The organism is Paenibacillus sp. GP183 (assembly GCF_900104695.1).
Lineage (GTDB): Bacteria > Bacillota > Bacilli > Paenibacillales > NBRC-103111 > Paenibacillus_AI.
Window position 1 is genome coordinate 346,030 of sequence record NZ_FNSW01000002.1, and the last position, 52,715, is coordinate 398,744.

The following is a 52,715-nucleotide window of genomic DNA, read 5'->3' on the forward strand; positions in this document are numbered from 1 at the left end:
ACACCGTAGGCTGGAGACGCTCATTCACGGGTTCATTACGCGGTTGACGAGGGCATTGCTTAACACCGGCTCAGCCGATCGGCCGGTTGTGCTTTCTTATCTGCAGGAAGCCTATGACGATATGCGGCTGACTAAAGACAACAGTCCTGAGTTTGAGGATGTCTGCCAGGAAATCATCGACAATATCGTAAGCACCCACATTCAAGTGCTCATTTCCGAACGTGACAACAAAATCCCATCCTATGATTCGCCTTTCAACATTCTGATCGGCGGCAACCGGCTCGGCCGCGGCGTGACGATCAAGGGACTGCTTGTAACATATTACGGACGGAACAGCAAAAACCCGCAGGTGGATACCTTGCTGCAACACTGCCGCATGTACGGTTATAGGAAAAAAGACATGGACGTGGTGCGGTTTTACATCTCCAAATCTTTGCTTGATGTGTTTAAAAGCGTGCATCAATCGGACCAGCAACTATGGAAGATGGCGCAGCAGACCGGACCTTCCAACCTGCAGGCAATTGTTTTGTCACGTTCGAATAACACCCTGCTTAAGCCGACGAGGCGCAATGTTGTGTATCTGGATTCGCTCGCTTTCTATACACCCGGCGAACGAACCTTTCCGCTGCTTCCGATTTCCAAAAATATGGCTTTGCTGGATCAGCTACTGATGCCTCTGGACGGAAGGGCTGAGCCGGCTGAAGTGCCGCTCAGTATGCTGGTGCAGTTAATCAATTTAACAGAGTCTGAAAAACAGCTGGTCGGCTGGGATGATGAAGCTATTCGGACCTGTCTCCGAAATATGAAGCAGATGGATGAGTACAAAAACAAAGGGTTCCTCATTGTTAGGAGCAACCGGGACATTTCCAAAGGGACCAGGGCGATGCTATCGCCAAATGACTACCGCTTGTTTTACCCGGATTACCCGACGCTCACGTTGTATCGCTACAACGGCAAAGTTGAAAGCGGCTGGGAAGACGGGCTTCCGAGGTGGGTTCCGAATCTGAGATTTCCGGACAACCGATTTTTTATGGTGTCTGCCTTTTAGCGGAGTCTTTAACATCAAAATACGATACCCTGTGGCCGGCGGTTTTTTTTGTTTAACCGTCCTCGCAATGACTGGAGTTGGAGAGCGGTTTGGTTTAGTAGAGAATGGTGCAGGTTAATGATGAAATAATCAAAAAATCGTGGTGATAAAGGTTGGCAGATAACTTATCCAAAGAGCACCGCAGCAAAAACATGAGGGCCATTCGATCAGTGCATACACAGCTGGAAGACCGAGTCACCCAAGCATTATGGAAGCGGGGATTCCGGATTCGGAAAAATGTGAAAGATCTAAAGGGAAAACCGGATATTGCGGTGAAGCGCTACAAAGTTGCGGTTTTTATTGACTCCTGTTTTTGGCACGGCTGTGAAATTCATGGTAATCAGCCGAAGACGAACGAGACCTATTGGGGTCCCAAACTTGCGCGGAACCGGGAGCGTGATGCCGAAGTTACGGCCTACTACCGCAGTAAAAGCTGGAATGTTCTTCGCATTTGGGAACATGATATCAAAGACAGTATCGAGGAAGCGGCCGACCGTATTGCGGCCTTTCTTGAGAAAGCAAAACAAAACCATCAGGCCAATAGGTCCTGATGGTTCTTGTTTTACTTTTCGGAAGCAGCCGCAATCTCTTGCATTGCCAGTTCAAGTTCACTATTGGATTTTTCCTGTGAATTCACAGACCACTTGGACGGTACAGAATCGTATTCTATACCGGCAAATGTTTTTAGGATCGCTTCAATAATCACTTTGGCGCCGTCCGGCGGTACAGCCATGCCGATTTGTTTGCGGACGGCTTCTTTGCCGCCTTTAAAATCGTATTTGTCGGGAAAAGTCTGCAGGCGGGCGCGTTCGCGGTTGGTCAGTGCCCGCAGATCCCTGTAGTGATAAATATGCGTTCCACCGCCGCCGCTTCCGGTCACTGTATAAGAAGGAGCATCCTCTTTGAGCCGGCGGTATATTTGACTCATCCTGGCGCCTTTCACATTCAGCCGGAGTGCCGGCGGGATTTTTTCCGACCATGCGTTTTCTCCGGGCGGAATAAAGGAAAGCATGTCGATCACACGTTGATGGTGTCGCGTCGGCTCCTGATTGGGAGCGTCTTCCGGAATAGGTTCTCCTTCCAGAGCCTGCTTCGCGGTAACAAAATTACCGGGTCCGTGGGTCGGCGCCGGCACCTTGAACTGCAGATTCAGGTTTTTGCGGATGCCGACAATAATAATCCGGCGCCGCGTCTGCGGAACGCCGTATTCTTCGAATTTATACAAGTGAGGCGTCAGCATATATCCGGGTCCGGCATTTTCCAAATCGTTGAGAATCTGCTGAAATGCTTGTCCTTCGTTGGCGCTTTCCAGTCCGCTGACATTCTCTGCAATAAACCATTGGGGCTCCTTTGATGCCAATACCTTAACCCCATACGAGTACAACGGGCCGAATTCCCCGTTTATGCCCTTTTTTTCTCCGACCAAACTGTAGTCGTTGCAAGGAAACCCGAAAGCAAAAGCGTTGATCGGTTCCAGCTCATCGATCTTGAGCTCGCGGACATCTTTCTGAAAGACGGTCTTCGGATCATAGTTGTTAGGTTTGCAAATGTTCTCTCGGTAGGTTTCAACCGCCGCTGGATCATAATCGCTTGCCCATTTATGTTTCACTGCAAAAAGCTCTCCGTTTTTCCCTGTCACTTTCGCCTTCAGGGCGCCGAGCGACAAACCGCCGGGACCACAGAAAAGCTCGCCTTTTTCGAATATCATAAATCACAACTCCCAGTATTTCAATATATATAAGGCAAACTCTCGTTCCTATTATAGCGCATTCTGTTTCTTTTTGCAGCACCCCCGACCCAAATGCGGTAGATCTGGATGTAATTCTTTTTTACAGCGGTCAATTATTTGTAGGATTTGGAAGCTATTTGTCGAATAAGGATTTTTGTCCATAATACCACTTCGCTTGTCAAGGCTTCAACGAAGAGCAATACCGGGTGGAGCATGCCTCGAGCGATACGCATCTCTGAATTGAGGCCGGAGCAGGAACCGGAAAAACAACGGACATGATCGAGCGCATCTTTTTTCAGATTCAGACCGCTGGGATTCCACTCGGCGAAATGGCGATGATCACTTTTACGCCGCGAAGCGGCCCAAATATGTTTCACAAGCTGCGTAATGTCTTTTATGAGCGGTACAAAGTGATAGGGGCAGACGATCGATGCCTTTGCAATGGAACGAAAGGAACTAACGTCAGACGAAATTGCCGGGCTGGCATGGTGGGAAACATTTGGCCGCAGTGCTGATCTTCACGAACTTTTCAAAGATATGCTCCCGCAGTGTGAAGCAGACATTGATGTATTAAAGTGCGAAACAAAAACCAAGACGCGTTTGAAAGTATCTCCCGGCCGATTTCCTTTTTATTCATTGACGAGTTTCATAATACAGACGATTCACAAATTAAGCTTGCCGCCAGACCTTAACGCCTAATAACCAATAATTAATATACCTTTTAGAGGAAAATCAGTCTTGCACTTACGTAAAGTAACATATCTTCTCTAACCATCTCTGCAAGGAGGTCCCGAGCTTTTGCTCGGATTTCTTTTATAGGCGACTATTCAACTCGTGTAAACTTCTATGGCTGTTGTATCACTTATATTATATTACTGCAACCTCATACTTTTAATTAATTCAAACCCTTTGTCATTTTTGTACCTAATTGACAGTTTACTCACTTCATCGCTATCTGTAGGTACGTTAAAGGTGACTCTGCCAAGGTGTTTTACCTTCGAAATTTTTAGTAATTCTTCGGTTGGTATGATCCAAAAACTGTTATCTCGTTCTGTATAAAATATCATTATTTTATTTGCTCTTGGAGATATCGACATTGCGGCAAAAGTGCTCCAATTCTCTTCTAAAGACGATTTAGTTTTTATTTGTACCTCGATATAAGTATCTTCATTTATTCTGACGCTGAATTCATCTATATGTTTCCTTTACATCCTCATGGTTTTTATCTATGTTACCACACGATTTCATTCTTGCACCAGAACCCTTTTTAGGTAGTAAGAGGGATCAATTTGGTTGAAATTTTAATTGATTAAATCTCTTGCAGATTTCCAAGAGTCTTGGTAATCCGTCTACTGTATCTTTCTTAAGTGCTAGAAAATAACATGAGTTTGAAACGAAAATAATTTCCGCGTGTGTGAACAGAATTTGATGGATATTGTCCCAATTAATTTCCATTGAGAACTCAATTGATGTTGCACTAACACCTTGATTATTGATCAAAACGTGGTGGTCCTGATAAGAACCTTGTATTCTCATCTTTGCGAAAATGGAGCCACGATAATACCACGAAACAAGGAGAAAAGTAAGAAATGAAATGGCAAGGGCGACAAATTTATCATGGCTGTTATCCATGAACAATAAAGGCACGAGAACAACAAGCAGAGTATAGCAAACGGAAAATTGCGTTTTTAACCTTTTAGATTTCTTAACAAATTCGTTATTCACTACACTCTTATAAATAAGTTTGTTTATACGGACGTGATCCTTTTTCCGTATTGATTGAATTCCGGTGAACGTGAAATCTTCCCTGCTGTGAATTGAGTTCATCAGTAATCCCCTGTCGTTTATTAATGTTGTTAATAAACATTTCTACGCAAGAGTAATGATATCCTTTTTCATATAACGTTCGTCGATTTGAAAACGGGCAAGGTTCCGACCGAAGGCCGAGCGCATTGGTACGAGAAACAGTTGTATCTCTACGCTTACCTGCTGCGCGAGAAACAGAAGATGGACATCGACGAGATGACGTTGTTTATCAGTTCAGAAGAAGAGTGGTCGGAGATCTAGTTTGCCTACCGGGGGGAACGCGAAGCGGAGATCGTTGTCCGTGGGAGTGCTCATGTCGAAGGTGTCGAGGTGTTCCAAAGTGCCGTATCCGGGTTTCCGATCTACGGTGGTATCTCGCAAACATTTTTTTAGTACCACCACGATTTACTGTTCTTCTTCCAACTTGGAATGCATTATCGTGGCTGTAGTGGTGAAAGCATGTTTTAATTAATCCCATAAGAAATATTCTCAGATTGAGGTCGACGTTTGATGAAAAAATCTTAGCGATGCTGATCGAGGACAAAGTGGAAAATGGACGATGAGATTACCCACGAAGAGTTCCCGGGTCATTAAACAACTTTATTTTTCCTCACCAATCGATACCATTAGTTGGGGACGAATTGGGGACGAAAGCCATCATTTCCGGGCAAACAGCAACCAAACAGAACCATACTTGAATTGAGAAAACCCTTTTAATCAAGGCTTTAGCCTTCCTCGGCTGATGGGAACCAAATAGGCCATGTTCCCGCATACGACACATGTGGAGTGCGTAGTGTCTACACATTACGTTGGAAAAAAAACGGGTATACAGACACAACACGGCCCCTTTCCTGAAAAATGGAAAGGGGCTTGTTATATCGATTGCTTGAATACTGTTTTATCAATCAGATTTTCAGTTCGCCAATATATCAATCATGAGTCGCAACACTCTTTGTTTTAGGCTATGTTTATTCCTGTCGGGAATGTAAGAAATAACGGACTAGAGTTAATTAAAGAAATGGGTACGTTAGAATTAAATTCCTTGTAGTCCGAAGAAATGGTAACACAGTACACAACAGTGAATCGTAACATACGTAGAGGTGCAGGTCCCGGAGAACTATAGCACCAAGACAACAGACTGCCAGCATTATCGGCAGCCTGTTCAGCTTAACGGGCAGTTTTCTTCAACAACCAACAGTCTTATTGAGGGCACACTGAGAGACGATAGTAAGTGATTGCAAAGATAAAAAAAGAGCGAATCATAGCAATCGCTCCTTTTTATACTCTATAGCGTGGGGTGATACAGATTTCACCTAGTCCGGATGACGTGGCTCCTGCTGCTGTGACTTGAATGGAGTTGAAGTCGGATAGCTGAGCTCCCTTGTAAGCATGGCATCGACAGGCTTGCTGAGCTGATTTAAAATAAAATGAGGAGCAAAGCGGCTCAATAGTTTTAATATCTTACTAGGGCCGGGGCAGATTTCGAACTGATCTTTATTAAGAGCCTCGATGGTCTGATTGACGAGCTTGGTTAGGTTCATCAAACCTCCATTAAGGTCCGCAGCATCGAAAACATGATTCAACGGCGTATCCGTAGCTGGTGGCGCCAATTCAAACACCTTTATGTTTGTGTTCTTCAACTGAATGCGGAGCGATTGCGAAAACGAGTGAAGCCCGGCCTTTGCAGCGCTATAAATCGGTGAGATTGGATAAGGTACGAATGCAAGTCCGGATGAGACGTTCACGATGGTGGCGTTGTTTTGCTTCTTGAGATGAGGCAGGAATTGCATCACCATATGGATGGAGCCGATCAGGTTAATTTCGATTTCACGAGTGATATCTTCTAAATGTGAATGGATAGTATGAAGATTAAGCTTTCTCATGATTCCTGCGTTGTTGATGAGGACATTTAGGTCGGGGCATTCTGCGGCTAGTCGTTGATGAAGAAGAGCAATTGCTTTCGGATCGCTCACGTCGCTTTGGATCACGTGAATCCCAGGAAACTGTTTAATTACTGCATCCAGCTTGTGAAGATCTCGTCCGGTAACAATCACCTTATTGCCAAGCTGCTGGAGCTTTGATGCAAGACCCAGACCGATACCGCTGGTTCCGCCGGTTATAAGAATGGTATTTCCGTTCATTTTCATTGTATTCGACCCTTTCTTCGTTTGGTTACAAGCATAACGTACAACATAATTTGCTTCGTAAGAAGAAGGATAGTTATTCTAGTATAAATACTCCCACCTCTGTGGTTATCGAATGGGCAAGTAAGAAAAAAGGAGGGCCGCAATGTCAAAACTGAATCAGGATCGTTATCGTGAACTGGCCCATTTCTTGCGAAATCGTAGAAGCCGAGTTACGCCTAAACAAGTCGGGTTGCCTGAGACGGCTCGAAGGCGTACCCTGGGGCTTCGACGAGGGGAGGTCGCTATGTTGGCCGGCGTGAGCCTGGAATGGTACACATATCTGGAGCAAGGCCGTCATATTAAGGTGTCTGCGGAACTTCTGGAAAACCTGTCGAAGGTCCTCCAGCTGGATGAGGTAGAACGCAGGCATCTATTTTTACTGGCACGCAATCAGGAGCCTCCTATAGGCTTTGACATACAAACTAAAGTTCCGGCTGAATTACTGTCATTGCTAAATGCTCTCGGCACTTCTCCCGGCTGCATAACAGACGCCCGCATGAATATATTGGCATGGAATGCTTCGTTTAGTGCTGTATTTGGCGAGTTTGAACATAAATCAGAGCGGGAACGGAATCTAGTGTGGGTCACATTTGTATCAGAAGATTTCAGAAGTTTGTTGGGAGAGGAGTGGAAAGACCATGCGCATCGGGTGATTGCGCAGTTTCGAACAAATTATGCTCAATTTGTTAACGATCCGTGGTGGATGGAGCAGATTGAAGCCTTGTCAGAGAGCAGCCAGTTCCGAGCACTTTGGGATCTCCATGACGTGATAAATGCGCCAAACATACGCAAAACCTTTCATCATCCTGAGGCAGGTGTTCTTGTATTTGATTATATCTCGCTTCTGCAGCCGAGTACGATGAATTTGCTGGTATCGATCTACGTCCCTCAAAACGATCAACAGACTGTTCAGAAAATCCAGCAGCTCCTTGGTAAAAGATAAGTATTAAGGGAGCAGTCGATTTTAGTAGTCAGGGAAGATATTAAGCAGGTAAAACCACACAAAGCAAGACGTACAAATAAGAGGCTGTCCAATAGCGGAGGGCTTTTTCGCCGTCGTTACGGCGAACCGTATGATGTATCAAGTCTAGGTCATTGCGCTAAAAGGATAACGATAGTGAAGTGATTATGACTGGAGCAGGCGCCGTCGCGACCTGCTCCTGTTCGTTCAAGTAACGGGCAGATTAGTTCCAAAATGTTGCAACGTGTCTGCATTCAAACGGAGTATAAGATACTGGTATAGTTATAATTCCCAATTTATCCCTATTATAGTAATTAATTTAATTTGATACTGAATTGTCCCGCATTAAGCCTTATCCTTCTTCGCATCATTCTTTTGGTTTTTCTTTTTTTTCAACCAATTTCCTTTTGAAATCATCAGTGTTACACAACTTACCTACTGTATCAGTCCAAAGGAAATCTTGCTTTTTTGAAAAAATGAATTTTTCAGCGTACATCCCAGTAAAACTGTTAATCGCCGCAACAGTTTTTCTATTTGGTACAAGGCCGGACATAGGATGATAATCTTCAAACCGACCGAGTAAAACGACCCTCGGGCTAAGTGGTAAACTTACCTCGGTATTAAACATACCGTGACCTGGCGAACTGAAAAAACCTGTAACTTTAGTTACATTACGCAAACATACAGGATTGTCAGAGCAAATAAAATCTCCCATCATTGGCGGGCTAGTAACAACAGACCATTTACGTCTACTGAGCGGTTCAATTATAACATCGAGACGATCCATAAAACTTTTCATATGATGATTGTTACCAAATACAACCTCATATTCATCCCTCTCAATAAATTCTAATAACTTCTCATGAGTTAAATTGTTCTTCTCACCTGTCTTTTCTTCGATAATCCTTTTCTGCGATTCAAAATATTCTTTATGTTGAAAACCTACACGGGTTATCATTTTATACATTTCAGCCGTCATTTCACTGAAATGTTTTCTTCTGGCAGGAGTTCTTTCGCACAGAATAGCAATAAAGTTAATTAACCAGTTGTAGTCATCAGTGCCTGGTTCTGGAGCCATAAATGTCGCATTAATGTTTTTGATTATTCGGGAAGCATTTTCTTCTACCAATGAAAATGCTTCTTCAAACGTTCTTGAGTCTTTGCCTTCTAACGTCTCAACAGTGTGAAAGTTACGTATGGCACAGTTCTCGATAGGCATATTATTTTTGATTTCAACTTTGAAACATCCTCCGGGATGTCCAACACATGCATAAGCGTCAACCCTCTCAGCTAACGGGCAGGATAATGAAGAAGCCTGTCGAAATAAACACTGGAATATATTACAAATAGACCTGGAGGATATTATGAAAACTGTAGTGGCGGTAATTTTCATCTTTAAAATGGAGCCAAGCGTTGACCTAACTGTATAAAAATTGTTCTCAGTTATGAACCCTGTTTCTCAATAACACTAGAGGAAGTTCCTGTTCCTGTGATTGACAGGATCCCACTTCGTTTCTCTAATTCGTAACCGTGAAGTGGGACCATAAGAAACAGAAGCTGGAATCCTATTTCAAAACTAGGCTGCTGCTCTACCGCAAACCAGCTAATGGAAGGAGCCGGGGTATTTTTCCGGTGAAGATATTGTAATTTATCTGCGTAAGTTGTAGCAATAATTTGGGGAGGAAATCATATGACTCAAGCTGGCTCGAGGCAACATGTAATTCCTGCAAGTCATATTGGAAGCTTTTCGAGTGGAACGGAGAGTCCTAAACGTAATCGAAGTATCTGGTTTCGAAGAGAAGGGATGCCAAAGGCTATTAGTGTAAAGGCAGAAAGCGTTGGTATCGATAAACATGTTTACACAATAAAAGATACTTCGCATATAGATGAGAGATATGTAGATAAAACTTGGGATTATATTGAGAATAACCTTTATCGTGGAGTGCAAGATTTAGAGAACCATATAGGGTCTCCTTCGCTTGATGGTCTTCTATGGTCAACGATACTTGTCCCGTTTGTTGCACAGTTGTTTATTAGAGGGAAGGACTACAATCAAAACTTATTAGCAAGGGCCCCATATTTGGAGAAGTTAAAAGAGGTAATTAATGAGGAATTCTACTATGACAATATGAATATGAATAGGTTAATAGACTTTCAAATTAATTGTGGACTTTTATGCTTCTCCTCATGGAGATTAGTACATAATCAAACCGATATTCCCTTTATCCTTAATGATCTGGGGTATGCCACATTCAACGGAAAGCGTTTTGGCGTTGACACCGGTTATTTGGTCCCCATGTCTAAAGAATTAATGCTGATTATTTACAAGAGGGGAATATTATCTAAGCCATTTAGACCTGTTGGTATTGTTAAATCAACAAGAATTCATTTACCTCAGAACGTTGTAAGAGATAAGTACAGAATTATGTATTTCAACGAACGGATTGCACAGTGTGCTATTAAAGAAATATACGGTGCTAAAGAAGATATTGTTAATCAACATTATTCAATATTTGAAGAAGGAAAAAATGACGCAGGAGTGGGCCCGATTCATATCCAACAACGTCATTTTAAGGATAAGGATTTGATCGGATTATTTAATTTATATTTGAATGTCTTCAACGTAGATGAGGCAACCAGAAAAGGAGCTTATGGCGGGAGGGAAATATATCTGATCGAAGATTCTAACTCGGGTGGCTCGTACGGATTTGGGTGGAAAGAGTTATAGGGACACAATAGCTTGAACAACCAACCTCAAGCAGCTCGCCGAGGGCAGCAGTGCAACATTGCACCAAACCTATTCGAAGGATGTTTTATTTACTCTCCGCATCCTCCAACACCAAACACGGGGGTCTTATAGCGTGCTAACTAAAGAGGACATGCAACAACTAGTTGACTATGCACTTGAACATCGGCAAGACGTGGGGGCTATTTCGTTTCCCTTTGAATTGGCGAAACACCTCCAAGCCACAGTGCCGGACTGGAAAGATTCAGCGATTGAGGAGATTCGGCAGAGAATACAAGACATCATGCAAGACATCATTCTTCGGCACCAACCTTTCCATTCCCAAAACCCCGACATCACCAAAGTCATTTTAGAAGAGGTCAACTTCCAACTAAACACGAGGTGTATTCACTTACATACGCTAATTCCTATTCGGGGATTATCCGTGCGTCTTAATTTTCGAGAAACGATCGAAATTGACGAGGAAATCACCTTAAGACGCATACAAAGGTGGGAATGGCCAAAGTTCGACATGCTGATACAGGAAGTAGGATTCGATCTACCAGAGTTTGCTCTGGAAATGGTGAAGGAAATTAGTCCTAACATGATAGACAATGATTTTCAAGATGGAATCAATGAACTGGAGGCACGAACAAGGTTAATTCTCGGGATCTTACAATTCCGGTTCGGTCAGGGTATGAGTTTTCCTTGGATTATTCGGTTTGTTCCACAGTGCCAATTTGTAAAGGGACATGGCAAAATGATGGCACGGCTCTTTCCGATGGCTCCAGGTGATTATATCGCCGGAACACACGATATCTCTGAAGTGGGAAACATTCGTGAATTGCTCCGCAATCGCAATACGTTGGACGCCGTAACCCGTTATAAAATTGATATCGCCATCAACCGGTTTCATGAAGGAGCAAACCGCCAAAATATAGTGGACTGCCAAGTAGACTACTGGATTGCATTGGAGTCCCTGTTTGGAACAGGTGAGTCCGGACAATCTCGCCAAATGGCCTGTCGGATTTCATGCTTGTTATTTGGTGACCAAGAGAACGATGATGTTGTGAAAGCCTTTTTGTGGTTGGAAAAGTCCTACCAATTGCGATGTAATATCGTTCACGGAGACCATCACAGTAAAGATGGGGCAAATTTCAACTTTCTATACAAAATTGTGGTGCAAACAAAAGAAGTGGTGAAATGGACCGTTGAACGCTTGCTTCTGCTTCAAGTGTCCTATCAGGAAGTCCTTGAACAAATCAATAAACGCTCTCACCGAGTTAACTTGCCATCTAAGGTTAAACGTATTCTGTCTGACGAAACTACACTTGGGTCTATTCTCACCGAAATGGACCAGGTGATGGATCGGTATCGAGGGCGAATAGAACATACAGGTGAGACAGTGTTTAATGATGATTACGATTACTCTCTAGGCGAACAGACGTAAAAGAAAAAGCCACTTATCGAACTCTGAATTCGCAAGTGGCTTTTAAATATCTTGACTCATTCATAAATGAGACAGAGTCATTTGTATGAGATTCAATAACACCGGCGTAATCAATGATCGCCTCGTCTTGCCATACTTCAATCTTAAGCCCAAACATTATGGCATTATCGAAGTCGGCAGAGGTGCGAAGTGTGCTACCACTTGAGTACATGGATCCTCCTATTTATACTCTTTCTTTTTCTTCGATGGTTTTTGATTAAGCATATTTATTGTACTTCCTTGAGATGTAACGCTGGAAGGGACAGTTTTCTTCTTTGCTTCTTTCTTTGCATCTTTGCCTTTTGTCATCATATCACCTCCTGGATAATCAGAATAATTCGACAATTTTTCGGACATATTTTCACGACATTGATATGTAAGAAAGAAGGCCGCACGTTAGCGACCCCCCATCGAACTATTCGATTTTGCCCTCCAAAATTTTAACTCCACGTTTAGCCGGGCGAATCGGTTGATCTAGCTCGACTCGTTCGTGCGTACTGGTTTTTTTACTAATCGCTGTTCTAATATTTTCGGAGATACAGTCTTCTTCCTTCCAAACATCCTTCCAAAAATCTTACCAAACATCCCAATCACCGCCTTCGTTAATTGGTGTTACGACAGTCGTCATGTGGAAAAGCTGCGGGCTCTTGCAGGTATTGGACCAGTGCTGGGCTTGTATGCAGTATATCTGCCAATATGGCATTCCAAAGCTCCCCGTAGCTGTGCTCAAAATCGTCGAGATCTCCACTTACTAGGCAATCCAGCATATCTTTAAGCTGATCGAGCGGGATAATCATTTCTTCCAGTTTGCCACATATTGCAATATAAAGAAAGCGGATTTGGATGGGATTAATGGAGTGGGAAAGGGAGAGAAAATATTACCAGTTTATATGAGAGTATACTATAATCATTATTAACAATATTTTGGGTAGAAAAGGATATAAATAAGATGTATGAAATGATCAGTAATCGAAGTAATTAAGTTGAAATGATTAAAACGAAAAACTAAGGAGGATCATAATAATTGATTACATTTAAAAAGTGCCCAATTTGTGAAAATGAAAAAGAACAGATAGAAATAGAGTTATACCTTACTTCTTCAGATATTTATGAGATATCATGTAAAATATGTGGGGATTATTTGATAACCTTTATAGAAAAAGAAGCCTTAAAACATAAAAATATTAACGATAGGGTCAAGTTATCGTCTTTCTTTAGAGAAAGAACGATTCATAATAATAATGTAAAACTTGTGTTTGGTCAAAAGACCGATCTATTTCCAGGAAGCTACTCCCATCTTTTAAATTTACCGTTTATTTCTTACGAAGATGTGATAAAAAGCTTTCCAGATCATATTTCTGAACGCTTGGATCGTACTCTTTTAAACCTTTATAAATTATCAAAATATACCGGGGATGAGGTATTCATTAATGATACGGATTACCCAATTTTCTATCCGGATTCGATTGATTTAAAAGCAACTAAATTTATTATGAAGTATCTATTTTATGATAATTTAGTTGAAGGAAATAATGATCTGCCTGGAACGCTTACGGTGACAGCGAAGGGACTTGCAAGAATATATGAAATTGAAAAAGGAATAAATATAAATCCTCCTCAAGCATTCACGGCAATGTGGTTTGATCCAAGTATGGGTTATTATTGGGAGAATGGCTTTGAAAAGGCCATAAAAGCTTGTGACTATTTCCCCAGGAGAATTGATAGTAAAGAGCACAATGGGAAAATTTGTGACGAGATAATTGTTGAAATTAGGAAAAGTAAGTTTGTGATATGCGATTTTACTGGACACCGAGGCGGTGTATATTTTGAGGCAGGTTATGCATTAGGTATGGGTTTACCCGTTATTTGGACATGCCAAGAGGAATGGTTTAATAAGGTAGTAGACAAACAGATTGAAGCGAAAACCATAGATGGTCAACTAATAAGTGTAATAATTCAAGATGAACGAAAAGTTCATTTTGACATTGACCATTATAACTTTATTGTATGGAAAGATGAGGTAGACCTGTTTGAAAAACTTCAAAATAGAATAAAAGCAACTATCGTTTAAAGGAAACGTTCGGAAAAATCCCCACCAGTGAGCCAGTGGGGTGTTAAACAGATTTTTTTCATTTTAGTATTTCATCTTTGCAATATACCTATAAATTATTGGTATTACACATAGGAGGTAAATGAGTGTCAGATTCCAACCAAGTAGTAATTGAACGTCCTGAAATCGGCCAATGGTTAGATATTACAGTTACATTTACAAAAGAGGATTCTGAACCAGACCCAAAAGGTATAAAAGGCTCTTATGGTGTAACCTATGTTCTTGGACCAACATCTTATTCTGTAGATAACGCTAATTTCGAGTTCGATATCATTCAAAAAGGCGATTCTTTTTTACAATTTTACAATCCAGATTTACCGATTGAAAATCAGTATACCGGAGTAAAAATAGATGTAATGGGACCGGATGGGGGATCAGCAAAATGCGAAATTCGTACAAATAGTAAGGGGAGGATGTCTCAAATTTGCTTCCCGGCTATTATGGCGGAAAGTTTTAACAACGCTGAAAGTAAAGCTTATAATCTGATTCAACCCATATTAGGATGGATTTCTTTACAGTACGACATCCCAGTTGAAATCACTCAAATTCATACTGTGGAGCATTCAACTTCTAGTGTTAGAAACAGTGCTTTTGTAAGTCCAAAGATAAAAGGTCTTGGTCCAATTCCGGAATTTAACCTTGGCTTTCAACGAAGGCTCGATATAAACAAAGTTCTTATCTTCCCCAGTAACAAGCTGCTTAGCTATGCCGTAAAATGCCTTTTTGTGTTTAGGAGGTACCCCAAGCTCAATGATACCAGCGGCCCTCTTCTTACCATTCTCCTCTACCTGGACAAGTAAGCCGAATTCATCCTTACGGTACCCTGAAATAAAAACTTCAGCGGCTTCATACCGAACTATCTTTAGCCAATCGGAGCTACGTTTGCTTACGTACAAGCTGTTCTTTCTCTTGGCAACAATGCCCTCCATTTTCTTATCACAAATAACACTGTACAGATCTGTTCCGTTGTTCTCAGTATATGGAATAACGCTTAAGAAGGGATTTGGTTTGATTATTGATTCGAGGATAGATTTACGCTTTATCAATGGTAACCGGCGCAGATCCCGACCATTATGTCTTAATACATCAAAAACAATATAATGCACGGGCATAGTTCTTGCCACTGCATTTATTTTTGTTTGCTTGGATAGTTGGAATCTCTCCATGACACTCTCAAAATCTATTACTCCAGTTGTTGGATCTATGCTGCAGACTTCCCCATCCAGAATAACATCATCCCCTGACATAGCAGGATTCCAGAGTTCCGGATATTTCCGGGTACATTCATTATTGTGCCTGGTGAATAATCTAGTTTCACCTTTTTTATAAGTCATTATCAATCTATGGCCATCTATTTTGGGTTCGAATAAATAGGCGGGATCGTTAAAAGGTGCGTCGCTCTTCTCGAGTAACATTGGGGAAATAAACATAGTTGCATCACCAATGTTCATTTTATCAATTGTTATTTCATTCGTGGAGTGGTAATTAGAGGGATCACGTGGGTAATAGTAAGGAAAATGGTATAATCCCAATGGGAGGGGATCTATATGTGCGGCAGATTTACGATTGTGATGACCATGGACGAATTGATTACTCGTTACGATATTGATGAAATTATCCAACCTTTTACCAAGCCCAATTATAATGTCGCTCCGACTCAAATGATACCGGCCATCATGAATGACGGTGAAAAAACAAAATTGGATCAGCTGAAATGGGGCCTGATTCCACCTTGGGCAAAGAATGAAAAAATAGCTTATACAACAATTAACGCCCGAGCTGAGACAGTTGCTGAAAAACCAGCTTTCAGAAATGCGATAAAACGTAAACGCTGCTTGATACCGGCCAGCTCATTTTTTGAATGGCAGAAGATTGGCCGAGATAAGCAACCTATGAGGATATTACTCAAGAATGAGGATATTTTCAGCATGGCGGGATTATATGAATTCTGGAGAGATCCTGAAGGAAATATAGTTAATTCATGCTCAATCATTACGACTACTCCAAACGAACTGATGGCTGATATCCATAATAGAATGCCTGTGATTCTAAAGAAGGATGATGAGGCGTTGTGGCTTGATCCGGGCACTACGGATCCGGAATTTGTCCGTCATCTGCTTGCACCCTACCCGCCAGAAGAAATGAAAGCATATCCCGTTTCAAAGGCAGTTGGGAATGTAAGAAATAATGGCTTTGAGTTGATTAAACAATTGGGTGCGTCAGAAATAAATTCTTTGTAGCTAATAAGGAGCGGCTGCTGTAGGCCATTCTTTTTTATGTGGTCAAATAACAAAAATCAGGCAGGCTGCCGGTGATAAACTCGGGCCTGCTGTGCTATCGGCCAGTAATATTTGGGGTCTAACTGGTAAACTTAAAAGAAGAAAAGCAATAATCAACTAAATTAGTATAAAAAAATCGTTCCAACCTGTTAGAAGGCTAGATACAATCTTTTTTTGGTTAAATTTTTAGTTTATTAATTATTTCGCTTTTCTAGCCAAAGCAATAATCACCGATACTACCCCAAGGATTAGCGCAGCAATAGAAAGAAAAAGAGGCAATTTAGAGCTTCCGCCATTCCCGTCATGTGTTGCCGCCGTAGTACCAGCACCATGGTCATGGCCATCTGCACCGGTTTTGGCAGTAGCTGGTTTCGGATTCACAATTGTAACGGAGGCTGGCTTGTCTGAGTCCGGAGCCCCTACCCATTCCACGACACTACCATCTTTGTAGGTTTGATAAGCTTTCCACGAGATGGAGGTAGCCTGATCCCCGACTTTCCCCTGATGTTGAACTCGCCGAACTCTGTACTGGAGAATCCTTCAGCTGTTGCTGTCCAAACTACACTTGTTATTTTACCCGAAGTGTCCTTAGTTAAATCATATTTCCAACCAGCCATCGGCTGAAAGCGGGAAATGGCAACCTCAGCGGGGATTTTAATTTCGACTTTAACCGTGGGAACATCTTTTTCCGAAGGAACTCGAACGGTGAACTTCTCATAAGTTCCTTGAGTGGATTGTTGTGGGTACACAACGACGTGTGCGCTGGCAATGCCTGCAAAAAGCAGCATGGCTACAAAGCACAAGGATAATGCGCTAAAAAACTTTTTCATTTAACTTCTCCCTTTTAAAAGTATTTATAAAGTTGTTATCGCATCCAGAAATGGTTAACATGAAAAGCATAATAAGTAGCCGGCCATTTTTAATTAAATCGTTTCACTCCTTTGTGAAATACTTAACAACCGCCCCTACTATTATAACCAACGTCTACATGTTTGCCATGACTAGAAAGAGCTATTCCAATCAAGAATTTTTGAATATTTCATGACGGTAATTCATTTAAAAGAGCTTAATAGCTCTTTCGAGTTATTTTGAAATAGGAGTTATTGAGTATAGTAGTTATAGAGACGAGAAAAAAGGTGATAAGCATGTCTTACAAACAAATCAAATGGATCATATTGATCGTTCCAGCACTAACGCTTACTGTATGGGAATATACTCGTCATCACATTTTCCTAGATCACATCTCCATGGAGCTAGGTAACTGGCTTTCTCCTCTTATTGAACTAGCAGTCAGCATAACGTTTTTACTTAAGCTGTTTTCGATGTTGGAGGCGACACAAGAAGAGCTTAATCGGGAACGCTCCCGTCAAGTTGCATTAAAAGAGAGAGAAAAAATTGCCCGAGAGCTACATGACGGTATCGCCCAATCCCTTTTTCTTATGTCGGTGAAAATGGATCAACTGGAGCAAGGACAACAGGATGGAGAGCAAGCAGAAAGGATGAAAGGGCTGCGGAAGACCGTTCATCAAGTTAACGAATATGTCAGACAAGCGATTTCGAACTTGCGTTATCCGATGTATCCGGATGCCTTGCCATGGATGCAGTTTTTGGAGAGAATGGTGAATGATTTTAGCTTAGAGACTGGCATCGAGGCATCCTGGGATTGGCAGCTCTCGGAGGAAAGACTGTCGGCTAAGGAAAAAGTGGAGCTTTATGCATCGATCCGAGAGGCACTGCTCAATGTGCGCAAACATGCACAAGCTCAGAAGGTCTGGATTCAAAGTAAGGAGCATAATGACAATTCCTGGAGCTGCATAGTGGAAGACGATGGTGTCGGAACTGAAGGTAATCCTTTTCGTCATCAGGACCGATATGGATTGAAAATCATGAATGAAAGAGCGGTTGAGATGGGCTGGCTACTTCAGATTAAGCGTGAACACGGCAAAACAAAAGTGGAAATACGAAAGGAGGTATCCTGATGATGCGGCCGTTTCGAGTTTTGATTGTAGACGATCACCAACATGCCAGAGAAGGGATACGTAGTATCTTAAGCATGGACCCTTCTTTTGAAGTCGTTGCCGAGGGCAAGAATGGAGCTGAGGCGGTCAAGCTCACTGAAGAATGGATGCCTGACCTGATATTGATGGATATTAACATGCCGCAAATGGATGGATTAGAGGCTACAAAACAGATCAAGGAAAAGTTCCCTTACGTCAAAATTGTCATGGTAACCGTATCGGATGATATCACACATTTGTTTGAAGCACTGAAAAAAGGGGCCCAAGGTTATTTACTTAAAAACTTGAACCCAGAGTCTTGGCATGAATACTTAAAGGCCATTGCGGTAGATGAAGCTCCAATGTCGAGGGAACTTGCACTACGGTTGCTTCAAGAATTTACTCCAAGGGAAAAGCTCGAAGCTCCAAATGCATTAATAACGGGGAGGGAAAGAGAGATATTAGAATGGGTGGCTAGCGGTAAGTCCAACCGGGATATCTCGGAGGGGCTGGGCATTTCCTAACATACGGTCAAGAATCATTTGAAAAATATTATGCAAAAGCTGCAAATGGACAATAGGGTGCAGCTTACTCGTTATGTATTTGAACAGGGGTGGCTAAACAACAAGAGATGATAAGGAGAGAGGCATAACATGATGGCACAGAAACTATTAACGACCATCCGACTCCGGAGTCTAGTATGGCAATAGCCTGCTGCACGAACATACGCTTCCTTTTTCGCTTGATGGATGAATGCAACTCATGGCATAGGATATGAATGTACAAGTCAAAAAGTACCTGGATAAATGTCCTAGTTTGGCGATAATTCGTTCACAGTCCCAAACTCGTAACCGGCTTTTTTGACGGCTTTGATGATGCGGTCGAGAGCCTGCATATTCTCTTTGGAGCCTTGGTGCATCAATATGATATTCCCGTCATGCAGATTATTCATGATATCATTATACGGATCGTCGGCCCCATTTTTGCGAGGTTCCCAATCCTTCATCGCAGTTGACCAGAAAACCGACGTATAGCCCATTCCGGAAACCAAGCTCAGATCATGCATCGTATATCTGCCATAAGGAAAGCGGAAGTATTTCTCCACCTCTTTACCTGTAATATCTTTATACATTTTTTCGAAATCCGTAATTTCGCCCTTGATTTGGTCATCCGTCAGCAGCGTCATATCCTTGTGTGTCATCGTGTGATTCGCAATAAAATGCCCGTCATTGACTAAACGCTTCAAATAATCCGGATTCTTCTTGATGTTATAGCCCGCAATAAAAAAGTTGGCTTTCACATCGTTGTCCTTCAATGCTTTCAACATCATATCAACTTCAATAAGCGGTCCGCCTGCATCGATGGTGAGATATACTTTCTTGCCTTTACCTATCCAAACTGCTTTTTGGCCGCTGGTGAAGCTCTTGGTCTCTTTCGGAAAATCGGGGACTTGTCCCGTTTTCTTCTTCATGTAGTACCAGGACAAAGCTGCTTTCTCGCTTGCTCCAGATTTAGCAACTGCCATGGGTTTGACAGCTGTTGTCGGAACCGGAACCGGAACCGCTAAAGGAGAAGCCGATGGGATATCCTTTGGAGTTTGTGATGGAGAGATTGATGGTGATGGCGTAGCAACCGGTTTTATCGTGCTTGTTGGTGACGGAGCGTCGGTTTCCTTCGCATTAACTGAGGCTTTTGGAGTAGAAGCAGGTGCAGTATCCTGTGTGGAATTGGAGCATCCTGCCAAGGCAGTGCTCAGTAAAGTGACTAGCAGCAGATTCCAAGTTGACTTTTTCAATCGTGCACCTCTTTATTAGTATCGATCTGGATTCCCAGATTTTATTTCGACATCTCGTGACAAATGTATTCATTTAATTAGACTCATGATGCTACAGAAAAGTTGCAAAAAAAAGCATCCGAATCATGATCCGAATGCTTAATTTTTATCTCGTATAGGCAGGCAGCCAATCTCCGTGTGCTTCAATTAAATCATCGCAAAGTGATACGATATCATCCAGCGAAAGTTCAGCCGTTGTATGCGGATCCAACATCGCTGCGAGGAGCTCGCAGCATAAAAAAGAGCGGTCACAATATTTGGTGGCCGCTCTTTTTCATCCTTTCACAATAATATGCTGCAGATTTGATTAGATCGCCGTCATTTACTACATTCCTACTTCGTTAACGTTCCTGCAGATTGAAGTGCTAATGTTCTCTCGATGATAGTCACGGATTGTGCCCGTGTGGAGGTGCGATTTGGCTCGAAGCCCTTATCGGTCCCTTGCAGGATGCCTTTATTCATGGCAGTTTGCATAGCATCCATGCCCTCGTTCAGCTTTAACGCCTGCACACAAATCTCGGCCATTTCCTTACGCTTGATCGGATCATTCCATTTCGGATTTTTTATATTCTGATCTCTTAGAATGAACTCTTTTGCACCAAGCTCCAAATAAGGTGCATACCAAAACTCATTGTTCATCGGTTGTCTCGGCTTAAAGCCAAGGGCTACGGTCACCATTTTCAAAAATTCGGCTCGGGTAATCTCCTTGTCCGGTTTAAAAGAACCGTCCTCATATCCACTCAAATAGCCCTCATTAACCGCTTTATAAATAGTATCGTATGCCCAGTAGGTATCGATCAGATCCGTAAAGTGTACCGGTGGTGATGGCGGGAGCCCGTAAAGTCTGGCAAAGAATGCATAGGTCAGCGGCGCAACCCGCTTTATTTTATTCCTCGTCTCCAAGCTGTAGACGAACATACAGGAGGATTCGGCAAAATATTCTTCGGAATAAGAATCCATGTAAGCATTAGCCGGGAATAGTAGTTTAGCCTCCTTTTTGAAAAGCTGGGTAAACCCTGTGCCTTGGCTAATATTATTAAAAACGTTGATATCAATGGCGTGTGACGTCTCATGCAGTTCAAGGTTTAAAGAACCGTGTTCATGCCCGCTGTCGCTATAACCGATTCTGAGAATGACAGGTTTGCCCCCGACTCCGGGAATATCGTCCCAGGTTTTACCTGTGCCTTCCCATCCTCGAGGTGTGACACCTTTAAGCTGCCTGTATTCCGGCTCATCCGTCAGCTTTCCCGTGATGAGCCTGATTTTAACGCCGTTTTGCACCAATCGGGCGAGAATATTCGGCTGGAATTGTTTGATTCTGCTAATCATACTGTCCGCTTCCTGTTTATTATAGCTGGAAGCAGGCAATTCTATTAATTGACTTATGGGATCGGCTGGAGTGGAATTAGCAGCGAGAACGGAAGAGGTATTCCAAATGAGCAAACTGAGAATCGTTAGCCCAATCATGATCTTTTTCATCTGAATCCTCCGATGTTCAAATTAAAGTCCTATCCACTACTACCTCGATTATACTATTTAGAAACAACAAAATGCACATTCAATTTAGAAAATGGGCACGATGTGGTAGTTTCAGGTTAGCTGGTGATTTTATAAACCCAGGCTCTTTTTGGTAAGATCGTATTCAACACTGACATCAAACAGCATTTTAAATGCGGGCTTGTAATTGAAATGTTAAAGGAAATTGAAGGCTATTGTAATGATATTTTGGTCGGTACATCGAACAATTGGAAGTTCAGGCTCTCACAAAGCGCCTTCCAGCCGTCATGGCGGGAGACGCTTCCTTCTTACATCAAATGAACTAACCGGCTATTATACCAACATTGGATGCGAATAAGCTGGATCAATGTCAAGCCAAAGTAGTTTCCTTCAATTTCGTAAAAAGGCGACGATTCCTTCGTAAATACCTGCAGCCAGTTTTTCCTGATATGCTGGTAGCAGACTAGCGGCAAGCTCGGACGGGTTGGAAAGGAAGCAGCCCTCGATCAGCACCGAGGGACGACGGTTATGTTTGAGCACGTACAGCTGCTCTTTCTCAACATGCTTGTCTTCATGTCGGCTGTTTAATTGTCTGCTGGTAGCAATTTCAATTTCATTTGCCAAACGTTTTGAGTTGGCCGAATCGTAATACGTGATCGTACCCGATATGGTGGGATCTTTCTGGTACATGTTTTGATGGATGCTGACAAAGACGTCCGCTTTGTTGTCGTTCGATATTTGGACCCGTTGCGCTTTGGAAACAAATTGATCGTTGCCGGTTCTGGTCATGATCACATGTGCTCCTCCAGCCTTCAGTTTGTTTACAAGCACTTGAGCCGACACCAGGTTGACGTCACGTTCATAGACAGGCTTGATCTTTGCGATCGCCCCCGTGTCTATGCCTCCATGGCCGGGATCGACGACGATGGTTTTGCCGGTAAGCGGCATAGACCGCACCGTGGCACCGGAGAATGGATCATTCAGATCACGGCTAAACGCTTCCCTTGAGGGTTGTTCGCCGAAAGTCCATTCCACCTGATTCGTTTTTACCCATAGTGGTTTCCCGTGCTCTTGCTCCAATAACAAAATCCATTGACCGCTGATCTCATTCGGAGTTAGAGAGGTGTTTGCGGTAAGAAGCTTGGCTTTGCCGAAGCTTTCATCGGGGCCCCAATACAGCGGGGTATCGGCTTTGATAAGCAGGAGTTGAGTATCCATTTTTGATGTTTGGAAATCTATCGTCTGACTTACAGGCAACCAACCTTGCTGCTTGGCATTTAACCGCACTTCCGTCCATTCCCCCGATTGCTTAACTACCGGAAAAGCTTCGCCCGTAGCAGCCTCCAGCAACACTGGCTTGTTGCCATCGGGCTCGGTTCGAATTTCCGCCGCAGCCTTTATTTTGACCCAGCCAACTACGCTTTCTTCCAGCACGGAAGGTGAGGTGGCCTGGACCGGGGTGATAGAGGGAACTTCGAATGTTGAAGCTGCAGGCTGCGAGTTAGGATTTGCAGCATTCGTTGGATATGGATGCGATTGTTCCGGCGAGGAATCAATTACAGGCACGGTGCCGTTTTTCAAATGCAACTGGTGAAGAAGCATCGCCAACACCAGAACGATTACGATTTTATTCAGCAGCGAGAGGAGAAATAATGTCTTTCCTCGATGATCCTTTAACCGTTTTTCAGGTACATGTCGAGACATTGGGTCACCTTCTTAACTTGATTCCCGAACCGTAATGGAACTATAGAAAGCAGCGACTGCAGGTTTGGGGGAATGTAGACTGTACAGATTCTGTTATTGTAGAACGAATTATCAAAAGAATGGCAGTAAATGTTGGCGTGAACGAGCGGCGTAAAACGATGGCGGCTTTGTTCGCTGAGCGGAAGGATAGAGTAATGTATCACAGTTTTGAGGTGTACGGATATTGTCCCGAGCAAGTCGGATGCGAATGTTTGACGCAGAGGCTGAGAGTGAGTAAGATAAAAGTTATATACGTAATATTTACTATAATAGAGTGGACTTCGTTTTATATCGTATTATATAGTTAATTATTACAATTATAACTGGAGAGCTATTAATCTGTCTAATCAAAAGTAACCATCCGTGATAATATTACTTAGTCATGAAACAGCATGTAGTTGACTTTTTTTGAAGAGAGCTGAATGCTTCTTCTTTTTTTATAATATGCCTCTGTTAAATCACGTTTTTGATTTAACTGATTAGTAATAATCTTTAGTGATGCTGCTTAATTGCTACATGAGGATGGTACATATTGATGAAAAAATGGTTTATATTGATAACATTTCTTATTTTTGTTTTAGAGACAAGCTCAACGGTGTATGCCCATTCTTACAGTGTTGCCTTTACAAAAATCGATTTATTCCCGTCCCAGACCTTTGTTCAGTATGCCATTAACGATATATCCGTGAACGAGTCCATTAAGGGAATCGATGTAAATGGCGACTACACCATAGATGCGAACGAACTGCAACAGGGTCAAGCCAAAGTGACAGAATGGTTGGATCAAAATCTGATCATTCAAATTAACGGGCAAAGAGCAAGCTTGCTGGGAGCCCAAATTTCATTAAATAACGAACTCCCGTTCAAGGATGAATTCAAATATAGAGATAACACAGTATACGAAGATTACGTCGTTCCCGATGCCAAAATTGTCAATGCCAAGATTAAACTTGATGCGGTCCGCCCTGGAGATTCGATTACAATAGAGGATCGCATCCATAATTCCATATCGGCTGAATACGGAAACTTTATCAACATTCTGAATAACGGGAACTTGCAAGAAACTACCGTTTTATTGCAAAATCAATGGAGCTATACTTTCAAAACGTCTCTTACGTCTCCAGACAATCCGAACAAAGCTGCACATGCCAGCGTCGATTGGATGCGATTTCTGAAGCTGGGCTCTGAGCACATCTTAACCGGTTTTGACCATTTATTATTTTTGTTTACTCTCATTTTATTAAGGATGAGAATAAAAGAATATGCAAAAATTATTACATCCTTTACAATTGCTCACTGTTTGACTCTGGCTCTTTCCGTTCTTGGCATTGTTACGCTGCCTTCCAAATTTGTTGAATCGATGATCGCCGTGAGTATCATGTACGTTGCCCTTGAAAATTTATTTTCCCCAAAAAATGCGAGGTATCGTTGGTTACTTACGTTCTTGTTCGGTCTCATTCACGGTCTGGGCTTTGCGGATCTTCTCATAAAAATGAAACTTCCTCGTCCACAGCTTGTACAATCGTTACTGAGCTTTAATCTGGGAATTGAATTAACTCAACTCGCATTGGTTGCGATTGTCTTTCCTTTTCTATGGTACTGGCACAAAACCCGCTGGTACCCAAGTACCTTTAAGGTCCTGAATATATCCGCCGTCGGGATTGCTTTTATTTGGCTAATCGAGCGTATATTGGCATAGATTCAGTTCCTCTCGTGTTCAGGTTGGATAGAGAAGACGGCATCTTCAAGGAAAGGTAGGCAATAATATAATGAACAGATTATCATTAAGTACAGTTGCGGCTTTCAGTATTATAACTACTATCCTGAGTGGATGCCAAGCAACAAAACCTCCAACCAGTAGTCTTTCGGAAACCTCGTTATCTTCTCAAAGTATTCAAATGACGAATAGGGTGACTGCCGGACAGACACAATTGCCTGCTCAAGTTACTTCGCCAATCGAGCCGGTTGTATCGGCGAATGACGCAAAAGCAGAAAAAGACAATAAGTTCATAGGTTGGAATCAACCGGCTGGTGGCGAATATCCCAAACTGGCTGAAGGAGAACAAATATGGATCGATGTGTCCATCAGTAAACAACGGGTTTATATTAAAGAATCTGATAAAACCCTTTACACGATGGTCACTTCCTCAGGATTGGATACATCCCCTGATAATTCAACACCGCTCGGTACTTATTATATTCAGCCTGAAAGAGGAATTTGATTTTATAACAATTCTGAGCAGGAAGGCGCAAAATATTACGTTTCCTGGAAAAATCATGGGGAGTTTTTATTTCATAGTGTAGCCATGGATAAGAACGGCAAAGTAATTGAAAAAGAAGCGGAAAAGTTGGGGCATAAGGCTTCACACGGCTGTTTTCGTTTAACGACCTCAGATGCGAAGTGGATTTATGACCATATTCCGATAAAAACAAAAGTGGTCATTCATGTATAAGGATGTCTTCAAAAATCAAAAAAAGCATACAACTCGATGAGAGGCTGAGTTGCATGCTTTTCTTTGTTCGAAAGATGTTTATTGGAGGAACTTATTTCGGATTGTAGGGTTCAAATTGAATTGTAGCGGGATCCACAAAACTGTAACCTTTATCTTCGATTTGCGATAACAGTTTATCTAGGGCTTGCACCGTTGTCGGGAGTTCGTGCATGAGAATGTTGCTACCCGGATGAAGCTGCTTCATTACATTATCAATGATTGCGTCAGGATTGCCGATGTTTTTTGGATCCCAGTCCAAGGACCCGTCTGACCAGTTCATAAAAGTCATGCCAGCTTGGCTTACCACAGTATGTACGTATTCATTCGCATCTCCATTCGGGGGACGGAAGAAAGCTGGTTTTGACCCTATGGTCTGGATTATGATGTCTTGTCCCTTATTGATCTCATCATCGACTTGGGTGGTATTTATTTTTTTCAAATCGTTATGATCCCAAGTATGATTTCCAATCGTTTCTCCATGATCAACGGTATACTTTAAGAGATCAGGATGCGCTTTAACACTGATACCGAGTTCAAAAAAGATTGCTTTGGCATGGTGTTTATCAAGCGTATCAATCAAGTTTTTGATCCATTCCATCTTTTTCGGACCATCGTCAAACGTCAGTAAAACGACCTTTTTGTTACCGCTTGTTTCTATGGGAACGACATCGTAATTTTTATTTATCCGATATAATTTAGAACTGTTTTCTTTAGATGTCGCAGGAGTTGATTCGCTTGCAGCGTTTGTTGAAGCAGTGCTAGTGACCTTAGAGGGCGTTGAGGAATCGGTTGCCGGCATGGTAGGTGAAGCAGTCGGTGCGCCAGAACTCGGACTAGTATTTCCTGAACAGGCAGTACCGAGAATCATCAACATGGCGAGAGTGATTATTGCGGGTTTCATCAATTTCTCTCCTTATGAAGTAGTATATTGTTCATTATACAAGTAGAATGTGAAACTTATCAATTTTGTTTGTTTTTTTGTCACAGGTAATGTAACGGGGGACTACCAACTCTTTTGTTATTGAACAGATAAAAACTCTTTGATGGCATCAACAATTGCAGAGGCAATTTTATTTTGAGTATTTTCGGAGAATAAGGCCGCTTCTTCTTCGGAATTAGATAGAAATCCTGTTTCCACAAGGGCTGCAGGCATTTTCGTATCCTTGATCACCTTATAGTTAGCTTTCTTAACGTGACGATCAGGATAACCAGTAGCTGCTTACTGTTCTGGCCGGGTAATTCCGTAAAATGAGAATTGTGATGAAAGTTGACTGATATAGCTCGAAAGAGTCATTTCGTAGGATAACAAGTTATGATACAATACGTATCATGAATGAAAATACTTTTTGTGGAGGGTTCATTGTTATGTTCAAGAAAAGCTTTATATTATCGTTTGTGCTTCTGCTGACTTTTGCATTCGGGAGTAGATAGTTTTTGCAAGAATAGGTATCTGTTTTGAGGAAAAAGGTGAAACATAATTCAAATTTGGGAGGACTTACAAATGCGTAAAAAGTTAATTTCTTTGGCAACGGCTTCACTTCTCACAATTGCTCTGGCCGTTCCGGCATGGGCACACGACGGTTGGTCTCAAACGAACACTCCCATTGTTGGATCGGGTGAGGTATCCTACGTAGAGTTGTTATTCGGAAACCACTCTAATGAACATTCCAGCTATCGGATTGACGGTAACTGGAACATGGATAATTCCAAAGTGTACGTAATGACACCCGCAGGCAAGAAAATGGATATTTCGAACACAGCTTTTTTTACTGGTGAAGTGAAAGAAGTAACGAATCCTAAAACGAACAATTACTATGTTGCTTCATTTTCATCCTCCACCCCTGGAGCTTATGTCATTACCGTTGAAGGTGACAGTATTTTCAAGCATGGTGATGTAGCCAGCCGGACCTTCCGAAGTGCGAAATCATTTGTAGCTGTAGGAGATATCCCAACTTTGCAAAGAATGCAGTATCTCAAAGGATTCAATAAGCAAGTAAGTCCTGATCGTGCCGAGTTTATTCCAAAATTTAATCCGGCAGCAGTTACCCCGAATCAAACAGTACCGGTTCAGCTTTTGCTAAAAGGGAAACCGATGGCGAACACGGAGGTATCGCTCATTCGCCGCAGCACTTCGGATGCACAACATTTTAAGACGGATACGAATGGCGTGGTCTCATTCCTAACAGGCCCCGCTGATTACTACTTGCTTAGAGCGAAACCGGCAACAGACGAAAAAGTAGCAGGACAATACGATTCGACTAACTACGAAGCCACCATGACCTTTACGGTTCAAAAAGGGGACAACGTACTGCCCGTTGAAACATCCAATGCACTGCCGAGGATATTTGTAAACGGAAAGTCGATCCATGCGCCAGGCTTAGGTTGGGTGGATGGAAGCGTAGCTGTGGATTCCTCGTTTATCCAAGATAATATCAAATCGAATTATATCGGAACCGGTACTGTCGGACTTCGTTCGGCAGCGGAAGCACTAGGAGCTACCGTTGAATACTTGGCACCTGTCGCCGGCACTCGTCCTTCAGTATACATATATACTTCGAACTAAAATAATTACATTGCGGCAGAGCCATTGAGTGCTAATCATAGGCCCAGCGGCTCTGTTTACTTTTGATTAGCTCTGTTGAGGATGTGAATTTTTTGCGTAAGCTTGCAGCGCTTTTAAGTGTTCTTTTGATCCTCTGCTTATCTTATTGTCCTAAATTTGTATCGGCTCATGCCTACATTGCAACGTCTATTCCGCTTCAAGAATCAGAATTAAAGGATCCTCCTACTGAACTTCGTGTGAAATTTACTGAAAAAATCGATACTAATCTCAGCATATTAACCCTTCTGGACGGCACCGGAAAGTTGATCACAGCCAAACAGAAAGGTCAAGACAACCTGTGGCTCATTCTGGAGCTTCCCCACTTAGAAAAGGGAGTTTATAAAGTGCAGTGGCAGGCGCTATCCCTGGATACCCATACCACAGATGGAAGCTTTCGTTTTTCAGTTGGAGTTCCACTTCCTGTTAATCGGCCGAAAGATACGGTTTCGTTGGACAGTACCCCTCCGGTTCATCAAGAAAATAAGGGAGATCACTTTGCTTCTCCTGGGGTATCACCTGGTATGGATATGTCGAAAATGCATAGTGACCCTGCAACTCTTCCGTCTCAGACTCCTATGAAACAAGAAAACCATAACGCCGCAAACACTTCTATTCCTGAAAAGGGAGGACCCTTTGCAAGCGAAAACAAAGGTAACAGAGAAACAGGAAATGAACCCAAAATTGACAGCAACAACTCAGGAAAAGATTCGCAAGTTTCAAATCAAATTACTGCACCTGCACAGTCCGAAAAAGACCAGAATATTACGAAACAAGCAGGTGTTTTAACGGACCAAAAGACCTTACCTGCCGCAGACCCACTTCATAATGCTGATCCCCAAAATGATCAGATACAGCAACAAGAGTCTAATATGAACCTTATTCATGATCGATTCAGCTATGGATGGAAAACGTTATTGCGAACTTCAGAAATTGTCATGGCAATATTGATAAGCGGATTTTTATTTTTCCGTTACTGGGTTTCGGGAGAGACAAAGCAACCGGTTGATTATGCCTCATCTTCTATGAAAGCTGAACAATGGTTGATATTAAGCGGCATTCTGGTGTGGGTTTTGACAGGAGCGTGCGACATTTTGCTTATTGCATCCAGTTTAACTCATAGTGGGTTGGGTGATCTGCAACTCTGGCAAAAAGCGGGTGCGATATTCTCGACCACGATGCTCGGGGCAGTAAGTTGGTTACGGCTCGTTCTTTTAATTCTATTACTTATGCTGACCTTTACAAGCATGACTAATTTAAAAGTGTCCAGATGGATCAAATTTCTTATTTTAACTGCGTTGATGGTATCGTTCGCATTTACCGGACACGCTTATAGCAGCGAATCCGCTCGGGTACTTCAATTGATTTCCCACACAGTACATATGCTGGCTGCAGCAGTTTGGTTTGGGGGACTATGCGGGTTGATGCTTCAATCGTACCGCCTCCATCGTGATATTTCTTCCCTGCAACTCATGAACAGGTTATTGAAACGGTTTTCGTACATCGCATTACCTATGATTATCTTAGTCTCGGTGTCGGGCCTGTTATTGAGCCTTTATCGTTTTGGAGGATGGAAGGAGCTATTTACTTCATTGTATGGGGAAATATTACTCTGCAAAATCGCCGTGTTTTCACTGACGCTTGTTATTGCGGCATATCATCGTTACTTGATTATTCCGAGAATAGAAAATTTGAAGATAGACACAGAAGAGACAAAGGCAAAACTCTTTATTCACAAATTGTTCCAGAGTATTCGAACAGAGTTACTTCTTGCTTTTGTTGTTATTCTTCTTGCAGGTATCTTGTCTACAAGTCCCCTTCCCTCTGCCTGAAAAAACCAAAATGACGATAGTTGGTCAGTAATGGGTGATACGGCCCTTGATTCGAGCGTTAAAAAGTATAGAAGTTGTTGCTCAGCCTGTTCAATTTGATACTTTTGTTGATTCGCTTTTACTCCCATGAATCGCTGGAGGTCAAATTCTATTAGTCTTTTTCCAATTAAAATACGCTGAATTAGGTCAAGTTCTTGTCGTTTTTGCAACTCGTTGAACTCCCTCGGTACGATTCAGTTTTCTCACGCTTGCTCGCTTATTCGCAGGATTTCACGTCTTTGGTTAAGAGTTTAGGATGAGTGGGGGGTGACCGTACTATACTCGGGCAACATGAAAGCATGCGGGAATAAAGGAAAGTGTGTTTATCTCCATTTTTTCCATATACTGCACGCATTCTCCACGCCACCCTCGGAGGTTTTCACTCCCATGTCTCAACGGGTCATAGCCCCTCCGTGATTTCTTTGAAATCCTGCGAATAAGCCAATCTACGTCTTACAAAACGGTATTGAGGTTTAAGCTGCTTGCTCAAGTGGCCATGTTTTCATAGGCGTGTAGGCTTGACCACTGCGAGCCATCCCCACCAAGATGCGAGCCAATTTACCGCAGAGCTTCATAATGGACTTCATTTTCTTCATCTTCTTCATGTTCACATTGGAAGTTGCACTAATTCCTTTGATCGCAAGCATGGATTTTGCAAAGGGGATGCGCTCTAGTACAGCGACGATCTCCTGCTCTACGACCTGCAGCTGCTCGCAGGCCAGGTCATACTCGGCAAGCAGTTGCTTCAAATGCAGTTGGTATGCATGCGTAGCTTGGCGAGATCCGGTTCTTTTAAATACAATAGAAGCGCTGAATCCATTTTTCTTTCCGTTGTTTTATTTGGATTCTTATAAAAAGCTGATCTTGCGAGATTCCATTCGCGATGAAGTTCTTCCAATCGACTATTTTTAGTAGCCATATTTATCTCCTCCTCTATCAATAGCTTGTGTTCTCTACTTTTTATTTTATTCATATTAATTTTATATTTGTTATTTTAAATGCGGATTTTGTAGCCTGTTTATTGTGAGTTAGGGTAAAGCAAGTCAGTATAGAGGTAAAACCAATCATGATATCCATATAATCTGCCATCATTAACAGGCCAAGCAATTCCCGTAATTGCTCGTGATCAACAATCTACCATTTGAAATATTCCTAGTCTACGGAAATGTTCCTTCCCCCACTAGCTTGGGCCGGTGGGGATTTTATGTATGAATGAAAATTAGGTAACCCAAATATAATTGATTATTATAGGCAACTACCGTGTTCTCACTTTAACCGTCTTCATAGACTAATGTTGGATAGACAATAGCACAAAAAAATAGGAGGTAAGTGAATGTACGGACAGATGCCAATGTATGACAGAAATCATGAAGCTTATTTTAAACAAATGTATGAATGGCACAATCAAATGTCTCAGTATCAAGAGCAATTAAGGAAATTTCATCAAGATAGAGCCAATCAGTTTCGAGGAATGGTTAATGAGAAAGAGACAGTTTTTTTGGGCAACGGCACCACATAACTCCGGTGAAATAACTTGGAGTGAGGTGATAACCTGGAAAAAATCAGACTAACGGTTTTTGAATGGTATATTGCTCGGGACAGACTAAAACCAGAGATTTCCTTTTGCCAATTTTGGGATGATTTTCTTTTAAATTATATGATATGGCAAGAAGTACCGATCGAAGAAACTTTTCAAAAAACTTGTAACAAATTGGAACTTAAACATGAACACAAGTAATTATCAATGGATTGACTGATCCACCACTAGACCACTGGTGAAAATCCCAGTAACATACGCAAACAAATTAAGGGATTTGATAAAAAGTTAAACTTGCAGGTATAAGCTAACGGGCAGAAGAGTTTGACAAAGAATATGCAAGTATTGCTCAGAGAGATTCTATATACCCAATTTTAATTCCCAGTAGTAACAGCCGTTTCCGAGAGTATCACCTTCACATAAGGTATTTTAAAAAAAAGGCGAAGGTGAAAAAATGGATATAAGTAAGTTTTCTAGATCAAGTAAAAAGATGCCGAAGATCCTGAGCACGAGGGTGGTGCTGACGGAGCGGGCGACGATAACGATGTTCGATCCAGCCACGGGCACAGGAACACAGACGGGAACGTTCGTCGCGGCAGGCGCAGTGAACGACTCGGGGACGGTCACTGCCAACTTCCAGATCGGAACCGGCGGCATCCTGACCAGCCCGTTCACGCTCACGAGCTCGGTCGGGACGATCACCGGCTTCACGAGGGCCAAGGTAATCCCATTCCCTTCGACCACCCGCTCGTTCGCCAAGGGCACATGGACATTCGTCAATGGCACCGGCAGGTACGCAGGCATACGCGGTCGCGGCAAGATCCTCGCGACGATCGACTTCACGACCCGCGAGGTCACGATCGCCCGGGACGGCTTCTTGAACCGCGTCTTCCGCCCCCAGTCTAGACAGAAAATAATGAAAAAGAAATTTACTCGATAGTTCTTTACTCAACTCCCTCAGAGAATAAGGTTTTTCTCACGAATGCTCGCTCATTCGCAGGATTTCACGTGCCTTGTTAAGTAGGAGTTTAAAGAGTGGATAATGTGACTGGGCAGATCCGTTTTGAGCGCATGCGGGAACAGAAGGTGCTGATTGATTTACAGCATCTTCCATTAAAAATGTTTGCTGCACGTCTCTCTCCACAAGGTCCTTGGGATTCACTCTCCCAAATCTCGACGGGTCTACGCCCTCACATTCCTTAGTCCTATCTATCCAAGGTGTGGAGTCCGATCAACGTTAACGGAACGGGTCTACGCCCTAAAGCGGAACAATCTCGGTACTCCGTGCTTTCTTTGTGAAATCCTGAGAATGAGCCAATCTACGTGTCTGGGTTGCGGTTTTAGTTTTTAAGCTGCTAACGGTAGCTGAGCCTTATCTGCGGAGAATTTTTGTCCTACTTTCGTCTTGCTATGGCTCATACAACCATCATGCGATGGGTTCATGAATTTGGGTCGGAACTAGACAATCGAATTCGTCCTTATTGAAGCAGACTAATGATTCCTTTAGGACAGATGAAACCTACATTAAAGTCAAAAGACAATGGAAATATCTTTATAGAGCAGTAGATTCAACGGGAAATACAATTGATTTCATGTTTGTCTGAAAATCGAGATGCTCCCGCGGCCAAACGATTTTTCAAGAAAGCGTCACCTCACAATCAATCGCCACGCGTAATTACCGTCGATAAAAACCAACTTACCCTACCGCAGTCCAGCAATTGAGGGACGAGAAAGCTATGAATCAAGAAACACTACGACAACAAAAATATCTAAGCAATATTATTGAACAAGATCATCGATTCATAAAGAAAGTCATTAAACCAATGCTGGGATTCAAGTCTTTCAGTACTGCAGAGAAAACAATTGCCGGGATAGAAGTCATGCATATGATAAAGAAAGGGCAGGTCGAATACAATCATTCGTCTGTCCTTTCTGCAGTAGAATTAATCAATAAAATGCTTGGTTTGACAATATAATCAAGCAACAATATGGAGGCTATCTTTGATCTGTTTTAATAGTTGCACCAAAACCCTTAGCTTCAAACAATAAACAGATTCATCGTGGAACCCCTTATGAACCTCACCAATCAGTTTGAATCCAATCCTCTCATATGTACGAAGCCAAAGAGGAATAGGGGATATCTGCAAAGTAAACCTTGATATCGTGAAGTTTTTCTAAAGTAACAAAACAAGCGAACTTTTTTCCACAAACGCTCGATTATACTGAGTATGTCAACTTTTATTGAATTGGGGCTTCCGTCAGCAGATGGAAATCCTGATTTCTGTGATCTCATCTGATCTCAACGGATTTTCACCGAGGCGCGCCGGTCGAATTGCGCTGAAGCAGCTTCGTGGGCAAGAGCACCTTCTGCTTTTCGTGGTTGGTGTTGTTCATGACCGCAAGTAAAAGCTTGGCCGACTCTCTTCCGATATTCTGATCTTGCTGTACTACCACGGTCGGAGGTATGACGGCCAGATTCGGGTAATCGAAGTCGTCGAAGAAGGTGATGGACAACTGCTCGGGTATCGAGATGCCTTTCATCGATGCTGCTTCGAAGACCTCTTGCCCAACGCCTGCATTTTCAGCGAACACGGCCGTAATTTCGGGATTTTGTTCAAGGAATATCACGATGTCCTCTAGTTTGGTGATCTGCAGCCGATAATGATGCAAGATCGGCATGGATGCGTCTGCCAATGCCTTCTCGTATCCAGCCAACCGCTCCTCAGTACTGCCAGTGAACGGAACGCTTGCCGATAAGAAGGCGATGGATTTGTGCCCCATTTGGATTAAATGTCGGGTTGCCGCATAGGCTCCGCCGGCATGATCGGAACACACACAATAAGTGTACAACCCAGGTAGATCCCGATCGATCAGAACGATTGGGAATCCGGACATTGTGAGCTGAATGATTTCTTCGTTGTACTTCTCCCCGTCCACGGGAAAAACCAATATCCCCCGTACCCCTAACGCCAACGATTCCTGAATAAGTTGTTTCTCCTTCTCCAGAGAACCTTCCGACATCGAGATAATGACCTTGTGCCCCTTCTGCGAGAGTTCCTCTTCTATTCCGCTTAACAGACGTGCCGTGAAAGAATTATTCAGAAACGGCGTAATATATGCGACAAGAGGCTGAGAAGCAGCAAGAGCTTTTTTGTAAAGAGCAGGTTCCCCTCCGCTAACTGATACGAAAGTTCCTTTGCCTTGAATGCGGTATATAAGGCCTTCTTTGACCAGGCTATCCAACGCGTTCTTAACCGTAATTCGGCTCACGCCGAATTGTGAGGCTAGATCGTTCTCAGAGGGAACCCGATCACCCTCCTTCCATAGCTGCTGATGAATTCGATCCGTCACGAAGGTTCTAATTTGCATATAATGGGGGATACGTTTGGTCAGTTGTTCCAAGCTAAGTGCCACCTCCTAGTTAATAATACAAATATACAACTTACTTGAATAAATGTAAATATATTATTGACAAATACTCAATTCGCTGATATTATCAATAATGCAACAAACATTATTACATGTAAATACGTACTATAACAAATAGTCAACAGGGGAGGGGAATTGCGTGAAAAACGTGCACGCCTTGTCTGTGTGCATTATTTCTCAAGAGATCGTGAGTGGTACCTGGCGTTTGAGGGGCACACATTTCGCTTAAACGAATGGATGATCAATTGATTATACTTTGCGATCAAGATCTGGATATTAACAGCTTTCATCTCAACGGCTAAACGTTTATTTTGGAGGATTGCCCGCAAGTTAGATTGGAAAGTACGGAAGACTTTCGTGGGTTGGAGCAGGAAGGTAAGCTACATATAGTTTCTTAGTATATCCCGCAAGACGAATTTCTCACAAGCTATTTTCCGGACCCCTTCGGTAACATAGGGCAAGCGCATCGAGGGTACTGTGTTCGGTAGAGCGTGGAGCCTGTCGGTTTCATCAGTATCGCTTTAGGCAATTATGAATCCGCTTACTTGTAGATAAAGCAGCAATCGACCGATAGCGGACGGACTATCTTTAAGAGGAGATCGACCCTTTGGCAGAGCCTCACAAAAATAATTTTCCGAATTATTAGATAACTGAACAGTCGCTGCCAACGGACTTATCTACGATATACGGCAAACTGCGGAGCCAGCTTACGGTTGGTATACGTTAGTCGGCTCTCTGGTTTTGAAAACGCTTCACACCAAATCACTTCTCATTACTTATCACAAACGGATTCCTTGCATCAAAGATCCTATCGTCTCTCTGAAGCCTTACGAGATCATTACGCTAGGCGCGAGAACAACTGGCTTAGCCGCAACCGTCACAATCGAAGAGCGCGCCGCTCGGTGTTACCGCAGTGGACCACTGTTTTTCCCGCTAAGAATCAATCAAGAACGAATGGAGGTGCCTGCATGATGGATATGGTAATCGAACACCGTGCCCACAAGCGAATGTCGGAGCTCAAGAAGAATGTGTGGAGGTATCGGTTCATGTACCTCTTCTTCATCCCTTCGATCATTTATTTCGTTATTTTCGCTTACTTCCCATTCTATGGATTGACAATCGCCTTCAAAAAGTACATGGCGTTCAAAGGAATTGGTGCGAGCCCATGGGTGGGATTGGATAACTTCCGCTACATCTTTTCCTCCGCTAAATTCTTTTCCGTTCTGAAGAATACGATCATCATCCATATGTACGGGTTAATCTTCGGGTTCCCTATCCCGATCCTGTTCGCGATAATGCTGAACGAAGTCAAGAACATGTTGTTCAAGAAGACGGTCCAAACCGTTACTTATTTCCCCCATTTCCTGTCGTGGATCGTTTTTGCGGGCATCGCCATGAACTTCGTCGGACCGACTGGGATTATCAATACGATACTTACGAATATCGGAATGCAACCCGTTCAATTCCTTACGGACACGCATCTCTTTCGCCCCATGATGATCACGACCGGCATTGTCAAGGAATTCGGCTGGGGAGCGATCATTTACCTGGCGGCCATCGCGGGTATCGATCCGGAGCTCTACGAAGCTTCGAGGGTCGACGGCGCCAAGCGATTACGACAGATCTGGCATATTACGCTGCCCGGATTGAGGCCGATTATCGTTCTGATGTTTATTTTGAACTTGGCGAGCATATTAGATGCGGGCTTTGACCAAGTCTTCAATATGTATAACCCGTCGGTCTACGATGTTGCAGACATAATTGACACTTATGTGTTCCGTACCGGGATATTGTCGAGCGATTACTCCATGGCTACGGCTGTTGGTATTTTCAAAGGGGTGGTCAGCTGCATCTTAATTATCTCAGCGAATTCCATGGTCAAGAAATGGGAAGGGAGGTCTTTGTGGTGACGGACATCAACTTAGCCGCAAGAATGGAGAAGCGTAAAATCCGATCAAGGAGCGCCTCGATATTTAACAAGAACCCGTGGTGGGCGCAAACCCTTATTTATTTGATTTTGTGTCTGCTCGGATTGGTCACGTTCATTCCCATCTTGAACGTACTCGCCATCTCTTTCAGCGAAGCGTCGCAAATCCGGCTGCATCCTATGATGCTATTTCCCCATAAATTCTCCTTTAGCGCTTACAATTATATATTCGGGACGTCTATATTGGTCCATTCCTTCCTAATCACAGTATTCATAACCGTGGCTGGAACGTTCGCCAATTTGCTGTTTACTGCATCCGCTGCCTACGGGTTATCGAAGCCCAAGGTGCCCGGGTATTCCTTCTTCACTTGGGTAATTATTATTCCCATGCTGATTGGCGCAGGGCTGATTCCTTACTACATTCTGATGAAGGATCTGGGTCTACTGAATTCGTTATGGGTGTTTATCATCGGTGGGCTAGTGACTCCGTTCAATTTCGTGCTGATGAGGAATTTCTTCTGGTCCATTCCGGAGGCCTTGGAGGAATCGGCGTCGATTGACGGCGCCAACGAGTTCACGATTCTTTGGAAAATTATCCTGCCGCTCTCCAAACCGGTTATCGCAACGATAGGTCTTTTCTATGCGGTCGGGCATTGGAACGATTATATGACTGGCCTGATTTTCATGAACGACAATACCAAATGGCCGCTCCAAGTTGTGCTTCGTTCGATTATTATCGATCAAAACATGATGAACATGGGGGCAATCCCGCAAATTATGGATCCGAGCAAAATCGTTGTTACCCAAGACAATATTAAAGCGGCCGCTATCATCTTCGCGATCGCGCCAATCATGCTCGTGTACCCTTTCCTGCAGAAGTACTTCGTTAAAGGCATCATGATTGGATCGGTAAAGGGCTAATCGAATGACAATCTATTCTGTAGATTCTCATAAATCATAATCAGAGGGAGTTGAAGTCAATGAAAAAGTTTACCGCTTTGCTGATTTCTACACTGTTCCTTGTTTCCATCTTAGGGTGCACCGGATCGAATGGAAACTCCGACACGACGTCAGTGGGCAAGGGGTCGGGCGGCACGCCCAAGAGTTCTGCTTCTGGCAATCCGACGAAATTCTCCTATTTGAAGCCGGTGTGGGGGCCAGCGACCTATCAGAAGGGTGGTGCGTACGAGAAGGAATTGTTTCAGAAGGCGAACGTTGACATCGATGTTCAGATCGTCCCGGTCTCAGATTACAATACCAAGGCCAAGACTATTATCGCTTCCGGTAAAATTCCTGACGTGATGTGGGGTTCAGCTCCGAATGATCCATTTTGGAGGGACACTCAGAAGCAAGGCGCTTTTCTGCCAATCAACGGTTATCTAGACAAATTTCCTGAGATAAAGAAAGCGATTCCGCAATCGGTTTGGGACCTGTTAAAAGATAAAGACGGTAATATTTACTTCCTGCCGAACATTACCAATCCTGACGTGGAGTTCATGGTCTATTATCGCCAAGATTGGTTCGAACAGTTGAAGATTCCTGAGCCAAAAACAATAGCAGACTACGAGGCTGCGCTTCAGAAATTTAAGGACACACAGATCAACGGAGTGAAAAAGATCCCGCTGACACTCAGTGACATGTGGACGATGAAGGACCTGGCCACGTCGTTCGGGGCAAGCCTGAAAGGTTGGCAACCATCTAAGGACAATCCCAACAAGCTTGTTCAGTTCTACCTCACTCCTGAGCAGACAGACTTCTACTTCTGGGTTCAAGGGCTGAGCAAGAAGGGACTTATAGATCCCGACTTCCTCGTCAGCCCGAATGCCGGTAAGGCCGAGGATAAATTCAAAGCCGGGAATGCCGCCATAATGATGTCCCATTACAGCGCTTACCCAACAATAATAAGCGATCTGAGAAAAGTAGAACCGAATGCCAAGGTAGGCATCATGTCGCCGCTCGTTGGCCCTACCGGCATCAAAGGCGGGGTCCGCTCATTGCTGCCGATCGACCGCGGGTTCTACGTGTCTGCGAAAGCCAAAGATCCAGATGGCATCTTCCGTTACTTGAACTGGCAGTTGACCGATGGGCATGACATGATAAAATATGGCGTCGAAGGGAAGAACTATGAAGTTAAAGACGGCAAGAAAGTCCCATTCCCGGAAGAGAAAATACCGAATGACTTTAAGCGACCACAGATGGAGCCGTTCTGGTCACTCACTCCGTTCAGCGACGCGGGTATGGTGGACTGGAATTATAACCGAGTTTGGATGGACAGTTTGGGATTGTCGGATCTCTATGATTACTATAAGGGCAAATTTGAAGAAATCGCCAAAAATGAATTCCCTGATTATCGCAATCCTTTCATTATCAGTGAGACCGAGGCTAAGATAGGAGCCCAAATCTTCGAAGATAATTTGAACGCAATCGTTAACGGTGCGGTTATCAACCACAACATAACTCCAGACGTATGGAAAAAACATACGGACGATTGGCTGAAAGCTGGGGGTAGCAAGATCCTTGATGAAGTCAACGCTAATCAGACGGATAAATCCAAACCTACGTACAAATAGGATTGATGGGTCAAGCCCCTATTTTGGGTTTTGGTGCAACTATTAAATCAGGTCAAAGATAGCCTCCATATTGTTGCTTGATTATATTGTCAAACCAAGTATTTTATTGATTAATTTTACTGCAGAAAGGACAGACGAATGATTGTATTCGACCTGCCCTTTCTTTATCATATGCATGACTTCTATCCCGGCAATTGTTTTCTCTGCAGTACTGAAAGACTTGAATCCCAGCATTGGTTTAATGACTTTCTTTATGAATCGATGATCTTGTTCAATAATATTGCTTAGATATTTTTGTTGTCGTAGTGTTTCTTGATTCATAGCTTTCTCGTCCCTCAATTGCTGGACTGCGGTAGGGTAAGTTGGTTTTTATCGACGGTAATTACGCGTGGCGATTGATTGTGAGGTGACGCTTTCTTGAAAAATCGTTTGGCCGCGGGAGCATCTCGATTTTCAGACAAACATGAAATCAATTGTATTTCCCGTTGAATCTACTGCTCTATAAAGATATTTCCATTGTCCTTTGACTTTAATGTAGGTTTCATCTGTCCTAAAGGAATCATTAGTCTGCTTCAAATAAGGACGAATTCGCTTGTCTAGTTCCGGCCCAAATTCATGAACCCATCGCATGATGGTTGTATGAGCCATAGCAAGACCCCATTTCCACTAAATCACGATACCATCTTACTGTTAGTAAGATAACCTCTGATTTTTAAATAAATCTAATACCTTAATCTGAACGCGCAGTGTTGTAAGCGAGACTCTTATTATCGTCAACGACCAAAGCATGTTTACGCTCCCTATAGGGCTGATGTACCTCGATTCCGCATCGTTTAAAAAATGGAACGAGCTGATGGCGGGCTCATTGATTACGATTATTCCGATTTTGATCGCTTTCCCTTTTAAGCAAAAGACTTATATCAAATGGATGACGGTCGGGTCCGTCAAAATGTAGTTTTTTTAACCGGATGAATAACAAATATGGAAACATGGATGGGGATGGAAAAGATGTCTGCTAAAACAGCTCATATTATCGCGCATTCGCACTGGGATAGAGAATGGTATATCCCTTTTGAGAAACACCGACTGAAGCTGGTTCAGCTGATGGAGGATTTAATAGAAGCATTTGATAGAGACCCCGAATTTAAGAGCTTTCACTTGGATGGGCAATATATTGTATTGGAAGATTACTTGGAAGTCATGCCGCACCGCGCCGAACGGATCTACGAACTGGTAAAGCAGGGCAGGTTGATCGTCGGCCCTTGGTACATCCTGCAGGACGAATTTCTGATCAGCAGCGAAGCGAATGTTCGCAATCTGCTGATAGGCATTCATGCTTCCAATAAATTAGGCGGCTACGCCAAGGTCGGCTACTTCCCCGATTCCTTCGGCAATATCGGCCAAGCGCCACAAATCATCAGCCAGGCCGGTATCGAAGTGGCCGTATACGGCCGCGGTGTGAAGCCGGTCGGCTTCAACAATCAGATTCAAGAGGGCAACGCGCATACGTCGAAGTATTCGGAGATGTTCTGGACTTCGCCGGATGGTAGCCGTGTTCTGGCCATCCTGTTTGCCAATTGGTATAACAACGGTATGGAGGTACCGGTGGATCCAGAGCTGGCGAAGTACTACTGGGAGGAGAAGCTTGCCAAGTCGGAGCAGTTTGCTTCGACGTCGGAGCTTCTATTTATGAACGGCTGCGACCATCAGCCTCTGCAGAAGGATTTATCGCAAGCGATGAAAGTGGCGAGAGAGCTGATGCCGAACATTGAATTCCGCCATTCCAGCTTCCCGGAATATATTGAAGCGTTGAAGGCGAAAGGGCTTGGACAGATTGACGAGGTGAGGGGCGAGCTGAGAAGCCAATGGACGGACGGCTGGATGACGCTGGTCAACACGGCTTCAGCCCGCGTGTATATCAAGCAGGCGAACGTTGCGAGCCAGACACTCCTGGAGAAGGTGGCCGAGCCACTTGCGTCTATGGCTTACCTCGCGGGAGCCGCCTATCCTCGGCATGAGCTGCTGTACGCCTGGAAGACGCTGCTTCAAAACCATCCACATGACAGCATTTGCGGGTGCAGCGTCGATGAGGTGCATCGCGAGATGATGTCCCGCTTCGCCAAATCGCAGCAGGTGGCGGAATCACTGGCTGAGCAAAGCGCCGCGTTTCTTGCGGACCGCGTCGATACCTCCGGCTTTAGCGAAGCTTCGGCCCGTCCTTTCATCCTGACGAATACAAGCGGGCATGTTAGAAGCGGCGTCGTGAAGACGATCGTCGACGTGGAGCGCTTATACTTCGAACCGGGCAAGAAGCCCTATGAATGGCGTAGGGAGTTTGAGTCCTACCAGCCTGAAGAATTGATGGTCGTGGATTCAGTGGGACATCCCGTGGAAGCTGTTATCCGACCGATCGGCATTTCTTTCGGCTATGACCTGCCAGACGACCGATTCCGCAGGCCGTATTGGGCCTACCAAGTGAAAGTCGAGCTTTATGCGCAGGACGTACCGGGGATCGGATACCGCTCCTATGCGCAAGTGCGCAAACGAGAGAACGCAACCGTCGGTTCCGGCGTTTTGCTCTCTCCGGAGGAGCGGGTACTTGAGAACGAGCATGTAAAGGTTTGGATCGCCACCGATGGCTCATTCGCTCTGCTCGACAAGAGCAATGGCCACCGCTTCGAGGGTTTCGGCATCTACGAGGATACCGGGGATATCGGCAACGAGTATATGTACAAGCAGCCGGACGGAGAAGAAGTGCTTACGACTAAAGGCCTGAAAGCCAAGATTACATTGGTTGAAAACACGCAGCTGCGCGCCGTATACCGAATCGAGCACAGCTGGATGCTTCCGCTCGGTGCCGACCGGATGCTGGACGAAGAGATTCATTCCATGGCACCTTTTCGCTACCGCAAGGCGAAGCGAGTGAAAGAGACAGTTGAAGTGAAACTGCTGACGGAGCTTACGCTGGAGAAATTCTCGCACTCGATCGGAATTGCGAGCACGATCGACAATACAGTGGAAGACCACCGTGTGCGGATGCTGTTCCCGACCGGCCTGCAAGCGGACGAGGTGACGGTGGATTCTATTTACGAGCTGGCCAAACGGCCAATCAAGCCAGAGCCGGAATGGCAAAATCCGAGCAACGCGCAGCATCAGAACGCCTTCGTCAGCATTAGCGACGGCAGCGCGGGCGTGACAGTTGCCAATATTGGCTTGAACGAATACGAGGTACTTGAGTCTGACGGCACGATTGCGGTTACACTGCTTCGCGGCGTTCGCGAGCTTGGGGATTGGGGCGTATTCCCGACGCCGGAAGCCCAGTGCAAAGGGCGGCACACGCTGCAGCTGAAGCTGATCATGCACGACGGGGATGTGGTTCAATCCGGTGCTTACGTCGAAGCCTATCAATTCCCGGTGCCTTGGACAGTCCGGCAAACGGGCGTACATGCCGGTAGTCTGCCTGCCGACCATGCGTTTCTCCGCTGGGAAGGCGAGAGGCTGGCGTTCAGTGCGCTAAAAGTTGGAGAGGAAAGTGGAGATTTATTTTTGCGCCTATTCAACGTAACGACGGGGGCTGCCAATCTGGAAGTACTACCTTCCTTCGCGGTGGCTGAGGTATACAAGAGCACGATTATCGAGAAGCCAGGCGAAGCCGTGGTAAGCGGAGTTAGCGGAGCATACCGGTTGGAGGTAGGCCCAGCGAAAATCGAAACGGTCGGCATCAGACAAGCCTGACCCTGACGGAATTCTTGCATTTCAATGCAAAGGGAGATTTGAAAAGGCCAAAATCAAGCAAATCAAGTGCATTCGAACGAGACATGACGGCACCTTTAAGAAATTACACTCAAATGCCTCCGGTCGCATTGCTTGTCCAGAATGGGAACGACGATCAAATCGTGCCTGTTGAGGGTAAGAAACCTGAATGCCGAATTGAGTGGTACCATTATTTGGAATACGACGGAGTCGGGCATACGGAATCTGTAACCGGACATGAGAATCCACTAGTTATGAGACAAATGGCAATGGATTGGTTTAAAATATTTTTGTGACATGTAAAATGTAAATGTCTACGAACAGAACCCATATAAGCTTCAATTATTCCATATCCGCAGGAGGACCTTTATAATGAGAAGAGAAAGCATTCCGGCAGACTGCAGTAAAACAACGTCGATGAACCCCGTGATTACCAGCATTTTTACAGCGGATCCGTCCGCCCATGTCTGGGAAGACGGCAGAGTTTATATTTACGCCTCGCATGACGTCGATCCGGCCAGAGGCTGCGACCTGATGGACAGGTATCATGTGTTTTCGTCCAGCGACATGGTGAACTGGCGGGACGAGGGGGAGATTCTGAGCTCAGACGAGGTGAACTGGGGCAGACCGGAAGGCGGGTTCATGTGGGCGCCAGACTGCGCGTACAAGAATGGCACCTATTATTTCTATTATCCGCATCCCAGCGGCTCCGACTGGAACGACACCTGGAAAATCGGCGTTGCGACCAGCGGCAAACCGGCGAGCGGCTTTACGGATCAGGGCTATATCCCTGGGCTTGGTGGTTTTGCCATGATCGATCCGGCGGTATTTGTGGATGAGGACAACCGTGCCTATATGTATTACGGGGGCGGCGGCAGATGTGAAGGCGGCGAGCTGAACAAGGACATGATGTCGATCAAGGGCAGCATGAAGGAAATGAAAGGGCTGGAGGACTTTCATGAAGCGGCGTGGGTGTTCAAAAGAAACGGCGTGTACTATTTGACCTACGCGGATAATCTGGAGGGCAACAACCGCATGCGCTACGCCACCAGTGAGCATCCGCTCGGTCCTTGGACCCACCGGGGAATTTTTCTGGAGCCTTGCGGCTGTTCGACGACCCATGGCTCTGTCGCTGAATTCAAGGGACGGTGGTATTTGTTCTATCACAACCAGGAGATCTCGGGTGAAGGCACGCTGCGAAGCGTATGCATCGATGAGCTTCATTTCGATGAGGACGGCTCGATCCGGACCGTGGTGCAGACCCGGGAGGGTGTGAATCCGATTGGGGAAGCGCCCGCTCCGAATCCGCGGATGAAGGTTTACGGAGCGGCGGACTGCGTCGTCGGCGGCGGCGCGGCTGTTGAAGCCCGACAAGAAGGAAGAAGCGTCATCACCTCCCTGCATGGAGCAGGCGCCTGCTGCCGGTTCGAGCGGGTGGACGGAGCGGCCGGCGGACGCGCGGAAATCCGGATTACTTATGCGACGACGGCGCGTCTGGCCAAACTGCGGTTGAACGTCAACGGCAGCGATTATTCCCTGGTCAATGCGCCATCGACCGGAGGGGACGACGAATTCGACGGCTGTACCGGCCTCACGGTCAGGCTATTACAGGGCGCCGTCAACAGTATCGTCTGGAGCGGCGGTTATGGCGATATTTCGATCGCGTGCATGACGGTGATCCCGTTGGAGGACTGAAGCCGGAGACATTCCGGCCCGGCTATCGATCGTCCCGGCGCTCCGAGACAATAAGTGCTATCTCGCAAGGCCCGATAAGCACTGTAGGGTAGCCCTTCGATCCGAGGCTTTCGCCTCTAACTCACTTTTTTGTTTGAACCTCCCGATTCGGCGACAGATCCGTTCAAGAATGCGCCGGTTTTTGCTTATCAGAACACGAATCAATTGAAAAAATTACACCTTTATTCTGAACGATGCCAAATTTGCGAACCGGACGAACGATCAGCGGGATCTCTACAGCAATATAAAGCGAAGATTTTCATAGGTCCAAAACAACATTCCAATTGATGTGATGGACAGGGTAAGTAGTCTAAATATATTGTATGACTTCCTAGTATATGATATGATTTATGCAGTTACTTACTTTTGCTCTATTTTGAGCTTGACTACGAAGATAAAAACCCTATGGGCGGTATGAATTTTTTGGATAGGTCTGCCTATTCAAAAAGAGGATACTGCGTCATAGGTTTTTTTGCGTTTGGCGCTTTCAAGTCGAAGTATCAAGGAGATTACTCTCTTTGCTTACTTCGACTTTTTATTTTATAGAGGCATTTAAAATCGATGTGCAGGAGGAGAAGCGATGACCCAAGTAAGCTTATTTGATCAGCTAAATGCACCATTCCCTTTTGATGCATACGCCGCTAATTATCAAGGTTATGCCTCAGTGAATCCGCAATCTACATCCGATAGGTTGAACGAAGTCTTCACCCCAATGGGATGGAGGTTGGAAACAATTGAGAATCAAGTGGACATGAAATTATTCTCCGTCTCTATTCTTGCTATGATATCCATTAGGGATGAAAAAGGAGAATGGATCGGAAAAACTCAATTTGGTGACGCTACTATGGTTATTGAAAAAAACGAGGAGACACCCACATCACAAGCAGTAATGGATGCCAAAAAGAAAGCAATGTCTGATGCGTTAAAAAAGTGTGCTTCCCTTCTAGGAGTAGCCTCTGATGTCTATCAGGGTAGAATCCGAGTGGTTAAAGCAAAAGGTGACAATAGGTACTTTCCACTCCTTCAAAAGTTCAATCTTCATTCGGCAAGATTTCCAAATGGAGTTTGCATCCTTCCTGATGATTACAAAGTTTATTATGAGGAGAAAGGGTGGAGCGGAGTTTTTGAATCTGATCTTGCATCTTTGAAGAATACCGAAGGAAAGGGTAGAGGCAACATAACCACCTCAAATCCAGAATCACCTTCCAAGACAGCTGAGAAGGAAAAAGTAATTGATCCAAATGCAGCCTTAAAAGAGAAATATCAGAAGGGACAAGGCAGCTTAGATGGCTTCGATGAATGGTTTAAGAAGATGCAAGAAAAACGCATGCCATTCTCACAAATGGACTATGTTCTTCAGGATGCTATTAATAAGAAGACCGAGAAAGCGAAACAGGATGCTGATTCTCAAAAGTCAACTGATGAGAAGAAAACAGTCACAGCGTCTCCCTCAGGTGAAACTGAAGGTAACAATAGCCCGGATACAGCTAATGCTGTATTTGAATTATCGGACTTAGAAGCCCTGGGTGACGTAGAATCTCCTTATCTCAAAATGGTGTTTAAGCATAAGGGAATTCCTACTGAAGTTTTCGCATGCGGATCTGAAATGATTGAAGAAGTTGAAAAATTGAACTTGACCGAGGGTAGTAGATGCCACATTTTAACCCGTGAAGCAAAAGGGAAGAATGTTCTGCGTCAAATCCGAAAGGCAAGCTAAAAATGACATAAACAATGCCCCATAAGCCGTTATCTCAAAGGTATCGCAGGGGCTTAACTATGAGGAGGATTTTATATGTTGAATCGTGTCATACTTATCGGGCGGTTGACCAAAGATCCAGAGCTTCGGTACACTCCGGCAGGAGTAGCGGTTACTCAATTTACACTTGCTGTAGATCGTCCTTTCACCAGTTCGCAATCAAAAGAGCGGGAAGCCGACTTTATCAATATTGTTACGTGGAGGCAGTTAGCCGAGACGTGTGCGAACTATTTGCGTAAAGGCAGACTAACAGCAGTTGAAGGCCGCCTTCAGATTCGTAATTATGACAACAACGAGGGCCGCAAGGTCTATGTTACTGAAGTTGTTGCCGATAATGTGCGCTTCCTTGAATCAAGCGGATCTACCAACCGTGAATCGGAAGCAGGTACAAGTTCCGGAAATGGGAGATCGAGTGAACAACAAGATCCTTTTATTGATGACGGAAAACCGATAGATATTTCTGACGATGATTTGCCTTTTTAGAATAATTAATTATTCCCTAAAAGTACGTAATGAAATTAGATTAACTGTCCCTTAATCAAAAGGGACTGATAGGAGTCTGATATCGATGCGAGCGAAGGAAGCCACAGCAATATCCAGTGTATTTAAGGTTACGGTCAAACTCAAGAATGGGAAAAATTTTTCAGCTAAGTGCTGCAGCGAGTGCATGAATACCGATGTAGCCAACACCATCATTTCGATGGAGGGGCCAATAAGTGGTAAATGCCAACTATGTCCGCCCACTATACCGAAAAGTGTGTATGAAACTGTTTTTGATCGGTTAGACCGGCTTACAGGAGGGATCATTGAATTCATCAGAACGGAACAATCTCGTAAGATGCACTCATCGGGTTTTATGGACTTGACCATTGAATCATTAGGTAACGGTAGAATTTCTCTAACCCATTACTATAAACAAAATGGTGATCTCGTTCCTGATCCTGATATGGAGATTCTGATTCATTCGGATATAAGGATGGCAGAAGCATTATCTTATCAAGATTCCTTTGGGTACCAAACGGTGTATCTTGACGGTACTCGCCAGCAGTTTTATCCAAAGAGGAAGAATGAACTGAATCGGTTTTTGAATACGTGGTTGATTACCCTTAAGAAGAATGGATTTTACTCTTAGAACTTGATCCTGAGTGACTGAGTAGAAATCAAATAACGAAACTCTCCAAATTGAAATTTCCCTTCCTAGTGGGGATTGTTGAATTATTCACATTCAACTCCCCCAAATACTAGGCGGGGAGTTTACATTTTGAGGAGGAAATACGATGAGCATAAAAAAGAAGATCCTTGTCCGAGGTGCAGCTAAAATTATGGAAGGCCTTTTTAAAAAAGGTCATTATCAAGAGATGAAACGGATCGACTCAAAAATTGATTATATCAAGGATAGGGTAAGACAATTCCAAGACGAATACGGCCACAAAAGAAGAAATTATTCAGGGGTGATTGGCAAATTTGTTTCTTGTAACGTCTACGAAAAAGACCATGAGGGCATGAACGAGTATCTTAATGATATTGGCTTATTACCTCTCGTCGCTTCAATAGACTCAACACGTTTAAAAGACTCTCCAGAGGATCTAGACCAGGCTAACCCGTTTATCATTCCAGGAAAACCGTATGTAAGATTCTCCCCGAATTTAGCTGGAAGGGTTGCTGAACAAGATTATTCCTTTTTGAGTGAGGAAGATCCGGACCGTCTTGTTAAGTTATGGAGAGAGGACAGGAAATTCCTAGACACATTAGTTAAAGGGTACGATGCAGCTAAAGAGGAGATGATGAGAAGCCGTCTCTTAAAGAAAGAACGCAAACTCTCCTGTAATTTTGGTTCTGTATCGTTGCTCGAGGGAAAGCCGTCCTATGATGCGGAATCCATCTACCGAGAGCTGGGTGATCAATTTCTCCTGAAATATGGGAAGGTTGATATGCTGCAACTAGACGAGTATATGGCCATGGGCTTTTTAAAGAAGAAAGAGTTAGATCAATTCCGTAAAATTGTAGACGTCAGGTTAAAGTTTGTACTAATTGAGCAAGAAGCGGAAGCAAAGTTATACGATTTTTTCCAAAGAAATTTACAGCGGCTATCTAGAATCTATCGCGTAGGTTAGGGTGTTGTGATACAATAAAACTGCCCATGACAACCTGCACGATAAAGGGTGAAGGTTGTGATTCCAAGTGTTATTTATTTTATTTAATGAATCTCCTGTCATGTTGGGACTGCGCCATTATAAGCAAGAGGGCCCGTTCTTTATCATTAAGATGAGACGAAGCACTGGTGATATGATTAGTTACCACCGTGTCGATAAACTCCCTGCTAATTGGTCAGAAACATTCATCGCGGAAATGAAGGAACTTGCTGATAGGTTTTATGTTAACAGCGACAGAAGAATTAATTAGAACAAGGCCACTGCATCCAAAAGGATGATTGTGGCCTTTCTTTTTATTACACTTATAAGGAAGATGGGAGTTCAATCATATCGTCGACGATAGTTTCTCAAACCTCCTTATTCTTGTAAGTTCGCTTCAAATTATCCCATCCTAATAAAGTTCCTAGAACGTGACATGCTCCCATGCCTAAAGGCAGGGGCTTCTCAGATCATCGGGGATCGTAACCTTTCCCCTCCTTGGAGGCTCTATCCAAGCCTAGTCTTTTTTAGGTTACGATACGTTTTTCAAAGCTAGGTTTAGTATGTTAATCGCCGCATTTACGTCCCGATCTGCAACGTATCCGCAAGAACATTGATGCGTTCGTTCGGATAGTGTTTTTTTGACGATTTCACCACAGTTGGAGCATTGTTGAGATGTGTTGTATGGATTCACTTGCACCACTTGACGACCGGCACTTTCAGCCTTGTACATCACGAATTGTACGAGTTGCTGCCATCCTGCATCAACAATGCTTTTTGCAAGATGATGGTTCTTAACCAACCCTAATACGTTTAAATCTTCAAAAGCAATCAATTGGTACTGGTTTACGAGTTTACGAGAAACTTTGTGCGCATGATCTTTTCGCTGATTGGCTACATGCTCATGCAATTTCGCCAATTGATGTACAGCTTTGCTTCTACGTTTCGAACCTTTTTTCTTTTTGGATACGGCACGTTGTAGATGTTTCAATCGTTGTTCACTTAGACGAAGATATTTGGGTGATTCTATCGGTTCTCCTTCAGATGGTATTGCAAGGTGTTTGAGTCCTAAGTCTATACCAACCTTCATGTTTGTTATAGGCAAAGGTTTGGCTTCAACTTCACACGAAAAACAAGCATAGTATTTTCCGTTTTTGATAATGATGGAACAGGTTTTCATCTTGCCTTGCAGTTCTCGATGTAGTTTTATTTTCACTTCACCGATCTTGGATAGCTTTATTTTATTGCCATGGATTGTGTACCCGCCTTGCGGATAGGTAAACGAATCGTACCTCGATTGTGGTTTGAAACGTGGGAACCCTGGAGTCTCGGCTTGCTTCACTCGTCTAAAAAATGCTTGATACGCCTTATCCAATCGTTTCGCAACATCCTGTAACACTTGCGAATGCACTTGCTTTAATGCCGGAATGTGTTGTTTACGCTCGTTGAACGTGTTTGCTTGATCGTAGTAGTTCGGTGTTTTCCCTTCTTGTTTGTAGGCAAGAATACGTTCCTCTAGTAACCGGTTATACAACAAACGGCAGCGTTCAAGAGTAAATTGTATCTTCTGTTTTTGCTCTTTTGTTGGGTATATTCGGTATTTGTAGGCAACAAGCAATACTATTCACCTCGTTCTTTTTGGCTTTCAATATATTTTTTGATTACATCCAGTTGAACTGTACCTACGGTTGCAACAAAATACGAGTTTGTCCATAGGGAAGGGAGTCTACTTTTTAGATGGTTAAACTCTAGTCTTAGCACTCTTGACGTGTACCCTTTCAAATGTTTCACTACTTTGTGGATTCCAAACTGTGGATCGCATTTGATGAGCAAATGAACATGATCGGGCATGATTTCCATTTCAACGATTTCTGTGTTTAACGCTTTAGACTTCTCTAAAAACAAACTTTTTAGCCTTGTATCAATTGGTTCTTTGAGTACCTTTTTTTCGATACTTAGGACAAAAAACAACATGATATTTACAATCAAAAACGATATTATGATTACTTTCTGCTTTTCTACTCAATGTCATCACCTACAGTAAATTGTACCACAAATGGTTAGTTTAATGTAGTTTATCTAACATGTTTTAAAGAGAGAATTTAAGAATTTTGCTCTTAACATCCCTAAAGGGATGCAGAGCAAATTGCCTTATATCCCCATGGCTAAAGCAAGGGGTTTTATGGCGAATTTGATAAATAAAATCGGAACTTAGCCCACACACACTCTTTTTTAATGTTAGAATTGGATATAATGAATTAATGTTGGATTATATAATTGTAAGTAATGATAAAATTTTCTTAGTGAGATAAAAAGAAAGGAATGAAAGAGATGGATCATATTATAAAAACAGAAAGCGAAATTCGTTCAAAGTATCAGATAACTATTCCGGAAGAAATTCGAAGTAAAGCAAAATTGAATATTGGTGACAAGTTGATTTGGCAGTATGACGATGTAAGATCAGAAATCATTGTTATGCCAAAACCAAAATCCTTCTCCGACAAGTTATGGGGGCTTGGTAAAAATCAGTGGGAAAATGAACCCGCGGATGACTATGTCAAGAAGGAGAGAGAAAGTTGGTAAAATCAACATTGCTTACCGGAATAAAAAATGTAGCGATAGATACGAATTTGTTCATTTATGTTTTCGAACAATCTCCCGAGTTTGGTGAGAAGGCCAAAGCCATTTTGGAGCAAGTGGAAGATGGTATATATTCAGCGGTAGCCTCTGCGGTTTCACTAACAGAAATTTTGGTCAAACCCATTCGAGAGGGTAACTCGAATCTCGAAAAACAATATAAGCTTCTCTTTACTCATTTTCCAAACTTGAATATTATTCCTGTTGATAATTCTGTTGCTGAACGTGCTGCTTACTTACGGGGGATCTATGGACTTAAAACTCCGGATGCATTAATTGTAGCTAGCGCCATTGCGGCGGGTGCTGAATTGTTTATTACGAATGATTTACGTTTGGAGCAAGTGAAAGAAATAAAATGTGTTGCTTTGAGCCAAATTTAAGCTGTGAGTGTTAATAGTTTTTTAGTTACCCTTTTGAGGTTTGAAATGGGGGAATGGATTCCCGTTGTATCAAATGGTTTTCCTCCAATCCCATTGAGCATCATTAGGGTGTTGTTCCTCCTGCTGTGTATTTCCGGATCGTTCATCCTTGGCATATTGTTCTATTGGCTTACCCATGATTCAATTCCGTTATGGGTTTGGTCTGTGCTAGGGATTGGATTTTGTGGTGCATTCACTACTGGTTCTTTGGAAGTTACGTTAGATGGGCAAAAGACCCATATTTGCAAGGTCAACCTATTGCGCCTCCACTCAATGAAAAAGGCTGGAAGGATACAATACAAACGAATAATGGAGAAGTAACGACGATAAGAGTTCGGTTTACTTCCTAGGATGGTAGTCCCTATCCATTTAACCCAAGCCTTGGACCTGGATATGTATGGCATTTCTATATTCTT

General features: G+C 43.5%; 44 protein-coding genes and 7 pseudogenes (1 of these 51 running past the window's edge). 30 read left to right on the plus strand and 21 right to left on the minus strand.

What is annotated here, in order from left to right:
- Both BLV33_RS28315 and BLV33_RS28320 read left to right on the plus strand, forming a co-directional pair.
- On the plus strand, positions 1–1,048 hold the 3' portion of the coding sequence (locus BLV33_RS28315) for a Z1 domain-containing protein (RefSeq protein ID WP_090799728.1). It extends 947 nt beyond the left edge of the window; only the last 1,048 of its 1,995 coding nucleotides appear in the window; the start codon falls outside the window, past its left edge; the stop codon is at positions 1,046–1,048.
- A 152-nt stretch (positions 1,049–1,200) separates the two neighbouring features.
- Positions 1,201–1,638, plus strand: a complete 438-nt coding sequence (locus BLV33_RS28320; RefSeq protein ID WP_090799729.1) for a very short patch repair endonuclease — start codon at positions 1,201–1,203, stop codon at positions 1,636–1,638.
- An 11-nt stretch (positions 1,639–1,649) separates the two neighbouring features.
- Here BLV33_RS28320 and dcm read toward each other — a convergent pair whose 3' ends face one another.
- Both dcm and BLV33_RS29620 read right to left on the minus strand, forming a co-directional pair.
- A complete protein-coding gene (gene dcm / locus BLV33_RS28325; RefSeq protein ID WP_090799731.1) occupies positions 1,650–2,795 on the minus strand; it encodes a DNA cytosine methyltransferase in 1,146 nt (381 codons plus the stop codon).
- 134 nt (positions 2,796–2,929) lie between these two features.
- Entirely contained in the window at positions 2,930–3,193 is a 264-nt protein-coding gene (locus BLV33_RS29620) for a hypothetical protein (protein ID WP_171909385.1), read from the minus strand.
- Between BLV33_RS29620 and BLV33_RS30975 the strand changes: the two genes are divergently transcribed.
- A complete protein-coding gene (locus tag BLV33_RS30975) occupies positions 3,092–3,331 on the plus strand; it encodes a hypothetical protein (RefSeq protein ID WP_090799733.1) in 240 nt (79 codons plus the stop codon). The two genes, BLV33_RS29620 and BLV33_RS30975, sit on opposite strands and share 102 nt — an antisense overlap.
- A 2,604-nt stretch (positions 3,332–5,935) precedes the next feature.
- Here BLV33_RS30975 and BLV33_RS28345 read toward each other — a convergent pair.
- The gene (locus BLV33_RS28345) at positions 5,936–6,769 is read right to left on the minus strand and encodes an SDR family oxidoreductase (RefSeq protein WP_090799738.1); all 834 of its coding nucleotides are present in this window, start codon (positions 6,767–6,769) and stop codon (positions 5,936–5,938) included.
- A gap of 142 nt (positions 6,770–6,911) precedes the next feature.
- Between BLV33_RS28345 and BLV33_RS28350 the strand changes: the two genes are divergently transcribed.
- Positions 6,912–7,751: a helix-turn-helix transcriptional regulator gene (locus tag BLV33_RS28350; protein ID WP_090799740.1), complete on the plus strand. Its 840-nt coding sequence runs from the start codon at positions 6,912–6,914 to the stop codon at positions 7,749–7,751.
- A 385-nt stretch (positions 7,752–8,136) separates the two neighbouring features.
- Here BLV33_RS28350 and BLV33_RS28355 read toward each other — a convergent pair whose 3' ends face one another.
- Positions 8,137–9,162 (minus strand): DUF4238 domain-containing protein, encoded by a 1,026-nt coding sequence (locus BLV33_RS28355; protein WP_090799742.1) that lies wholly within the window; start codon positions 9,160–9,162, stop codon positions 8,137–8,139.
- A 297-nt stretch (positions 9,163–9,459) separates the two neighbouring features.
- On the opposite strand from BLV33_RS28355, the gene BLV33_RS28360 reads away from it, so the two are divergent.
- The gene (locus tag BLV33_RS28360) at positions 9,460–10,497 is read left to right on the plus strand and encodes a DUF4238 domain-containing protein (protein WP_090799743.1); all 1,038 of its coding nucleotides are present in this window, start codon (positions 9,460–9,462) and stop codon (positions 10,495–10,497) included.
- A gap of 133 nt (positions 10,498–10,630) precedes the next feature.
- The gene (locus tag BLV33_RS28365) at positions 10,631–11,944 is read left to right on the plus strand and encodes a HEPN domain-containing protein (protein ID WP_090799746.1); all 1,314 of its coding nucleotides are present in this window, start codon (positions 10,631–10,633) and stop codon (positions 11,942–11,944) included.
- Positions 11,945–11,957: 13 nt separating this feature from the next.
- Here the strand turns inward: BLV33_RS28365 and BLV33_RS28370 are convergent, their stop codons facing one another.
- From BLV33_RS28370 to BLV33_RS28375, 3 genes are all read right to left on the minus strand, one after another.
- Complete coding sequence (locus tag BLV33_RS28370; protein WP_090799748.1) at positions 11,958–12,155, minus strand: hypothetical protein; 198 nt, start codon at positions 12,153–12,155, stop codon at positions 11,958–11,960.
- Positions 12,156–12,163: 8 nt separating this feature from the next.
- Positions 12,164–12,292 carry a hypothetical protein gene (locus tag BLV33_RS30550; RefSeq protein WP_290439089.1) on the minus strand — a complete coding sequence of 43 codons (129 nt, stop codon included), beginning with the start codon at positions 12,290–12,292 and terminating at the stop codon, positions 12,164–12,166.
- A 293-nt stretch (positions 12,293–12,585) separates the two neighbouring features.
- Entirely contained in the window at positions 12,586–12,780 is a 195-nt protein-coding gene (locus BLV33_RS28375; protein WP_090799749.1) for a hypothetical protein, read from the minus strand.
- Between the two features lie 227 nt (positions 12,781–13,007).
- On the opposite strand from BLV33_RS28375, the gene BLV33_RS28380 reads away from it, so the two are divergent.
- Entirely contained in the window at positions 13,008–14,054 is a 1,047-nt protein-coding gene (locus BLV33_RS28380; protein ID WP_090799751.1) for a hypothetical protein, read from the plus strand.
- 602 nt (positions 14,055–14,656) lie between these two features.
- Here BLV33_RS28380 and BLV33_RS28385 read toward each other — a convergent pair.
- Positions 14,657–15,544 (minus strand): ATP-dependent DNA ligase, encoded by an 888-nt coding sequence (locus tag BLV33_RS28385; protein WP_366414904.1) that lies wholly within the window; start codon positions 15,542–15,544, stop codon positions 14,657–14,659.
- 96 nt (positions 15,545–15,640) lie between these two features.
- Here BLV33_RS28385 and BLV33_RS28390 point away from each other — a divergent pair, with 96 nt between their 5' ends.
- Positions 15,641–16,333, plus strand: coding sequence for an SOS response-associated peptidase (locus tag BLV33_RS28390; RefSeq protein WP_090799757.1), 693 nt, complete (start codon positions 15,641–15,643; stop codon positions 16,331–16,333).
- 237 nt (positions 16,334–16,570) lie between these two features.
- Here BLV33_RS28390 and BLV33_RS30980 read toward each other — a convergent pair whose 3' ends face one another.
- Both BLV33_RS30980 and BLV33_RS28395 read right to left on the minus strand, forming a co-directional pair.
- Positions 16,571–16,804: a hypothetical protein gene (locus BLV33_RS30980; protein ID WP_366414906.1), complete on the minus strand. Its 234-nt coding sequence runs from the start codon at positions 16,802–16,804 to the stop codon at positions 16,571–16,573.
- Complete coding sequence (locus BLV33_RS28395) at positions 16,792–17,202, minus strand: DUF1775 domain-containing protein (protein ID WP_366414908.1); 411 nt, start codon at positions 17,200–17,202, stop codon at positions 16,792–16,794. Before BLV33_RS28395 ends, BLV33_RS30980 begins: the two co-directional genes overlap by 13 nt.
- Positions 17,203–17,517: 315 nt before the next feature.
- Between BLV33_RS28395 and BLV33_RS28400 the strand changes: the two genes are divergently transcribed.
- Together BLV33_RS28400 and BLV33_RS28405 are read left to right on the plus strand one after the other, a co-directional pair.
- A complete protein-coding gene (locus tag BLV33_RS28400) occupies positions 17,518–18,351 on the plus strand; it encodes a sensor histidine kinase (RefSeq protein WP_090799759.1) in 834 nt (277 codons plus the stop codon).
- A 2-nt stretch (positions 18,352–18,353) separates the two neighbouring features.
- A pseudogene (locus tag BLV33_RS28405) lies at positions 18,354–19,004 on the plus strand (response regulator transcription factor).
- A 176-nt stretch (positions 19,005–19,180) separates the two neighbouring features.
- Here BLV33_RS28405 and BLV33_RS28410 read toward each other — a convergent pair.
- From BLV33_RS28410 to BLV33_RS28420, 3 genes are all read right to left on the minus strand, one after another.
- Positions 19,181–20,164, minus strand: coding sequence for a polysaccharide deacetylase family protein (locus BLV33_RS28410; RefSeq protein WP_090799761.1), 984 nt, complete (start codon positions 20,162–20,164; stop codon positions 19,181–19,183).
- A 372-nt stretch (positions 20,165–20,536) separates the two neighbouring features.
- The gene (locus BLV33_RS28415; RefSeq protein WP_090799763.1) at positions 20,537–21,682 is read right to left on the minus strand and encodes an anthrax toxin lethal factor-related metalloendopeptidase; all 1,146 of its coding nucleotides are present in this window, start codon (positions 21,680–21,682) and stop codon (positions 20,537–20,539) included.
- 408 nt (positions 21,683–22,090) lie between these two features.
- The gene (locus BLV33_RS28420) at positions 22,091–23,404 is read right to left on the minus strand and encodes an N-acetylmuramoyl-L-alanine amidase (protein WP_090799765.1); all 1,314 of its coding nucleotides are present in this window, start codon (positions 23,402–23,404) and stop codon (positions 22,091–22,093) included.
- Between the two features lie 574 nt (positions 23,405–23,978).
- Here BLV33_RS28420 and BLV33_RS28425 point away from each other — a divergent pair.
- Both BLV33_RS28425 and BLV33_RS28430 read left to right on the plus strand, forming a co-directional pair.
- Positions 23,979–25,142 (plus strand): HupE/UreJ family protein, encoded by a 1,164-nt coding sequence (locus tag BLV33_RS28425; protein ID WP_090799767.1) that lies wholly within the window; start codon positions 23,979–23,981, stop codon positions 25,140–25,142.
- Positions 25,143–25,452: 310 nt separating this feature from the next.
- Positions 25,453–25,896: pseudogene (locus BLV33_RS28430) on the plus strand (L,D-transpeptidase); the annotation flags it as partial.
- 91 nt (positions 25,897–25,987) lie between these two features.
- Here BLV33_RS28430 and BLV33_RS28435 read toward each other — a convergent pair.
- Together BLV33_RS28435 and BLV33_RS28440 are read right to left on the minus strand one after the other, a co-directional pair.
- Positions 25,988–26,836: a polysaccharide deacetylase family protein gene (locus tag BLV33_RS28435; RefSeq protein ID WP_090799768.1), complete on the minus strand. Its 849-nt coding sequence runs from the start codon at positions 26,834–26,836 to the stop codon at positions 25,988–25,990.
- A 117-nt stretch (positions 26,837–26,953) separates the two neighbouring features.
- Positions 26,954–27,136 (minus strand): annotated as a pseudogene (locus BLV33_RS28440) (N-acetylmuramoyl-L-alanine amidase); the annotation flags it as partial.
- A gap of 300 nt (positions 27,137–27,436) precedes the next feature.
- Between BLV33_RS28440 and BLV33_RS28445 the strand changes: the two are divergent.
- Positions 27,437–28,498 (plus strand): DUF4198 domain-containing protein, encoded by a 1,062-nt coding sequence (locus BLV33_RS28445; RefSeq protein WP_090799770.1) that lies wholly within the window; start codon positions 27,437–27,439, stop codon positions 28,496–28,498.
- A gap of 92 nt (positions 28,499–28,590) precedes the next feature.
- Positions 28,591–30,366 (plus strand): copper resistance CopC/CopD family protein, encoded by a 1,776-nt coding sequence (locus tag BLV33_RS28450; RefSeq protein WP_171909420.1) that lies wholly within the window; start codon positions 28,591–28,593, stop codon positions 30,364–30,366.
- A 512-nt stretch (positions 30,367–30,878) separates the two neighbouring features.
- Here BLV33_RS28450 and BLV33_RS28455 read toward each other — a convergent pair.
- Together BLV33_RS28455 and BLV33_RS29625 are read right to left on the minus strand one after the other, a co-directional pair.
- Positions 30,879–31,190, minus strand: a pseudogene (locus BLV33_RS28455) (IS110 family transposase); the annotation flags it as partial.
- Complete coding sequence (locus BLV33_RS29625; RefSeq protein WP_171909421.1) at positions 31,151–31,324, minus strand: hypothetical protein; 174 nt, start codon at positions 31,322–31,324, stop codon at positions 31,151–31,153. The gene BLV33_RS29625 and the pseudogene BLV33_RS28455, both read right to left, overlap by 40 nt.
- Positions 31,325–31,738: 414 nt before the next feature.
- Between BLV33_RS29625 and BLV33_RS28460 the strand changes: the two genes are divergently transcribed.
- The 4 genes and pseudogenes from BLV33_RS28460 (at position 31,739) to BLV33_RS30355 (ending at position 33,918) form a co-directional block, all read left to right on the plus strand.
- A complete protein-coding gene (locus tag BLV33_RS28460) occupies positions 31,739–31,924 on the plus strand; it encodes a hypothetical protein (protein WP_090799772.1) in 186 nt (61 codons plus the stop codon).
- Positions 31,925–32,396: 472 nt separating this feature from the next.
- A complete protein-coding gene (locus BLV33_RS28465) occupies positions 32,397–32,882 on the plus strand; it encodes a hypothetical protein (RefSeq protein ID WP_090799773.1) in 486 nt (161 codons plus the stop codon).
- Between the two features lie 95 nt (positions 32,883–32,977).
- On the plus strand, positions 32,978–33,145 hold the full coding sequence (locus tag BLV33_RS29630; RefSeq protein ID WP_171909422.1) for a hypothetical protein: 168 nt from the start codon (positions 32,978–32,980) through the stop codon (positions 33,143–33,145).
- 278 nt (positions 33,146–33,423) lie between these two features.
- Positions 33,424–33,918, plus strand: a pseudogene (locus BLV33_RS30355) (DDE-type integrase/transposase/recombinase).
- A gap of 334 nt (positions 33,919–34,252) precedes the next feature.
- On the opposite strand, the gene BLV33_RS28480 reads toward BLV33_RS30355, so the two are convergent.
- Complete coding sequence (locus BLV33_RS28480; protein ID WP_090799779.1) at positions 34,253–35,344, minus strand: GntR family transcriptional regulator; 1,092 nt, start codon at positions 35,342–35,344, stop codon at positions 34,253–34,255.
- A 995-nt stretch (positions 35,345–36,339) separates the two neighbouring features.
- Here BLV33_RS28480 and BLV33_RS28485 point away from each other — a divergent pair.
- From BLV33_RS28485 to BLV33_RS28495, 3 genes are read left to right on the plus strand one after another with little or no spacing between them, the layout of a single operon-like run.
- Positions 36,340–37,281 (plus strand): ABC transporter permease, encoded by a 942-nt coding sequence (locus tag BLV33_RS28485; protein ID WP_253187297.1) that lies wholly within the window; start codon positions 36,340–36,342, stop codon positions 37,279–37,281.
- Positions 37,278–38,219: a carbohydrate ABC transporter permease gene (locus BLV33_RS28490; RefSeq protein ID WP_216234893.1), complete on the plus strand. Its 942-nt coding sequence runs from the start codon at positions 37,278–37,280 to the stop codon at positions 38,217–38,219. Before BLV33_RS28485 ends, BLV33_RS28490 begins: the two co-directional genes overlap by 4 nt.
- Positions 38,220–38,278: 59 nt before the next feature.
- Positions 38,279–39,868 carry an extracellular solute-binding protein gene (locus tag BLV33_RS28495; RefSeq protein WP_090799781.1) on the plus strand — a complete coding sequence of 530 codons (1,590 nt, stop codon included), beginning with the start codon at positions 38,279–38,281 and terminating at the stop codon, positions 39,866–39,868.
- A gap of 81 nt (positions 39,869–39,949) precedes the next feature.
- Here the strand turns inward: BLV33_RS28495 and BLV33_RS28500 are convergent.
- Positions 39,950–40,516, minus strand: a pseudogene (locus BLV33_RS28500) (IS6 family transposase).
- A 360-nt stretch (positions 40,517–40,876) separates the two neighbouring features.
- On the opposite strand from BLV33_RS28500, the gene BLV33_RS28505 reads away from it, so the two are divergent.
- The 7 genes from BLV33_RS28505 (at position 40,877) to BLV33_RS28535 (ending at position 49,225) form a co-directional block, all read left to right on the plus strand.
- Positions 40,877–43,603 carry an alpha-mannosidase gene (locus BLV33_RS28505; protein WP_090799849.1) on the plus strand — a complete coding sequence of 909 codons (2,727 nt, stop codon included), beginning with the start codon at positions 40,877–40,879 and terminating at the stop codon, positions 43,601–43,603.
- Positions 43,604–43,686: 83 nt separating this feature from the next.
- Entirely contained in the window at positions 43,687–43,917 is a 231-nt protein-coding gene (locus tag BLV33_RS28510) for a hypothetical protein (protein WP_171909425.1), read from the plus strand.
- 76 nt (positions 43,918–43,993) lie between these two features.
- Positions 43,994–45,316 carry a family 43 glycosylhydrolase gene (locus tag BLV33_RS28515; protein ID WP_090799786.1) on the plus strand — a complete coding sequence of 441 codons (1,323 nt, stop codon included), beginning with the start codon at positions 43,994–43,996 and terminating at the stop codon, positions 45,314–45,316.
- 619 nt (positions 45,317–45,935) lie between these two features.
- Positions 45,936–47,072 (plus strand): Rad52/Rad22 family DNA repair protein, encoded by a 1,137-nt coding sequence (locus BLV33_RS28520; RefSeq protein ID WP_090799788.1) that lies wholly within the window; start codon positions 45,936–45,938, stop codon positions 47,070–47,072.
- A 75-nt stretch (positions 47,073–47,147) separates the two neighbouring features.
- Positions 47,148–47,594, plus strand: coding sequence for a single-stranded DNA-binding protein (gene ssb / locus BLV33_RS28525; protein WP_090799791.1), 447 nt, complete (start codon positions 47,148–47,150; stop codon positions 47,592–47,594).
- An 85-nt stretch (positions 47,595–47,679) separates the two neighbouring features.
- Positions 47,680–48,243, plus strand: a complete 564-nt coding sequence (locus tag BLV33_RS28530) for a DUF1249 domain-containing protein (RefSeq protein ID WP_090799793.1) — start codon at positions 47,680–47,682, stop codon at positions 48,241–48,243.
- A 145-nt stretch (positions 48,244–48,388) separates the two neighbouring features.
- Positions 48,389–49,225, plus strand: a complete 837-nt coding sequence (locus BLV33_RS28535) for a hypothetical protein (protein WP_090799796.1) — start codon at positions 48,389–48,391, stop codon at positions 49,223–49,225.
- 550 nt (positions 49,226–49,775) lie between these two features.
- Here the strand turns inward: BLV33_RS28535 and BLV33_RS28545 are convergent.
- Together BLV33_RS28545 and tnpA are read right to left on the minus strand one after the other, a co-directional pair.
- Positions 49,776–50,861, minus strand: a complete 1,086-nt coding sequence (locus tag BLV33_RS28545) for an RNA-guided endonuclease InsQ/TnpB family protein (protein WP_090799537.1) — start codon at positions 50,859–50,861, stop codon at positions 49,776–49,778.
- 2 nt (positions 50,862–50,863) lie between these two features.
- Positions 50,864–51,275: pseudogene (gene tnpA / locus BLV33_RS28550) on the minus strand (IS200/IS605 family transposase).
- Positions 51,276–51,565: 290 nt separating this feature from the next.
- Here tnpA and BLV33_RS28555 point away from each other — a divergent pair.
- On the plus strand, positions 51,566–51,826 hold the full coding sequence (locus tag BLV33_RS28555) for an AbrB/MazE/SpoVT family DNA-binding domain-containing protein (RefSeq protein ID WP_090799798.1): 261 nt from the start codon (positions 51,566–51,568) through the stop codon (positions 51,824–51,826).
- Positions 51,820–52,260, plus strand: a complete 441-nt coding sequence (locus tag BLV33_RS28560; RefSeq protein ID WP_090799800.1) for a type II toxin-antitoxin system VapC family toxin — start codon at positions 51,820–51,822, stop codon at positions 52,258–52,260. Before BLV33_RS28555 ends, BLV33_RS28560 begins: the two co-directional genes overlap by 7 nt.
- The last annotated feature ends 455 nt before the right edge of the window (positions 52,261–52,715 follow it).

Coding starts and splice junctions, on each gene's coding strand:
- dcm (WP_090799731.1), bottom strand. CDS start 2,795: ATGATATTCGAAAAAGGCGAGCTTTTCTGTGGTCCCGGCGGTTTGTCG.
- BLV33_RS30975 (WP_090799733.1), top strand. CDS start 3,092: ATGATCGAGCGCATCTTTTTTCAGATTCAGACCGCTGGGATTCCACTC.
- BLV33_RS28345 (WP_090799738.1), bottom strand. CDS start 6,769: ATGAAAATGAACGGAAATACCATTCTTATAACCGGCGGAACCAGCGGT.
- BLV33_RS28350 (WP_090799740.1), top strand. CDS start 6,912: ATGTCAAAACTGAATCAGGATCGTTATCGTGAACTGGCCCATTTCTTG.
- BLV33_RS28355 (WP_090799742.1), bottom strand. CDS start 9,162: ATGAAAATTACCGCCACTACAGTTTTCATAATATCCTCCAGGTCTATT.
- BLV33_RS28360 (WP_090799743.1), top strand. CDS start 9,460: ATGACTCAAGCTGGCTCGAGGCAACATGTAATTCCTGCAAGTCATATT.
- BLV33_RS28370 (WP_090799748.1), bottom strand. CDS start 12,155: ATGTACTCAAGTGGTAGCACACTTCGCACCTCTGCCGACTTCGATAAT.
- BLV33_RS30550 (WP_290439089.1), bottom strand. CDS start 12,292: ATGACAAAAGGCAAAGATGCAAAGAAAGAAGCAAAGAAGAAAACTGTC.
- BLV33_RS28375 (WP_090799749.1), bottom strand. CDS start 12,780: ATGATTATCCCGCTCGATCAGCTTAAAGATATGCTGGATTGCCTAGTA.
- BLV33_RS28385 (WP_366414904.1), bottom strand. CDS start 15,544: ATGAACATTGGTGATGCAACTATGTTTATTTCCCCAATGTTACTCGAG.
- BLV33_RS28390 (WP_090799757.1), top strand. CDS start 15,641: ATGTGCGGCAGATTTACGATTGTGATGACCATGGACGAATTGATTACT.
- BLV33_RS28395 (WP_366414908.1), bottom strand. CDS start 17,202: ATGAAAAAGTTTTTTAGCGCATTATCCTTGTGCTTTGTAGCCATGCTG.
- BLV33_RS28400 (WP_090799759.1), top strand. CDS start 17,518: ATGTCTTACAAACAAATCAAATGGATCATATTGATCGTTCCAGCACTA.
- BLV33_RS28415 (WP_090799763.1), bottom strand. CDS start 21,682: ATGAAAAAGATCATGATTGGGCTAACGATTCTCAGTTTGCTCATTTGG.
- BLV33_RS28420 (WP_090799765.1), bottom strand. CDS start 23,404: ATGTCTCGACATGTACCTGAAAAACGGTTAAAGGATCATCGAGGAAAG.
- BLV33_RS28425 (WP_090799767.1), top strand. CDS start 23,979: ATGAAAAAATGGTTTATATTGATAACATTTCTTATTTTTGTTTTAGAG.
- BLV33_RS28435 (WP_090799768.1), bottom strand. CDS start 26,836: ATGAAACCCGCAATAATCACTCTCGCCATGTTGATGATTCTCGGTACT.
- BLV33_RS28445 (WP_090799770.1), top strand. CDS start 27,437: ATGCGTAAAAAGTTAATTTCTTTGGCAACGGCTTCACTTCTCACAATT.
- BLV33_RS29625 (WP_171909421.1), bottom strand. CDS start 31,324: ATGGCTACTAAAAATAGTCGATTGGAAGAACTTCATCGCGAATGGAAT.
- BLV33_RS28460 (WP_090799772.1), top strand. CDS start 31,739: ATGTACGGACAGATGCCAATGTATGACAGAAATCATGAAGCTTATTTT.
- BLV33_RS28465 (WP_090799773.1), top strand. CDS start 32,397: ATGGATATAAGTAAGTTTTCTAGATCAAGTAAAAAGATGCCGAAGATC.
- BLV33_RS28485 (WP_253187297.1), top strand. CDS start 36,340: ATGATGGATATGGTAATCGAACACCGTGCCCACAAGCGAATGTCGGAG.
- BLV33_RS28495 (WP_090799781.1), top strand. CDS start 38,279: ATGAAAAAGTTTACCGCTTTGCTGATTTCTACACTGTTCCTTGTTTCC.
- BLV33_RS28505 (WP_090799849.1), top strand. CDS start 40,877: ATGTCTGCTAAAACAGCTCATATTATCGCGCATTCGCACTGGGATAGA.
- BLV33_RS28510 (WP_171909425.1), top strand. CDS start 43,687: ATGACGGCACCTTTAAGAAATTACACTCAAATGCCTCCGGTCGCATTG.
- BLV33_RS28515 (WP_090799786.1), top strand. CDS start 43,994: ATGAGAAGAGAAAGCATTCCGGCAGACTGCAGTAAAACAACGTCGATG.
- BLV33_RS28520 (WP_090799788.1), top strand. CDS start 45,936: ATGACCCAAGTAAGCTTATTTGATCAGCTAAATGCACCATTCCCTTTT.
- ssb (WP_090799791.1), top strand. CDS start 47,148: ATGTTGAATCGTGTCATACTTATCGGGCGGTTGACCAAAGATCCAGAG.
- BLV33_RS28530 (WP_090799793.1), top strand. CDS start 47,680: ATGCGAGCGAAGGAAGCCACAGCAATATCCAGTGTATTTAAGGTTACG.
- BLV33_RS28535 (WP_090799796.1), top strand. CDS start 48,389: ATGAGCATAAAAAAGAAGATCCTTGTCCGAGGTGCAGCTAAAATTATG.
- BLV33_RS28555 (WP_090799798.1), top strand. CDS start 51,566: ATGAAAGAGATGGATCATATTATAAAAACAGAAAGCGAAATTCGTTCA.